The sequence below is a fragment of the Streptomyces yongxingensis genome (genome assembly GCF_055597465.1).
Genome location: NZ_CM145717.1, coordinates 57,672 through 115,342, shown reverse-complemented (window position 1 = coordinate 115,342; position 57,671 = coordinate 57,672). Strand labels below are relative to the sequence as shown.

Below are 57,671 nucleotides of genomic sequence, written 5' to 3'. Positions count from 1 at the left end.
CCCGCGTCGTATGCGCAGCGTCAGATGTGGTTGCTGGACCAGCTGGAAGGCCCGACCGCGCTCTACAACATCCCGCTGGTGCTGCGGATGTCCGGACGGCTGGACGTCGTGGCGCTCCGGGCCGCGCTGGACGATGTCCTGGCCCGGCACGAGAGTCTGCGCACGCGATTCCCGCAGCTGGGCGGGGAGCCGTACCAGGAGATCCTTCCCCCGGACGAGGCGAGCGTCGAGCTGACCCTGGTTCCCACCGCTGCCGACGAGCTGGAATCCGGTATCGCCCGCGCGTCCCTGGACGTGTTCGACCTGGCGGCCGAAATCCCCCTGCGGGCCACACTGCTCACGCCGGTGTCCGGGCAACCGACGGTGGACCGCGACGCGCCGGTGACCGGTGAGTGTGTGCTGGTGCTGGTGGTGCACCACATCGCGGCCGACGGGTGGTCGGTGGCCCCGCTGTGGCGGGACCTCTCAGAGGCGTATGCGGCGCGGTGCACCGGGCGTGAGCCGGGCTGGGAGCCGTTGCCGGTGCAGTACGCCGACTACAGCCTGTGGCAGCAGGAGTTGCTGGGTGAGGCACACGACCCGGACAGTGTGCGGGCCAGGCAGCTCGCGTACTGGCGGCAGGCCCTGGCCGGGGCGCCGGAGCAACTGGCCCTGCCGGTGGACCGGCCGCGGCCCGCGACAGCCGATCACGACGGCGGACTGGTGCGGCTCGACCTGCCGGCCGAACTGCACGCCGAATTGGCGGAGCTGGCGGCTCGGCAGGACGTGACGATGTTCATGGTGTGGCAGGCCGCGGTGGCGGTGCTGCTGTCCAAGCTGGGCGCGGGCGAGGACATCCCGATCGGCAGCCCGGTCGCCGGGCGGACCGAGCAGGACCTGGAGGATCTGGTCGGGTTCTTCGTGAACACGCTGGTGGTGCGCACCGACCTGTCCGGTCCCCCGACCTTCGCCGAGGTACTGGGACGGGTGCGGCAGGCGGCCCTGGGCGCACTGGAGCACCAGGACCTGCCGTTCGAGCGGCTGGTGGAGGAGCTGGCCCCGGCCCGCTCGGTGGGCCGGCATCCGCTGTTCCAGGTCAACGTCACACTCCACAACACCCCCGCGGGGACGCTGGAACTGCCGGGCCTGACGGTCCAGGTCCGCCCCGGCGAGATACCCCTGGCCAAGTTCGACCTGGACTTCCAGGTGATGGAACGATTCGACAGCCAGGGCCGGCCGGCCGGTATGGAGGCCGTGCTCATCTACGCCGCCGCCCTGTTCGACCAGGCCACGGCCGAAGGCTTCGTCACCCGCCTCGTCCGGGTCCTGTGCGAGGTCGTCGCCGATCCCGACATCGGGCTGGACCGTGTCGAGGTGGTGGACGCCGACGAACGCCGGCGGACGCTGGTCGAGTGGAATGACACCGCGCGCCCGGTGGCGGCTGCGACGGTGCCGGAGCTGTTCGGCGCGCAGGCCGCTCGCACTCCCGAGGCCGTGGCGGTGGTATCGGGCGAGGAACGGGTCTCGTACGCGGAACTGGAGGCGGAGTCAAACCGGTTGGCCCGGTACCTGATCGCGCGGGGTGTGGGTCCGGAGTCGCTGGTGGCGGTGGCGATGGACCGCTCGCCCGAGCTGGTCACGGCGCTGCTGGCGGTGATGAAGGCGGGTGGTGCGTATCTGCCGGTCGACCCGGAATACCCGTCCGAGCGCATCACCTCCATGGTGGCGGACGCGGCCCCGGTCGCCTCGCTGACGACTGCCGAGGTCGCCGGCCGGCTGGGCCGGGAAGGACCACATGCCGGACCGTCCGTGGCGCGGTGGATCGTGCTGGATGATCCGGCGGTGCGGGCCGAGGTGGCGGAGCAGGACGCACACGCCCTGGTCCAGGGCGACCGAGTCGCCCCACTCCGGCCCGAACACCCGGCCTATGTGATCTACACCTCTGGATCGACCGGTGCTCCCAAGGGTGTTTCTGTTGCTCATACGAATGTGGCGGCCCTTTTGCAGGGGGCGGGGGAGCGGTTCGGCTTCGACAGCGGGGACGTGTGGACCTGGTTCCATTCCTTCGCGTTTGACTTCTCGGTCTGGGAGCTGTGGGGCGCGTTGCTGCACGGCGGGCGCCTGGTGGTGGTTCCGTTTGACATCTCGCGCTCCCCCGGGGAGTTCCTGCGCATGCTGGCGCGGGAGCGGGTGACGGTGCTCAGCCAGACTCCTTCGGCGTTCTACCAGCTCGTGCAGGCCGACGGGCGGCATGCCGAGGTGGGTACCGAGTTGGCGCTGCGGTTGGTGGTGTTCGGCGGTGAGGCGCTCGATCTCCGCCGGTTGCGGGAGTGGTACGCCCGGCACCGGGGTGAGGCGCCGACGCTGGTGAACATGTACGGCATCACCGAGACCACCGTGCATGTCAGCCACCTCCGGCTCGACGCGGCCATGGCGGACGAGGAACACCCGGGCAGTCTCATCGGCCACCCGCTGGACAACACTCGGGTGTACGTCCTCGACGACTTCCTCAATCCGGTGCCGGTGGGCGTGGCTGGTGAGCTGTACGTGGCCGGCGCCGGGCTGGCCCGGGGTTACCTGCACCGTCCGGGCCTGACCGCCGAGCGGTTCGCGGCCTGCCCGTTCGAGGGTGGTGGTAGCCGGATGTACCGGACCGGGGACGTGGTGCGCTGGACCAGCGGTGGGCGGCTGGAGTTCGTGGGACGGGCGGATGACCAGGTCAAGGTCCGCGGGTTCCGGATCGAGCCGGGTGAGGTGGAAGCCGTGCTGCTCGCCCACGAACGGGTGGGGCAGACCGCGGTGGTGGTCCGTGAGGATCAGCCCGATGACAAGCGTCTGGTGGCGTACGTGGTTCCGGCGAGCGGCGAATCCGCGACCATGAGCGCACTGGCCGGTGAATTGCGCAGGTACGCGAGTGAACGCCTGCCCGAGTACATGGTGCCGTCCGCGGTGGTGGTGCTGGACGGCCTGCCGTTGACGGTGAACGGGAAGCTGGACCGGAAGGCGCTGCCGGCGCCTGACACGTCCGTGTCGGCGCACGGGCCGCGTACTCCGCGGGAGGAGATCCTGTGCGAGGAGTTCGCCGCGGTCCTCGGACTGCCGCAGGTGGGCATCGACGACAACTTCTTTGAACTGGGCGGACACTCGCTGCTCGCGGTGTCGTTGGTCGAACGGTTGCGGCAGCGCGCGCTGACAGTTGACGTGCAGTCGTTGTTCACCGCACCGACGGTGGCCAGTCTGGCCGTGGTGGCCGGTCAGTCCGAGGTCACGGTCCCGCCGAACATGATTCCGGTGGGGGCGGAGGCGATCACGCCGGACATGCTGCCGCTGGTCGATCTGACCGGCGAGGAGGTTGCACGGATCGTCGAGCAGGTCCCGGGTGGGGCGGCGAACGTGGCGGACATATATCCGCTGGCGCCGTTGCAGGAAGGCATCTTCTTCCACCACCTCATGCGGGACAGCGGCAACGACGCATACGTCGTGTCCATCGTGTTGGAGTTTGATTCCCGGGCCCGTCTGGACCGGTACGTGGACGCTTTCCAGACGGTCGTGGACCGGCATGACACATTCCGGACGGTGTTCCTGTGGGAAGGCCTGCGGGAGCCGGTCCAGGTGGTACTCCGCGAAGCCCGGCTCCCCGTTCAGGAAATCACCCTGGACGGCGGAGCCTCCGACCCGGTGCGGGAGTTGCTGGCCGCGAGCGGTTCGGCGATGGATATCGGGCGGCGTCCTTTGCTGCGGATGTGTGTCGCGGCCCAACCGGACGGTGAACGCTGGCGTGGGGTGTTGCAGTTCCACCATCTCGTGCAGGATCACACCGCCCTGGATGTGGTGCTGGACGAGGTGCAGGCGGTCCTGGACGGGCGAGGGGATGAGCTCCCGGTGCCCTTGCCGTTCCGCACGTTCGTGGCACAGGCACGGATGGGAATACCTCCGGCCGAGCACGAGAGGTACTTCGCAGGGTTGCTGGGAGACGTGACCGAGCCCACGGCTCCGTTCGGGCTGGTGGACGTGCATGGGGACGGTACGGCTGTCAGGGAAGCCCGTCTGCCGGTGGACGGGCGGTTGGCGGTGCGGTTGCGGCAGCAGGCCAGCCTGCTGGGAGTGAGCCCCGCGACGGTGTTCCATACCGTGTGGGCCCGCGTCCTGGCGTCGGTGTCCGCCCGCGACGACGTGGTGTTCGGCACTGTGCTGTTCGGACGGATGAACGCCGGAGCGGGTGCCGACCGTGTCCCGGGGCTGTTCATCAATACGCTGCCGGTGCGCGCGCGCACCGGCAGCGGCATCGGTGTGCGGGACGGGATGCGCTCGATGCAGACTCAGCTGGCCGACCTGATCGTGCACGAACACGCCTCACTGGCCGTCGCCCAGCGGGCCAGCGGCGTCCGCGCCCCGGCTCCGCTGTTCACCGCCCTGCTGAACTACCGGCACTTCTTCAGCGGCGACTGGGTGGCGCCGAGGCCACACGGGACCGAGGTCCTCGGCTCCTGGGACCGGACCAACTACCCCCTGGTCGTGTCCGTGGACGACAGCGGCTACGACTTCGCCTTCGGGGTGCAGGTGGCTGCGGCGATCGACCCGGAGCTGATCACCCGCCTGCTGCATACCACCACCGAAAACCTGATCAGCGCTCTGGAACAGCATCCGGACACCCCACTCGAGCACATCGACGTCCTCCCCGCGGCCGAGCGGCAGCGGATCCTGACGGAGTGGAACGACACCGCCCGCCCGGTGCCCGTCACCACGCTGGCGGACATGTTCACCGCCCAGGCCACCCGCACCCCCGACGCCGACGCTCTGGCCTACGAAGACGTGCGGCTGTCCTACGCCGAGCTGGAGGCGCGTTCCAACCGCCTCGCCCGGTATCTGATCACGCGCGGAGTGGGGCCGGAGTCCCTGGTCGCGGTGGTGATGGAGCGCTCACCCGACCTGATCACCGCGCTGCTGGCGGTGGTGAAGGCCGGTGGTGCCTACCTTCCCGTCGACCCCGGCCAGCCCGCCGAGCGCGTCGCCTTCATGTGCGCCGACGCCGCCCCGGTCGCCTTGCTCACCACCACGGCGATCGCCGGCCGACTGCGTGAGCCCGACGCGGACGGGCACGGGCCGGAGACCGGCCCGCAGTGGATCACGCTGGACGACCCGGTGGTCCGGGCGACGGTGGCCGGCCAGGACGCGCGCGCACTCTCCCAGGCCGACCGGATCGCCCCCCTGCGCCCGGACCACGCCGCCTATGTGATCTACACCTCCGGCTCCACCGGGACACCCAAGGGTGTCGTGGTACCGCACGCGAACGCCGTGAACCTCATGGCCGACCGCTGGCCGGACCTGGACTCCGACAGTCGGCTGTTGCAGTTCGCGTCGATCGGCTTCGACGTCGCGACCTGGGAGATCATGATGGCGTTCTCCGCGGGGGCATGCCTGGTGGTGGCGCCGGCCGAGCACCTGCTGCCCGGAGCCGGGCTGGCCGGTGTGGTGGCCCGGCACGCCGTCACGCATATGCAGCTCCCGCCCACGGTCCTCGGCATGGTCGAGACCGTGGCCGAACTGGCGTCCGTGCGGACGCTGCTGGTCGCGGGTGAGGCACTGGGCTCCGAACTCGTCGACCGGTGGGGCGCCGACCGCTGGTTCGGCAACGCGTACGGACCGACCGAGATCACCGTGATCGCGGCCTCCGCGGGCCCGCTGCGCCCCGGTGACCTGCCGTGCATCGGCCGGCCGCTGCCCAACACCGGCGTCTATGTCCTCGATGAACACCTCGCACCCGTGCCGGTGGGGGTGGTCGGCGACCTCTACGTCTCCGGCGCAGGTGTCGCCCGGGGTTACCTGAACCGCCCAGGGCTCACCGCCGAGCGGTTCGTGGCCGATCCGTTCCGCGGGGCGGCTGGGCCCCTCTCCTCCGGCCCGGCGGCCGGGAGCCACTCGCAGCCCGATGGCGGGCAGGCAGGGCGCATGTACCGCACCGGCGACAAGGTGCGCTGGACCGCCGACGGCCAGCTCCTTTACATCGGCCGTGCCGACGACCAGGTGAAGATCCGCGGTTTCCGGATCGAGCCGGGTGAGGTCGAGGCGGTGCTGGCCGGGCACGAGCGGGTGGCGCAGGCTGTGGTCATCGTCCGTGAGGACACTCCCGGTGACAAGCGTCTGACGGCCTACCTCGTCCCCGCCGGTGACCCCGGCACGGCCGCCGGCGAAGGGCTGGAGTCGGCAGTGCGCGGGTACCTCGCGGGCAGGCTGCCGGAGTACATGGTGCCGTCGGCGATCGTGGTGCTGGAGCGGCTGCCACTGATGGTGAACGGCAAGCTCGACCGGGCCGCCCTCCCGGTGCCGGACTACGCCTCCGACGCGGGACGGAGGCCCGTCACCATGCGCGAGGAGCTCCTGTGCTCGCTCTTCGCACAGGTGCTGGGCCTGGCCCGGGTCGGGGTCGAGGACGACTTCTTCTCCCTCGGCGGGCATTCACTGCTCGCGGTGCGGCTGGTCAGCAGGGTCCGCGCGGTCTTCGGTGCGGAGGTGCCGGTGCGGGCGCTGTTCGAGACGCCGACCGTGGCCGGCCTGACCGTACGGCTGGAGCGGGCCGGTGGCGATGAAGCGCGGCCCGCGGTGGTGGCCGGACCACGTCCGCCGGTGTTGCCGCTGTCGTACGCTCAGCGCCGGTTGTGGTTCCTGGATCGTCTCGAAGGCGCGAGCGCGCTGTACAACGTTCCGCTGGTGCTGCGGTTGTCCGGGCGGCTGGACGTCCCCGCGCTGCGGGCGGCGCTGGCCGATGTGGTGGCGCGGCACGAGAGTCTGCGGACGCGCTTTCCGGAGGTGGAGGGGGAGCCGTACCAGGAGATCGTGCCTGCCGCCGAGGCGAGTGTCGCCCTGCCACTGATCCCGGTCGCCGCCGCTGACGAGCTGGCGGAGCGGATCGACCAGGCGTCCTCCCATGTCTTCGACGCGGCGGCCGAACTGCCCGTGCGGGCCACCCTGTTCGCGCTCGACTGGGACCAGCAGCCGCCGCCGGAGGACGGCCTGGTGGTGACGGGTGAGTCCGTGCTGGTGCTGGTCGTGCACCACATCGCGGCCGACGGCTGGTCGATGGGGCTGCTGCGGCGGGATCTGTCGGTGGCGTACGCGGCGCGCTGTGCGGGGAGCGCGCCGGGCTGGGAGCCGTTGCCGGCGCAGTACGCGGACTACACGCTGTGGCAGCGGAAGGTGCTGGGTGAGGCGGACGATCCGGACAGCGTGCTGGCCGGCCAGCTGGCGTACTGGCGGAAGGCGCTGGCCGGGACGCCGGAGGAACTGGCTTTGCCGGTGGACCGGCCGCGACCTGTGGAGGCCGGTCACCAGGGTGGGCTGTCCAGCTTCCGGATGCCCGCCGAACTGCATACGGAGCTGGCGGAGCTGGCCCGTGCCGAGGGCGTGACGATGTTCATGGTGTGGCAGGCCGCGGTGGCGGTGCTGCTCTCCAGGCTGGGCGCGGGGGAGGACATTCTCATCGGCAGCCCGGTGGCCGGGCGCAATGATCAAGCCCTGGAGGATCTGGCCGGGTTCTTCGTGAACACGTTGGTGATACGCACCGACCTGTCCGGTGACCCGACCTTCGCCGAGGTGCTGGGGCGGGTGCGGCGGTCTGCTCTGGGCGCGCTGGAGCACCAGGAGGTGCCGTTCGAGCGGCTGGTGGAGGAGCTGGCCCCGGCCCGTTCCATGGCCAGGCACCCGCTGTTCCAGGTCGCACTGACGCTGCACAACGTCCCGGACGTGGCGCTCGACCTGCCCGGGGTCGAGGTTGGCGTCATGCCGTCCGGGGCACAGGGCGCCAAGTTCGACCTGGACCTCGAGGTCATCGAGCGTTTCGACGCGCTGGGTCTGCCGGCCGGTCTGGACGGCGGCATCACGTATGCCACCGATCTGTTCGACCAGGCCACGGTGGACATGCTCATCACCCGGCTGATACGGGTCCTGCGGGCGGTGGTCGATGACCCCCGTCGGCCCATCCGTGGAATCGACCTGCTGGATGCCGCGGAGCGGAAGCAGATCCTGACAGAGTGGAATGACGCGGCGACGCCGGTACCCGGTGGGGAGCGCGTACCGTTCGCGGATGCGTCGGCCGACACGCGTGTCTACGTCCTGGACGCCTGTCTCGAACCGGTGCCGCCGGGGGTGGCCGGTGAGCTGTATGTAGCGGGTGCCGGGCTCGCCCGTGCGGAACGGTACCGTCCGGGTCCGGTCGCCGAGCAGATCGTGGCCTGCCCGTTCGAGGAACCTGGTGCCCGGATGTACCGCACCGGGGACGTGGTGCGGTGGAACCGCGCCGGTCAGCTGGAGCTCGTGCGCCGGGCGGAAGAGCAGGCGGAACCCGCCTCCGCCGCCCTGCCCGCCCCCGAGTCCCGATCCGGCACGGCACCGGGAAGGCGGCCGGCCACGGTGCGCGAGGACCTTCTGCGCGCGGTCTTCGCCCAGGTGCTGGGCGTGCCGCGGGTCGGGGTCGACGACAGCTTCTTCGAACTGGGCGGACATTCGCTCCAAGCGGTGCGGCTGGCCAGCCGGATCCGCACCGTGCTCGGGGTCGAACTGCCCATCCGCGCCCTTTTCGAGGCGCCGACCGTGGCCGGTCTGGCGGCGCGGCTGGAGCGGGCCGGTGGTGTGCCGGCGCGGTCGGCGGTGGTGGCCGGGCCGCGTCCGCGCGAGCTGCCGCTCTCCTACGCGCAGCGGCGGTTGTGGTTCGTGGACCGGCTCGAGGGCGCGAGCGCGTTGTACAACGTTCCGCTGGTGTTGCGGCTGTCGGGACGGCTGGACGTCTCGGCGTTGCGGGCGGCGTTGGGCGATGTGGTGGCCCGGCACGAGAGTCTGCGGACGCGTTTCCCGGAGGTGGAGGGGGAGCCGTACCAGGAGATCGTGTCTGTTGCCGAGGCGGGTGTGGAGCTGCCGGTGGTCGCGGTCGCCGCCGACGAGCTGGAGGCGCGGATCGACCGGGCGTGCTCGCACGTCTTCGACCTCGCGGGCGAGCTGCCCCTGCGCGCCACGCTGTTCACCTCTGCCACCGGCCCGTCGCCGACCGATGACGGGGCGGTGGTGACGGGTGAGTCCGTGCTGGTGCTGGTCGTGCACCACATCGCGGGCGACGGCTGGTCGATGGGGCTGCTGTGGCGGGATCTGTCGGAGGCGTACGCGGCGCGGTGTGCCGGGCGTGCGCCGGGCTGGGAGCCGCTGCCGGTGAGTTACGCGGACTACGCACTGTGGCAGCAGGGGATGCTCGGCGATCCGGCGGATCCGGACAGTGTGCTGGCCGGTCAGGTGGCTTATTGGAAGACCGAACTGCAAGGCGTGCCGGAGGAGTTGGAGCTTCCGGTGGACCGGCGGCGGCCCGCGGTGGCCAGTCACCGGGGCGGCTGGGCGGCGCTCGACGTTCCACCGGAACTCCATGCCGACCTGGCGGAGCTGGCCCGTGCCGAGGGCGTGACGATGTTCATGGTGTGGCAGGCCGCCCTGGCGGTGCTGCTGTCCAAGCTGGGCGCGGGTAAGGACATCCCGATCGGCACCGCGATCGCCGGACGGACCGACCAGGCCGTGGAGGACCTGGTCGGGTTGTTCATGAACATGCTGGTGGTGCGCACCGACCTGTCCGGTGACCCGAGCTTCGCCGAGGTGCTGGGGCGGGTGCGGCAGAGGGCGCTGGGCGCGCTGGAGCACCAGGAGGTGCCATTCGAGCGGCTGGTGGAGGAGTTGGCCCCGGCCCGCTCGCTGTCCAGGCACCCGCTGTTCCAGGTCACCATGACGGTGCAGAACGTTCCCCAGGCGACGATCGACCTGCCGGGCCTGGACGTCGAAGCCCACCCGGGCGAGGCCACCATGGCCAAGCTCGACCTCGACTTCCAAGTCGTCGAGCGGTTCGACGGACAGGGGCGGCCCGACGGCCTGCTCGGCGGGCTCACGTACGCCACCGACCTGTTCGACCAGGCCACGGCTGAGACGCTGGTCACCCGGCTGATCCGCCTCCTGAAGACCGTCACCGCCGGCCCTGCCCGTCCCATCAGCCGCCTGGACCTGCTGGACCCCGCCGAGCGGCGGCGACTGCTGACGGAATGGAACGGCGACCGCCGCCCGGCCGCCGTCACGGTGCCGGCGTTGTTCACCGCGCACGCCACCCGTGCCCCTGAGGCGATCGCCTTGGCGTCTGGCGAGGAACGGGTCTCGTACGGCGAACTGGAGGCCCGGTCCAATCGTCTCGCCCGGCATCTGACCGACCGTGGGGTGGCCCCCGAGTCCCTTGTCGGGGTGGTCATGGACCGGTCGATCGACCTCGTGACCGCTCTGCTGGCGGTGATGAAGGCCGGCGGCGTGTATGTGCCCGTCGATCCCGGCCAGCCGGCCCAGCGCATCGGGCAGGTGCTGCTCCAGGCCGGCGTCGATGTGTGCCTGGTCGACCAGGTGTACGCGCCGACCGTGCGGGAGCACGCCGGCACGGTGGTCGTGGCCGACGCGGACGAGGCGGAGGCCGCGTGGGCCGCTGCGCCGGACGCGGCCGTACCGGTGCGGGTCATGCCCGACCAGTTGGCGTACGTGATGTTCACCTCCGGATCGACGGGTGAGCCCAAGGGCATCGCGACCACCCACCGGGACGTGGTGGAACTTGCCGGTGACCGCTGCTGGCACTTCCCTGGGCAGGCCCGGGGCCTGTTCGCCGCGCCGCACACCTTCGACGGCTCCACCCTCGAACTGTGGGTACGGCTGTTGACCGGCGGACAGGTGGTCGTCGCCCCCAGGGGCCGGATCGACGCGGCGCTGCTCAGGTCGCTGGTCGGCGACCACGGGCTGACCCACGTCCAGCTGACCGCGGGTCTGTTCCGGGTGATCGCCGAGGAGGACCCCACCGCCTTCGCCGGGCTGCACGAGGTGTACACCGGCGCGGACGTGGTCCCCACCGCGGCGGTACGGCGGGTGCTGGAGGCCGTGCCCTCGATCACGGTCCGCAACACCTACGGTCCGACCGAGGTGACCGTCATCGGTACCCAGATCCCGATCCAGGATCCCAAGGCGATCGGGGATGTGGTGCCGGTCGGGTATCCGCTGGACAACACGCGGATGTACGTGCTCGACGAATTCCTCAACCCCGTGCCGGCGGGGGTGGCCGGTGAGCTGTACATCGCCGGCGCCGGGCTGGCCCGGGGGTATCTGAACCGTCCGGGGCTGACCGGTGAGCGGTTCGTGGCCTGCCTGTTCGAAGGCGGCGGTGGGCGCATGTACCGGACGGGTGACGTGGTGCGCTGGAACCGTGAGGGTCAGCTGGAGTTCGTGAGCCGGGCGGACGACCAGGTGAAGATCCGTGGCTTCCGCGTCGAGCCGGGTGAGGTCGAGGCGGTGCTGGCTCAGCACGAGCAGGTGGCTCAGGCGGTCGTCATCGCCCGCGAGGACACCCCCGGTGACAAGTACCTCGCCGCCTATGTCGTCCTCACCCACGGCGAGGCGGACGCGGAATTCGGCGCGGTGGCGCGGGACTTCACGGCGAGTCGGCTGCCGCAGTACATGGTGCCGTCGGTGGTGGTGCTGGAGCGGCTGCCGCTGACGGTGAACGGCAAGGTCGACCGTGCCGCGCTGCCCGCGCCGCACCACGCGTCCGGCGCCGGCACGGGGCCGGGCAGGCGACCGGCCACCGTGTACGAGGAGATTTTGTGCTCGGTGTTCGCCCAAGTACTCGACGTGCCCCGGGTCACTGTGGAGGACGACTTCTTCGCGCTGGGCGGGCATTCGCTGCTGGCCGTGCGGTTGGTCAGCCGGATCCGGGCGGTCATGGGTCTGGAGATCCCGGTCCCGGCGGTGTTCGAGGCGCCGACCGTGGCCGGTCTGGCGGCGCGGCTGGAGCGGGCCGGTGGTGTGCCGGCGCGGTCGGCGGTGGTGGCCGGGCCGCGTCCGCGCGAGCTGCCGCTCTCCTACGCGCAGCGGCGGTTGTGGTTCGTGGACCGGCTCGAGGGCGCGAGCGCGTTGTACAACATTCCGCTGGTGTTGCGGCTGTCGGGACGGCTGGACGTTTCGGCGCTGCGGGCGGCGTTGGGCGATGTGGTGGCCCGGCACGAGAGTCTGCGGACGCGTTTCCCGGAGGTGGAGGGGGAGCCGTACCAGGAGATCGTGTCTGTTGCCGAGGCGGGTGTGGAGCTGCCGGTGGTCGCGGTCGCCGCCGACGAGCTGGAGGCGCGGATCGACCGGGCGTGCTCGCACGTCTTCGACCTCGCGGGCGAGCCGCCCCTGCGCGCCACGCTGTTCACCTCCGGCACTGACCAGCCGTCACCCGATGCCGGGTCGGTGGTCACAGGCGACTGGGTACTGGTGCTGGTCGTCCACCACATCGCGGGCGACGGCTGGTCCATGGGGTCGCTGCTGCGGGACCTGTCGGCCGCCTACACCGCCCGCCGCGCCGGGCGTGCGCCGGGCTGGGAGCCGCTGCCGGTGAGTTACGCGGACTACGCGCTGTGGCAGCAGGGGATGCTCGGCGATCCGGCGGATCCGGACAGTGTGCTGGCCGGTCAGGTGGCTTATTGGAGGGCCGAACTGCGCGGTGCCCCGGAGGAGTTGGAGCTTCCGGTGGACCGGCGGCGGCCCGCGGTGGCCAGTCACCGCGGTGGCTGGGTGCCGCTGACCCTGCGGGCCGACCTGCACGCCCAGCTGGCGGAACTGGCGGCCCGGCAGGGTGTGACGATGTTCATGGTGTGGCAGGCCGCCCTGGCGGTGCTGCTGTCCAAGCTGGGCGCGGGGGAGGACATCCCGATCGGCAGCCCGGTCGCCGGGCGGAACGATCAGGCGGTGGAGGACCTGGTCGGGTTCTTCGTGAACACGCTGGTGGTGCGCACCGATCTGTCCGGTGACCCGAGCTTCGCCGAGGTGCTGGGGCGGGTGCGGCAGAGGGCGCTGGGCGCGCTGGAGCACCAGGAGGTGCCGTTCGAGCGGCTGGTGGAGGAGCTGGCCCCGGCCCGCTCGCTGTCCAGGCACCCGCTGTTCCAGGTCATGCTGGCGGTGCAGAACGTCCCCCAGGCGACGATCGACCTGCCGGGCCTGGACGTCGAGGCCCGGCCCTCCGAGGTCTCCATGGCCAAGTTCGATCTCGACTTCCACGTCGAAGAGCGCTTCGACGACCAGGGCCGGCCGGTCGGTCTGAACGGCGGGATCACCTACGCCTCCGATCTCTTCGACCGGGCCACGGCCGAGACGCTCGCCACCCGGCTGGTCCACATCCTCCGCACGGCCGCGGCCGACCCCCACCGGTCCCTTCACGGAATCGACCCGCTCGACGCCGACGAGCGGCGGCGAATCCTGACCGAGTGGAACGACACGACACGTCCGGAACCCGCGGCCACCGTGCCCGAGCTGTTCGGCGCGCAGGCCGCCCGGACCCCCGACGCCGTCGCGCTGGTCCGCGGCGACGAGCGGATGACGTACGCGCAGCTCGATGCGGAATCCAACCGCCTCGCCCGGCACCTGATCGGCCACGGGGTACGCCCCGAGTCCGTGGTCGCGGTGGTGATGGACCGCTCGCCCCAGAGGGTCGCCGTGCTGCTGGCGGTGCTGAAGGCCGGGGGCGCCTATCTGCCGATCGACCCGTCGTACCCCATCGGTCGCATCGGTCTCATGGTGGCCGACGCGGCGCCGGTCGCCCTGGTCACCACCGCGTCCTTCGCCGGCCGACTCGACCAGTCCGACTCGGGCCCCCTCGACCCGGTGTCAGGCCCGGACCGGATCACGCTGGACGATCCGGCGGTGCGGGCGGCGGTGGCCGGCGAGGACGACGGCCCGCTCACCCGGCTGGACCGTGCCGCACCGCCGCGTCCCGACCAGGCCACCTATGTCATCTACACCTCGGGTTCCACCGGCACCCCCAAGGGAGTCACGGTCACCCACCGGGGGATCGACCGCCTCGTGCGTCCGGCCGGGTACGCCGATGTACGTCCCGGTGACGTGGTGGCGCACCTCGCCTCGGTGTCGTTCGACTGCACCACCTTCGAGATGTGGATCGCCCTGGTCAACGGGGCGACACTCGCGGTCGGACCGGCCGGGACGCTGTCCGTGGCCGACCTCCGGCATTTCCTGACCAGCCATCAGGTCACCGTCGCCGTGCTGCCCACGGGCCTGCTGCACCAGGTGGTGGACATCGACGTCGCGGCACTGAAAGGCGTTCGGAGCCTTCTCACGGGCGGGGACGTACTGTCGGCACCCCACTGCCGGACCGTTCTCGATTCCCTGCCGGGCACCCGGCTCATCAACGGGTACGGCCCCACGGAGAGCACCACCTACACCCACACCCACCCGGTCACCGAGGTCGATGTCAGCGGCGCGGACGACGTCCCCATCGGACGCCCGTTGGCCGACACCCGGGCGTACGTCCTGGACGAGCGGTTGGCTCCGGTGCCGGTGGGGGTGGCGGGGGAGCTGTATGTGGCGGGTGCGGGGCTGGCCCGGGGGTATGTGAATCGTCCGGGACTGACCGCGGACCGGTTTGTGGCGTGTCCGTTCGAGGGGGCGGGTGCGCGGATGTACCGGACCGGGGATGTGGTGCGCTGGAACCGGGCTGGGGTGTTGGAGTTCGTGGGGCGTGCTGACGATCAGGTGAAGATCCGGGGTTTCCGGGTGGAGCCGGGTGAGGTCGAGGCGGTGTTGGCCGGCCACGAAGACGTCGCGCAGGCTGTCGTCGTCGCCCACGGGGAGGGCGCTGCCGACAAGCGCCTGGCTGCCTACGTGGCCCCTGCTTCTGGTGTGGCGGATGAGAGCTTGGCGGGCGCGTTGCAGGGCCATGTGGCCGACAGGTTGCCGGAGCACATGGTGCCGTCGACGGTGATGGTGCTGGAGCGGCTGCCGCTGACGGCGAACGGCAAGGTGGACCGGGCTGCCCTGCCGGAGCCGGACTTCGCGGCTGTGGCGGGCACGGGGCGTGGCCCCTCCGATCTGCGTGAGGAGTTGTTGTGTGGGGTCTTCGCGCAGGTGCTGGGTGTGGAGCGGGTGGGGGTGGACGATGACTTCTTCGCCCTGGGCGGGCACTCGCTGCTGGCGATGCGGCTGGTGAGCCGGATCCGCGCGGTGCTGGGTGTGGAGCTGCCGGTCCGGGCGGTGTTCGAGACACCGACGGCGGGGGAGTTGGCCCGACGGCTGGGTAAGCCGAGTGGTGCGGCCGTGCGGGCGACGGTGGTGGCGGGTGCACGTCCCGAAATGGTGCCGTTGTCGTTCGCGCAGCGCCGGTTGTGGTTCCTGGACCGCTTGCAGGGCCCGAACTCCACCTACAATATTTCCCTTTCGTCGCGGTTGTCGGGGCGGTTGGACGTGGCGGCGTTGCGGGCGGCGTTGGGGGATGTGGTCGCGCGGCACGAGAGTCTGCGGACGTGCTTCTCCCAGGTGGACGGGGAGCCGTACCAGCGGATCACGCCCGCGGACGAGGTTGTGGTGGATCTGCCCCTCACCACCGTCACCGCCGATAAGCTGCCGATGCGGATCGAGGGGCTCGTCCATCACGCCTTCGACCTCGCCGCCGAACTGCCTATACGAGCCGAACTGTTCGCCACGGTGTCGCAGTCGCCTGCGCAGGGCGAGACCGCCGATGGCGACGAGTGGATTCTCTGCCTCGTCATGCATCACATCGCGGTTGACGGGTGGTCGATGGGACCGTTGTGGCGGGATCTGTCGGTGGCGTATGCGGCGCGGTGTGCGGGATGTGCGCCGGAGTGGGAACCGTTGCCGGTGCAGTACGCGGACTACACGCTCTGGCAGCGAGAACTGCTGGGTGATGCCGGGGATCCGGACAGCGTCATGGCCGGACAGGTGGCGTACTGGAAGGCCGAACTACAAGGTGCGCCTGAGGAGTTGGTCCTACCGGTGGACCGCCACCGGCCTCGGGTGCCCAGTCACCGGGGTGGGACGGTTCCCCTGGATGTGTCTGCTGAGTTGCATGAGCGGTTGGCGGGGCTGGCGCGTGAGCAGGGCGTGACGATGTTCATGGTGTGGCATGCCGCGATGGCGGTGTTGTTGTCGCGGTTGGGGGCGGGACAGGACATTCCGATCGGTAGTCCGGTGGCGGGCCGGACGGACGATGCGCTGGAGGATCTGGTCGGGTTCTTTGTGAATACGTTGGTGGTGCGGACGGACGTGTCGGGGGATCCGTCGTTTGCTGAGGTGCTGGGGCGGGTGCGGCGGGCTGCGCTGGGGGCGTTCGAGCATCAGGAGGTGCCGTTCGAGCGGCTGGTGGAGGAGTTGGCTCCGTTCCGTTCGATGGCTCGGCATCCACTCTTTCAGGTGATGCTGGAAGTGCAGAACGTGCCTGAGGCGACGGTGGATCTGCCGGGCGTGGAGGCTGAGCCCGGTCCGGGCGATCTGCCGGTGGCCAAGTTCGATCTGCAGGTCGATGTAGTCGAGCGGTTCGATGGGCAGGGGCGGCCGGCTGGGCTGGTCGGTGAGATCGTGTATGCGTCGGATCTTTTCGACGAGGTGACGGTGCGAGCTTTGGGCGCCCGGTTGGTGCGGCTGCTGGAGGTGGTCGTAGCCGATCCGGATCGGCCTGTGCGCGGTATCGATCTGCTGGATGCTGCCGAGCGGTGGCGAATTGTCGCGGAGTGGAACGACACGGACCGTGCGGTGCCGGTGGCCACGGTGCCGGAGCTGTTCGGCGCGCGGGCCAGGCGCACTCCGGGCGCCGTTGCTGTGGTCTGGGACGGTCAGCAGGTGTCCTACGGGGAATTGGAGGTGGCGTCCAACCGGTTGGCCCGGTATCTGATCGGCCTGGGTGTGGGTCCCGAGTCGTTGGTCGCGGTGGTGATGGACCGGTCGGTGGAGTTGGTTGTGGCGCTGCTGGCGGTGTTGAAGGCCGGTGGTGCGTATGTGCCGGTCGACCCGGAGTATCCGGCTGCCCGTATCGCGGGCACGCTGGCCGATGCCGCCCCGGTGGCCGTGCTGACCGCGGCGGCGATGCGTGACAGACTGGGCGAGGACGGGGCGAGCGGCTGGGAGTGCGCGCCGGAGCCGATCGTGGTGGACGAGCCGTCGGTGCGGGAGGCGGTGTCCGGCCAGGACGCCGGCCCCCTCGCACCGGATGAGCTGGCCGGCCCTCTCACGCCGGATCACCCGGCCTACGCCATCTACACCTCCGGATCCACCGGCACCCCCAAGGGCGTCGTCATCACCCACCGGGATGTGGTCGACTTCGCCGCCGACCAGGGCTGGAAAACGCCCGAACCCCAGCGGGTCCTGATGCGGTCTCCGCACACCTTCGACGCGTCCGTCTACGAGCTGTGGGTGACGCTACTGGGCGGTGAGCAGGTGGTTCTCGCCCCGACGGGCCGCTTCGACGCCGCACTGCTACGGTCACTGATCACCGAGCACAGCCTGACCCATGTCCACCTGACTGCCGGACTGTTCCGCGTGATCGCCGAGGAAGACCCCACCGCCTTCGACGGCGTCACCGAGGTGAGCACAGGCGGCGACGTGCTGCCAGCGGACGCTGTCCGTCGGGTGCTGCGCGCTGTGCCCGGGACAACAGTTCGCAACACCTACGGCCCGACCGAGGCGACCCTGATCGCCACACAGATTCCGCTCACTGACGTTGAGCAAATAGCGGATACCCTCCCGATCGGGCGCCCGTTGGACAATACGCGTCTGTATGTGCTGGACGAGCGGTTGGCTCCGGTGCCGGTGGGGGTGGCGGGGGAGCTGTATGTGGCGGGTGCGGGGCTGGCCCGGGGGTATGTGAATCGTCCGGGACTGACCGCGGACCGGTTTGTGGCGTGTCCGTTCGAGGGGGCGGGTGCGCGGATGTACCGGACCGGGGATGTGGTGCGCTGGAACCGGGCTGGGGTGTTGGAGTTCGTGGGGCGTGCTGACGATCAGGTGAAGATCCGGGGTTTCCGGGTGGAGCCGGGTGAGATCGAGGCGGTGTTGGCCGGCCACGAAGACGTCGCGCAGGCTGTCGTCGTCGCCCACGGGGAGGGCGCTGCCGACAAGCGCCTGGTCGCCTACGTCGTACCGGAAGCGACCGAGGGAACGGACGGGACCCGTGAGGCAGCAGATGCCCTCGGTAACGGCGACGAGACTGATGGCGCTGGAACCCGTCTGGCCGAGGAGCTCAGGATGCTGGTGGCGGCTCGGTTGCCGGAGTACATGGTGCCGTCGGCAGTCGTACTGCTGGAGCGGCTGCCATTGACAGTGAACGGCAAGGTGGATCGCGCCGCCCTGCCGGCACCGGACTACGCCTCCGACACGGATGGGGGCCGTGGCCCGGCGACCGTGCGCGAGGACGTCCTGAGCGCGGTGTTCGCGCAGGTGCTGGGTGTGGAGCGGGTGGGGGTGGACGATGACTTCTTCGCCCTGGGCGGGCACTCGCTGCTGGCGATGCGGCTGGTGAGCCGGATCCGCGCGGTGCTGGGTGTGGAGCTGCCGGTCCGGGCGGTGTTCGAGACGCCGACCGTCGCCGGCCTGGCGGCGCGGCTGGAGCAGGCGGGGCCGCACGGGAGCCGGGGCATACTGCTTCCCTTGCGCTCGGGCGATGACCACCCGCCCTTCTTCTGTGTGCACGCGGGGCTGGGCCTGGGATGGGAGTACGGCTGGCTGGCCAACCACGTGCCCCCCCGCTACCCGCTCTACGCCATACGACCGCGCGGCCTCGTCGGCGACGAGACCCCGGTACCCGGTTCGCTGGTGGAGATGGCCGCCGACTATGTAACCGAGATGCGCGCCGTCCAGGCCACGGGTCCGTACTACCTGCTCGGCTGGTCCTTCGGCGGCAATGTCGTCCACGAGATGGCCGTTCAACTCCAGGAGGCGGGAGAGGAGGTGGCTGCCCTGGTCATTTTGGACTCCCACCCCGCGGCACGGCTGCCCTCTCAAGAAGAGGACGAGCAACATGCCAAGGACTACGAGCGGATGGTCCAGATACTCACGGGAGAAGAGCACGAGGCCTATCTGGAGATCATACGGAACAACGAGAACATCGCCCGCGGCCACAAGGAGCGCGAATTCGAAGGCGACGCGTTGTTGGTCACTACGGGGACCGAGAAGAAGGCGGAATGGTGGCAGCCCTACGTGACCGGCACCGTCCGCGAGCACAAGCTCGACTCAAGCCACTACGACTTGCTGTCGGACAGGGAGTCCGTACGGAAGATATGGGAAGCAATCGCGAAGGAGTTCGGTTTGGCCGGAACCGACTGACTCGCCCGAATGGGAACCGGACTGTCACCGCCCAGAACTGCGCCGATGGTCGTCATCCGACCCTGAGCCCGAAAACGGTGCGCTGACGCCGGCCTCCATCCGGCGGGCGGTGGTTTCGGTGCTTTTGTCACCGGTGCCGTCGCCCTGGTGGGAACGCCTCACGTCCGGTCCGGCCGTAACTGTGGTGATCGCGGATGTTTCTCCACCACGAGAACGACAGGTTGGGGCCGTATCCATTAGTTCTGTACGCCTACGAGGAATGTTGCCATGCGTGTTCAGGGCCCTGCCCCGATAGAGTATTATTCCGGACCACTCCCAAAGCTCGTTCTTCGTGCCGTACTCCGGTCGATCGTCGGCCGCTCAGCAAAGTGGAATAGCGCTCACATTCCATCCTATCGCTATGAATCAGCGCTGAGTGGCGTCCCCAGTGCGGCCAGGGGGCGATGATGACAGCAGCACTGCGCCGATATCGGTCGTCGGAACACGACAGCGTCCGCTGGGACGATTTTCCATTGCGGGACGGTGATATCGTCGTCAGCACCCCGCCGAAGTCGGGTACGACGTGGGTGCAGATGATGTGTGCGTTGCTCATCTTCCAAACGCCTGACCTCCCGCAGCCGCTGGAAGTCCTGTCACCATGGCTGGACCAACTGCGCACACCGCAGGAGGAGGTCTACGCGTGCTTCGCTGAACAGAAGCACCGCCGTGTCATCAAGACGCACACCCCACTCGACGGTCTACCGCTCGATCCGCGTGTCAGCTATATCGTGGTCGCCAGGCATCCTCTCGACCGAGCGCTGTCCCTCTACCACCAATCCGCCAACATTGACGTCAAGCGGATGCGCGCCTTCCAAGACGGCTCAGATTCACGGTCCCGGCCTAATCCCGCACCGCTCCCGTCGGTGCGTGAGTGGCTGCGGTATTGGTGCCTGCCTCAGCCGACAGACGACCAGGGAATAGCAGTTCCCACCAGCCTGCACCTGACGGTCCATCACCTCCATGACGCGTGGAACCGGCGGACGCAGCCGAATGTTCGGCTCCTGCATTACGTCGACTTGTGCGCCGACCTCGTCGGCCAGATGGCGGCGCTGGCCGAGTGGCTGGGCATTAGGGTGAACGAGTCGGTCTGGCCCGATCTGGTGAAGGCCGCGACGTTCGACGAGATGAAGAGTCAAGCGGAGCGGCTGGCGCCTGACACCGAAATACTCAAGGACCCGGTGAAGTTTTTCCGCAGCGGGCGGTCGGGTGGCAGTCGGGATTTTCTGACCGAGGATGATCTCGACGCATACCGGAAGCGGGTCGGCGAGCTCGCTCCGAAGCCGTTCCTGGATTGGCTGCACCGCGACTCGCTCGTCATCAGTGATGGGGTCGACGACGACAGGTGAGGCGGCTTCTCGTCGGCAAGTACATGAGCCGTGTCTCCCGCGTATGACGTAAGCCGAGGAGCAGTGAGCATCCACCGGACAGGGTGAGGCGGCCACACCCACCCGGGGGTGTGGCCGCCTCATGTGCGACGTCGGCGAGGAGACGTCAGGCCGTCGTCAGCCGGATGTCGGCGTTCCCCTTCATCGCGATCAGATATGGGTCGATCTGCTGCGCGTACTCGGCCAGTTTCAGTGCCGTTTCGTCGTCCACCTTCGGCACGGACACGCACAACTCCAGGTAGAAGCCCATGTTGCGATCCGGGAGTTTGCCGACGGCCACCTTCGCGGTCACTTTCGAGTCCGTCACGTCGAGACCGGCCTGCTTCGCGATCGCGCCCAGAGCGCCATGGAACGACGTGCAGTAGCCCGCGGCGAGAAGCTGCTCGGGATTGGTGCCCGGCTCGTTGGTCGCCTCCGGCGCCACCGACCGCATCTGCTCCACCTTGTACAGCACACCGGGAGGAGGCGTGACAGTCAGATCGAGTACGCCGTCGTCGCTGACCACACGGCCGTCGCGGCCGTCGTCGGCTGTGGCGACGCCGATGTACTTGACGTCCAGGTCTGTCATGTCAGTCCTCCTTGGTAGAGCGCCCATACAGAGGTCGCTGCCGTTCACCTTCGGCCGCGGCGGAGTCCGGCGGCATCGGGGATCGCCGCCGTTACGACGTGGCCGAAGCCCCTGGTCGCGTATGTGCCTTACCTGTGGTCACCACCGACCGTGCGCCCCTGTTCTCGAGTACCTCCCACCGCTGCGGTGGCGATGGACCCTGCCGGCCACCCGGCGCCGGTGTGCTGCGCCGGGCTGTGCCACCTGCCGTGAGCGGCGAGCTTCGACGACGAGACCACGCGCACCGTAACGGCGGCACTTGCCGACGTGTGTCGGGGCGCAGAGCGGGACGATGGGTGATCAGGTGTCCAGGCGCATCGGCCTCGTCCATGAATCCAACCCGAGTTCGCCGATGTTCCCGACGGCTGGCACATCGTCCACGACAAGGACACTCGTGAAGCGTGTCTGGACGGTCCCGGCCGTCGAGATGGACATCGCCGGTTTTCATACGAGAGCGAAAGCCTCGGTCGTTACGCGCAGAGGGGAAAGCTGCCATGGGACGGAGCGTGTGGGGTGGCGCATTGTCCGCATTGCTGGGTCCCCGACTCGCGCCTCACCGCCGGGGGATCGTCGTCTCTGTTCTGCTCCAAGCCGTCCAGACCGTGGCCCTGCTGTATCTGCCGACCCTGAACGCCCAAGTCATCGACGAGGGGTTGGTGAAAGGCGATACCGGCCAGGTTCTGCATGCGGGCGGACTGATGTTGCTGATGGCGTTTGTCCAGGGCGCGGCCGGGCTGGGGGTGGCTTTCTACGGTGCCCGTACGACGATGACTGTGTCCCGGGAGCTTCGTGCCGAACTCTTCGGCCGGGTGCGGCGGCTGTCGCCGACAGACGTGGAACGGTTCGGTGTGCCCTCACTGATGGCGCGCATTACCAATGATGTCGCTCAGATCGAGGCCCTGCTGCTGCTCACCCTCACCCTGGTGGTGTCGGTACCGGTCGCATGCGTCGGTGGCATCGTCCTGGCGTTGCGCCAGAACGTCGCGCTGACGTCCCTGCTGCTTGTGGCCATACCCCTCCTGGCGTTGACCATCGGGCTCTTCAACCATCGCCTGCGGCCGACCTTCCACCGCATGCAGTACACCATCGACACCATGAACCGAGTGCTGCGCGAGCAGATCATCGGTGTTCGTGTCGTTCGCGCTTTCGTACGGGAAGAAGACGAGCGCCGCCGCTTCGCTCACGTCAATGCCGAGTTGCAGGAGGCATCTCTCCGCGTGGGCCGCACCATGGCCGTGCTCGTCGCGTTGATGACGCTGCTGATGAACGTGAGCGGGGTCGCCGTCGTGTGGTTCGGCGGCCACCTGATTGACACGAACGACATGCGACTGGGCGCCCTCGCCGCTTTTCTGGCATATCTGGCGGAAGTCCTCGGGGCGCTGATCATGCTGGGCGGTATGGTCATGGCGGTGCCCAGGGCCCAGGTATCCGCCGTCCGCGTCGGCGAGGTCCTGCGAGCCGAGCCGAGTCTTCGCCCGCCCTGGCGCCCGGTCCGCCCTTCCGCCGTCCACGGCACCCTCGAACTGCGCGGGCTTGGATTCCAGTACCCCGGAGCCGAGAGCCCGGTGTTGCAGGGCATCGACCTTCAGGTGCGTCCGGGACAGACCGTCGCTTTCATCGGCAGCACCGGCAGCGGCAAGAGCACCCTGCTGAACTTGATCCCGCGTCTGGTGGAGGCCACAGAGGGAACGGTTCGGATCGACGGAGTTGATGTCCGTGAGCTGGACCCCGCTGTGCTCTCGGCCGCGGTCGGTCTGGTGCCGCAGAAGCCGCACCTTTTCACGGGCACCGTTGCCACGAACCTCCGATACGGTGCGCCGGACGCCACCGACGAGCAGTTGTGGCAGGCTCTGGAGGTCGCGCAGGCCCGGGAATTCGTGGAACGAACGGCTGGAGGACTCGACCATCCTGTCGCTCAGGCCAGTGCCAATCTCTCCGGCGGCCAGCGCCAGCGGCTGGCGATCGCACGGATGCTGCTGCGCCGTCCCGCCCTCTATCTGTTCGATGACTCCTTCTCCGCCCTCGACGGTGCCACCGAACTCGCCCTCAGACAGGCACTGGCCCGGGAGGCAGCGCACCGCACGGTCCTCCTCGTAGCGCAACGCGTCAGCACCGTACGAGATGCCGACCAGGTCGTCGTCCTCGATCGGGGACGGATCGTCGGCAGCGGTACGCACAGCGAACTTGCCGAATCGAACGAGATCTACCAGCAGATCCTGCAGTCCCAGACGACGATTCCGGAGAGAGCGTGAGCGGCGAGCGAATGGCTGGTGGAACCGACGCGAAGAGGCCCCGCACCTCGGCGCAGGGGCTCCGGCGCGACACGGGATCCGAGCAGGCGCCGGCCCAACTCACGGTCGTGGAGGTATTCGGCCGACTTCTGGGGCCACGCCGCAATCACCTGATGGGCGTCCTTCTGCTCGGCGTCTGCGGGGTCGCTCTGTCCGTCGCCGGACCGGTCTTCCTGGGCAAGGCCACCGACCAGGTGTTTGCCGGGGTCCTCAGCCGACGGTTCCCACCAGGCACCACACATCGCGAGATGCTCGACGAATTGCGCGCAAACGGCGACACCACGATGCTCGCCATCGTCAACCGAGTGGATGTGGTACCCGGCCAGGGGATCGACTTCTCCCGCGTCACGCACTACCTGGTGATCGCACTGGTGCTTTACGCCGTCGCCGCGGTCCTCCTGTTGCTCCAGGGACGGCTGATCACCACGATGGCGCAGCGCGTGGTAACCGAACTGCGTGAGCAGGTGGAGGACAAGCTTGCCCACCTGCCTCTGCGCTACTTCGACGGTCGGCCGCGCGGCGAGGTGATAAGCCGCGTCACCAACGACATCGGCGCCATCGCCATCGGACTGGAGCTGGCACAGCCCGTCACCGCGGCCATGACGGTGGCCGGCTCGCTGTTGATGATGTTCTACATCTCCCCGTTGCTGACGCTGGTGCTCGTCGTGACCGTACCGGTCCTGTTGCTGTTGTCCGGTCGTCTCGCCCGGCGCTCCCAGGTACAGGCCGCGGAGCGGATGACTCGTACCGGCCTGCTCTTCGCCCATGTGGAGGAGCAGTACACCGGACACCGGACGACCTGGCTTTTTGGCCGTCAGGACGAGGACGACGCCTCCTTCGTGGAGCACAACGACGCGCTGTACGAGTCCAGCGTGGGCGCCGTGCTGATCAGCGGCATGATCCGGCCCCTGAGCATGTTCGTCACCAGTCTGAACTATGTGCTCATCGCGGTGATCGGAGTCCTGCTCGTCACGTCCGGAGGCATCTCTCTGGGCGGCGTTCAGGCATTCCTGCAGTACTCGGCGCAGTTCAACAGGCCGATCGGCCAGATCGGCGAGATCATCCAACGGACGCAGGCCGGTGTCGCGTCCTCGCGCAGAGTGTTCGACCTGCTCGACGAACCGGAGCAGCCCGCCGACCCAGCCCGCCCGACCCGCCTGGAAACCGTCCGCGGTCACGTGGAATTCCGACACGTCTCCTTCCGATACCGGCCCGACACTCCGGTTTTGGAGAACCTGTCCCTCACCGTCCACCCCGGGCAGACCGTGGCGGTCGTCGGACCGACCGGTGCGGGCAAGACCACGCTCGTCAACCTCCTTCTGCGCTTCTACGAACCGGACAGCGGCCGGATCACCCTAGACGGCGCCGACATCGCCGGCATGAACCGCGCGGAGCTGCGCGCCCGAATCGGCATGGTCCTGCAGGACGTGTGGCTCTTCGGCGGCACCATCGCGGACAACATCGCCTACGGGAACCCTGACGCCGCCTTCGACGAGATCGTGGAGGCGGCCCGCGCCGCTCACGTCGACACCTTCGTGCGAGCCCTGCCGGAGGGCTACCACACGGTCCTGGGCGACGACGACGTCATCAGCGCGGGAGAGAAGCAGCTGATCACCGTGGCACGGGCGTTCCTCGCCCGCCCAGCGATCCTGGTCCTGGACGAGGCGACCAGCGCGGTCGACACGCGCACCGAGGCGCACATTCAGAAGGCGATGTATACCCTGCGTGCCGGCCGGACCAGTTTCGTGATCGCTCACCGGCTCTCCACGATCCGGGATGCCGACCTCATCCTCGTCATGGAGTCCGGGCGGGTCGTGGAACAGGGCGACCACGAGACGCTGATGCGCACCGACGGACCCTACGCCCGTATGTACGCAGCCCAGTTCGGCACACCGGAGTCCGGAGCCGAGGAGCCGTATGGAGATGCCGCTGCTACCGCAAAGGGGTGACAGACGATGGACGGCACAGACGTCTGCGGCTAGTCGGCATGGAGGCCGGCATCGTCCGTCCCGGAGATCCTCATTGCCGCACGGCCTCATCGATCAGTAGGAGGATCCCCATCATGACGTCAAGCCGGGGCGGTGACCGGCACTCCTGGCGATGTTGAGAGTGCGCACGCGGTGGTTCTGCCCATCCTCCTCAGCCATGAACGCGGCAACAACATGACAGCCGCACCCGGCACCCCTGGGTGTCCCGATCTTACGAATGACCGCGACCAACCCAGGACGAAAGGTAGGGAACCTCATGGAAGACGCAGTTCCTCGCGAGGTCGGCGACGAACGGGATCGACTCTCGGCGGCACCGGCGGTGGCGGAGGCCGCCATCACCCTGGCCCGGTCCTGCGCCGTCGATACCGAAGTGGTCCGGCTCGCTGCGCGGTGGAAGGTCGCCTCGGTGGTCATGGGAGGGCCCGCCCTGCCTGCCGACGCGACCTGGCGCGACCTGATCGTGCGCGCAGCCACCGATGAGGGACGCGAGGAGGCGCAGGAAGCCTGGGGCAGCACCGTTGAGCAGCCCCACGTGTCGGCCGAGCGACTGGGCGGCTACGTGGAGCACGTTCTGCGCATTCTCACCGAGTGCCCCGACGAGCCGCATACCTGCCATGGGCTGCTGTCCGACGCCGAAACCGAGAAGGTCATCGACTTTTGCTCAGGGCCCGAAAAGCCGCTCCCCGGACGACGCTTTCACGAGCTGTTCGAGGACCGGGTGCGTCGCCACCCCGATGCGGTGGCCGCCGTCCAGGGCGGCCGAACCTGGACCTACCGCGAGGTGAACGAGAACGCCAACGCCATCGCCTGGACCCTGCACCGGGAAGGGGTGCGCGCGGAGGACGTCGTGGCGGTGGTGATGGAACGCACCCTGGAATGGCTCGCGGCCGTCATCGCCGTCTTCAAGGCGGGCGGCTGCTATCTGCCGCTCGAACCGCACTTCCCCACCGAGCGAATGGCGAACACGCTCACCAGGGGAGAGTGCCGGTGGGTGCTCGCCGACCACGGCGTCGCGCCGCTGGAGGAGGCGCTGGCCGGCGGGGGCGCGCGGCGCCTGTACGTACGGGACCTTCTCGGAGCAGGCGGCCCGCGCCATGACCTGGACCTCGCCATCGCGGGGGACCAGCTCGCGTACATCTACTTCACCTCGGGCTCCACCGGCGAACCCAAGGGCGCGATGTGCGAGCACGACGGCTTCCTCAACCACCTCTACGCCAAGATCGAAGACCTCGGCGTCCAGGAGGGGGACGTCGTGGCGCAGACCGCGCCGCAGTGCTTCGACATCTCGCTGTGGCAGCTCGTCTCCGGGCTCCTCATGGGCGGCCGGACGCTCATCGTCGAGCAGGACGTGATCATGGACGTTCACACGTTCATCGACGCCCTGGCCGAAAACGGGGTCCATGTGGCGCAGTTGGTGCCCACCTATCTCGAACTCGTCCTCGCCACGCTGGCCGAGGAGCACCGGAAGCTGCCCGGCCTGCGCGTCATGGCCGTCACCGGCGAGGCGCTGAAGAAGGAGCTGGTGCGCCGCTGGTTCGACACCTTCCCCACCGTGCCGCTGGTCAACTGCTACGGCCTCACCGAGGTCAGCGACGACTCCAACCACGGCGTCATGTACGCCCTGCCCGCACACCGCTCCGTGCCGCTCGGCGACCCGGTGCGTAACTCGCGGGTCTACGTCATGGACGAGAGGCTCCGGCTTCTCCCGGTGGGTTGCCCGGGTGAAATCGTGATCGCCGGAGTATGCGTGGGCCGCGGATACGTGAACGACCCGGAGCGCACGGCGGCCGTCTTCGGCCGCGACCCCCACCGGCCGCTCGAGCGCCTCTACCGCTCGGGCGACTTCGGCCGCTGGCTGCCCTCCGGCGAGCTCGAATACCTCGGCCGCCGCGACTCGCAGGTCAAGATCAGCGGGTTCAGGATCGAGATCGGCGAGGTCGAGGACCGGCTCCTGCAAGTACCCGGTGTCCGGGACGGCGCCGTGGTCGTCGCCGGATCCGCCACCGAGCCACAGCTCGTCGGTTACTACACCGGCGCGGACGCGCCGGACGCGGGGCAGGTCGCCAGGACGCTCGCCCGGACCCTGCCCGAGTACATGGTCCCGCCGCGCCTTTACCACACCCCTGAGCTGCCCCTGTCCGGCAATGGGAAGATCGACAGGATCTCCCTGACCGATCTCGCCCAGCGGGAGCGCCACGGTACCGGGTACGCGCGGGCCACGGAGTTCGCCACGGAGACCGAGCGGAAGATCGCGGACCTGTGGGCACAGGTGCTGAAGGTCCCGCTGGAGCGGATCGGACGCGACTCCCGCTTCACCGAACTCGGCGGCACCTCGCTCTCCGTGATCCGTCTGTCGATCGCCCTGGACCGCCAGGTGACCGTCGCCGAACTGTGGGGCACCCCCACCGTCACGGACATCGCCGCCCTGGTCGACCGCAAGGCCGCCGAGGCGTCGGACACCGAGTCGCGGCCCGTACCACGCGTGCTCGCCGCACAGCCCGACGAGGGGCCCGCCGCCTGGGCGGCCGACCACCGCACCGCTGTCCGCGCGGCCGTCGCCGAGTCCGGCGCCGTGCTGCTGCGCGGCATCGGAGTGCGCACGGCCGCCGATGTCGCCGCGGTCGCGGAAGGACTCGGGATCACCGCGATGACCGAACGCGAAGGCTTCGCCCCGAGGACCGCCCACACCCCGGGGCTCTACTCGTCCAGCCATTGGCCGTCGGACGAGCCGATGTGTATGCACCATGAACTGAGCTACGCCGCCACGGTCCCCGGCATCCTGGTCTTCGGCTGTCTCACGGCCCCCGACCGGGGCGGCAGGACCAACGTCGCGGACTCCCAGCGGGTCCTCAAGGCGCTGCCGCCCGATCTCGTCGCCCCGTTCGAGCGCCACGGCTGGCTGCTGACCCGCATGTACCACGAGGTGGGCATGGCGTGGCCGGAAGCGTTCGGGACCGACGACCGCGCCGAAGTGGACGCGTACTGCGCCGCCGCGGGCATCGACCACGAGTGGCTGCCCGGGGACCGGCTGCGCACCCGTCAGCGGCGCGCCGCCGTCGTACGCCATCCCACGACGGGCGTTCCCGGATGGTTCAACCAGATCGCCTTCCTCAACGGGCTGACGATGGATCCGGCCGTCCGCGAGTACCTCACCGACGTCTACGGGCCGCACGGCCTGCCGTTCCACACGATGGTCGGCGACGGCACGGACATCGACGGCGACACCGTGGAGGCCGTCAACGCCGTGTACGACCGGTTCACGGTCGGCGAGCCGTGGCGACGCGGGGACGTCCTCGTCGTCGACAACCTCAGGATGGCCCACAGCCGGGAACCGTTCGAGGGACAGCGCGAGATCGTGGTGGTCATGGGCGACGCGGTGCGGAACCCCGGCCACGTCCGGCCGGGCACCGACGCGGGCACCGGCGGTGAGCAGGCGTGACCGGCACCCGCCCGCTGCCCCGGCCGCCCCGCCCCACGCCATGACGGCAGGACCAGGACCCGCGGCGCGCGTCGAGCCGCAGCCGGATCACGGTGGTGCGCCGCGCGCCGTCCCCGCGTCCTCCGCACAGGAGCGCGTGTGGTTCGCCAGCCGGATGGCGCCCGACGCGTCGGCGTACCGCATCGTGGATGAGCTGGTCGTGCACGCCGAGGTGACCGAGGCCGACCTGCGGCGTGCCTTCGCCCTGCTGGTGCGGCGCCACGAGACCCTGCGCACCGCCCTGCGGATCGTCGACGGCCGGCTCACGCAGTACGTACTCCCGCGGATCGACCTGCCGCTCCGCCACGTCGACCTGACCGGTGCGGACGACGCCCAGCAGGCGGACGCCCGGCGCTCTCGCAAGGCAGAGCTGGCGCGCCGGCCCTTCGACCTGGAGCGGGCCCCGCTGTGGCGCGCGGAGTTGCTCGCGCTCGGGGAGACGGAATGGGCGGTGGTTTTCGCCGCCCACCATCTCGTCTACGACGCCGCCTCACGGTTCAACCTCCACGCCGAGCTCACCGAGATCTGCGCGGCCGTGGAACAGGGGCGAGAGCCGAAGCTGCCGGAGCTTCGGCTGAGCTACACCGGCTACGCACGGCGCGAGCGTGACCGGCTGTCGCCCCACCGGCGAACCGAGCTGGCCGCGTACTGGCGTGCGCGGCTGGCCCGGCTCCCGCCCGTCCACCGCCTGCCGCTCGACCACCCGAGGCCCGCGGCCCGGACGTTCGTGGGGGCCGAGGTGCGGGCCGGCCTCTGCCCGGAGGTCACCGCGTCGCTGCCGGGCGCGGCACGGCGGCTCGGCACCGAGCCCGTCATGCTCTGCCTCGCCGCCTACGTGGCCCTGCTGCACCGCCACTCGGGACAGGAGGACATCGTCGTCGGTCTGCCGGTGACCGGCCGTCACCAGGCCGACGTGGCGCCGATGATCGGCACGTTCGTCAACATGCTGGTGGTCCGGGTCGATGTCGGCGGCGCCCCGACCTTCGCCGAACTGGTGAGCCGGGTACGGTCGGCGGCCCATGTCGAGGACCGGTACGACATCCCCTTCCAGACCCTCGTCGAACTGCTGCCCGTGCCACGGCTGCCCGGGGTGCCGCCCCTGTACCAACTGGCCTTCAACCATGTGCCCGCGGACGGCGGCCTGGGAGCTGCCTCCTCCGGTTCCGCCGGCTGTGAGGACGACCTGTTGCTGGAGATCACGGCCGACACGGTCCGGGTCGAGTACAACGTGGCACTCGTCGAGAAGAGCACCGCCGACGCGCTGCTCGCCGACTACCTCGCGCTGCTCGTCGCGGGAGTCTCCGACTTGGATATGCCCCTGCCGCGTCTCCCGGTCGTGGCCCGGCCGGGAGACGCCCCGGCGACGCGCCCCGCCCGGACGGCCGCGGGCGGCAGGCCACGCACCGCGACGGCGAAGCTGGTCGCCGACGCGTGGAGCGCCGTCCTCGGCACCGCGGTGACCGACGTCCACGACGACTTCTTCCACCTGGGCGGTCACTCGGTGCAGGCCCTGCGCATGCTGGCGCGCCTCGAGGCGGAGCACGACTCCGAGCTGAGCATCCAGGCGTTCTTCGCCGATCCGACGGTGGCCGGTCTTGCCACCGAACTCGAACGCAAGCGCCCGAGGAGGACGGCATGGCGGTGACGGGCCGAATCGACGGCGTACCGAGCGACATCTGGCACGAGGAGGTGCTCGCCCCGCAGTTCGCCTACGAAGTGGAGCACCTGCTCGGCCACTACCTCGCCATCGAGAAGGTCCTGCTGCTGGAGTACGTGCGGATGGGGCTGGTGGACGCCGCCGGGGCGGCCGGGATCGGGGCCCGGCTCGACTCGCTGACCCCGGGCGTCGTCCGAGCCGACCCGGAGGAGAACATGTCGGACATCTCCTTCGCCGTCGAGCGGCACGTCCTGTCCGGCCCGGTCCCGCCGTTCCCCGCGTGGCACGTGGACCGCAGCCGCAACGACCTCCAGGTCTGCGCTCAGTTGATGTCCGCTCGCGAGCACCTGACCGCTGTGGCCGCCGACCTGCTGTCGCTGGGCCGCGCGGCCATCTCGCTCGCCGCCCGGTACGCCGACGTGCCCATGCCGGGATACACCCATGCCCAGGCCGCGCAGATCATCAGCCCGGGCTTCCACCTCACGGCCCTCGCCGCCGAGACCACGGCCACCTTGCGCGGGATGCTGCACACCTACGACGAGGTCGACGCCTGCCCGCTCGGCTCGGGAACGATGGCCGGCCAGGAGCTCGCCTGGGACCGCGTTCGCATGGCCGAGCTGCTCGGCTTCTCCCGTGTCCAGCCGCATGCGCTGGTGGCTGTCGCCTCCCGCGGCTGGGCCATGGCGATCTCCGGCGACCTGGCCCGCTACGCGGTGACGCTGAGCCGCTTCGCCACCGACCTCATGGCCTGGGGCGGCAGCGGTTTCGGCTTCCTGGACCTTCCCGACGAGCTGTCGGGCATCTCGGCGGCCATGCCGCAGAAGCGCAACTTTCCCGTGCTGGAGCGCATCCGGGGGCGGTGCGCCCACGTTGCCGGGTGCGCGGCCGACATCGCCGCCGGGCAGCGCAACACCGCGTACACCAACACCGTGGAGGTGTCGAAGGAGGCGGGCGGGCACCTGCGCACCCAATTCGGCGCCATGCGCTCGGTGCTGCGGCTGACGCGGGCGGTCATCGCCGGAGCGGCCTTCTCGGCGGACCGGATGCGCGAGGCGTGTGCGGGGGAGTACCTGGGCGGATTCACCCTCGCGAACCAGTTGACGCTGGAGTGCGGCATCCCCTGGCGGACGGCTCAGGTGATCTCCGGGCGGTACATCAAGCGCGCCCTGGAGAAGGGGCTGCGGCCGGCCGAACCGGACGGCTCGCTGCTGGCCACGCTCTGCGCCGACGCGGGATACGAGGCCGCGCGGACCGACGCCCTCCTCGTCGCCGCCTTCGATGTGGACGAAGGGCTGCGGGCCAAGCGATCGGCCGGCTCGGCCCACCCCGACGAGGTGCGGGCGATGCTCGCCGCCCAGGACGGCGAATGCGCGAAGCTCACCGAGGAGTGGTCACTGCGCGAACGCAGATCAGCCGATGCCGCCCGCCAACGGGACGACCTGCTCACCACGGCCGAGCGGCGGTCATGAGGGAGCCGGCGCTGGTCGCCCGCCGGCCGGGCGTGGACCTGCGCGAGGGCGCGGGCACCGCCTGCGGAACCTTCGGCGAACTGCTTCAAGGGGTGCTGCCCGACGGAGTCGACTTCCTCGTCACATTCCCGATCACCCGCGGCACCCGGGCGTGGTTCCGGTACGACCGCGACGGCCCACTGCACGTCTTCCCCTCTCACAAGACCAAGTCGCTGAGCCTGGCGCGGGCCATGTTCCAAGCCCGAGGCGTCGGCGGCGGCGGCTCCCTGGTCCTCGACAGCGGCTTGGCCGTGGGGAAAGGGCTCGCCAGTTCCTCCGCCGACCTGGTCGCCACGGCCAGGGCCGTGGGGGCGGTGCTCGGCTTGGACACCTCGCCCGCGGCCGTCGAAGGCTGGCTGCGCCCGATCGAGCCCACTGACGGGGTGATGCACCCGGGCATCGTGGTGTTCGAGCACCGGACGGTCCGGTTGCGCGCGTCGCTGGGCACCCTGCCCCCGGCCACGGTGGTGGCCGTCGACGAGGGCGGTCACCTCGACACGGTGGCCTTCAACCGGCGGCCCCGGCACCGCACGCCTGCCCAGAAACGCGAGTACGAGCGCCTGATGCGGGACCTCGCCACCGCCGTCGACCACGGTGACCTCGCCCGGGTGGGTGCGATCGCCACCCGCAGCGCGGTCCTCAACCAGCGGCTCGTTCCCAAACGGAACCTCGACGCCATGATCCGGGTCGGCGACGAGATCGGCGCGCTGGGCGTGGTCTGCGCCCACAGCGGCACCATGCTCGGCCTCCTGCTCGACGCCGGCGACCCCGACCACCAGCACAGGCTGTCGGCCGCCGCCGCGGCATGTTCGCGCCTGCCCGGCGCCACCACCGTCTTTCGTTCGTTCACATCACCAGGGAGCGCGCATGCGTCATGACACCATCGTCGACGCGATAGGCAACACCCCGGCCGTACGGCTGCGGGTGGACGCCGCCGAGGGGGTCGAGGTCTACGCCAAGCTGGAACTGCTGAACCCCTACGCGATGAAGGACCGGGTCGCCCGGCAGCTGATCCTCGAGGCCCGCCGGTCCGGTGCGCTCGAAGAAGGCGCGCCCATCGTGGAGAGCTCGTCCGGCACGATGGCGCTGGGAATCGCCCTCGTCGGCACCTACCTGGGGCACCCCGTGCACATCGTCACGGACCCCCGCATCGACCCGATCACCCTCACCAAACTGGAGGCACTCGGGTGCGTGGTCCACGTGGTGGAGACGATGACCGGGCAGGGGTGGCAGAGCGCCCGGCTGGAGCGGCTCGCGGAGCTGATGAGCGGCATGCCCGGTGCCTACTGGCCCCAGCAGTACAGCAACCCGCAGAACCCGGCCGCGTACCGCACGCTGGCCGACGAACTGATCGGCGACCTGGGAACGGTGGACGTCGTGGTCGGCTCCGTCGGCAGCGGCGGCTCCTTGTGCGGTACGTCCGCGGCGCTGCTGGAGCGGCTGCCCGGCCTGAAGGTGGTCGGTGTCGACTGCGTCGGCAGCGTGCTCTTCGGCCAGCCCGACGTACCGGCCCGCAAACAGAGCGGACTGGGCAACAGCCTGTACCCGGACAACATCGACTACCGCCTCTTCGACGAGGTGCACTGGCTCTCGGACGACGAGGCGTTCGACGCCACCCAGCGGCTCGCCCGGGAACAGAAGATCTTCGCCGGGAACACCTCCGGGTCGGTGTACCGGATCCTGACCCACCTCGCCGCCGAGGCGGGGCCCGGCACCCGTCTGGTGGGAATCCTGCCGGACCGCGGCGACCGCTACGTGGACAGCGTGTACTGCCACCGGTCCGCGGGCCCGATCGCCGCCCGGCCCGTCGAGGTCCCCTACGGTACGACGGTCACCGGCTGGTCGTTCGCCTCGATCCCGCGCGAGAACCGTCCCGTCCTGGTCTTTCTGGAGTCGAATACGACAGGGACGGGCATGCTCGCGTTGCGTACCGCGGTGCGGCTCGGCTTCGAGCCGGTCCTGCTGGCCAAGGATCCCGCTCGCTACGCCGGCCTCGATGGCACCGGCTGCCTGGCGGTCGCCTGCGACACCGAGAGCGACGCGGACGTCCTCCGGGCGGTTCGGGAGGCGACCGGGAAGCGGACCATCGCCGGGCTCACGACGACCAGTGACTTCTATCTGGAACACACCGCACGGCTGGCCGCCGCGCTCGGCCTGCCGGGCCATGCCCCGGAGACGATGACGGCCTGCCGCGACAAGTCGCTGACCCGTACGGCACTGAGGGACGCCGGGGTGCCGCAGCCGGCGTTCGCTGTGATCGGCGACTCCGCCGACATCGCCGGTGCTGTCGCGTCCGTGGGCCTGCCGTGCGTGGTCAAGCCCGTGGGCGGATCGGGGTCGCAGGACGTGCTGTGGTGCGAGGACGCCGCCACGGCCGCGGAGCACGCCGCCCGCGTCCTGGCCGTGACCGAGAACGTGCGCGGCCAGGCCACCGCCGGCAAGGTCCTGATCGAGGAGTATGCCCGCGGGCCGGAATACAGCGTGGAGATGTTCTGCGACAACGGGCAGGCCGCCTGCATAGGGGTGACCCAGCGCACCGCGTGCGCGCTGCCCTACTTCGTCGAGACCGGCCACGTCTTTCCCGCCGAGCTGCCGGAGGCCACCTCCGGCGAACTCGCGGAGTCGGCCCGCCAGGCGCTCAAGGCGGTGGGCTTCGACCGAGGTCCCGCGCACGTCGAGATCAGGATGACGGACATGGGCCCCGTGGTCATCGAGATCAACGCCAGGCTCGCCGGCGGCATGATCCCCGAACTCGTCCGTGCGGCGACGGGGATCGACCTTTTGGAACAGCAGGTGCGGGCCGCGGCCGGGTACCCGGTGCGGCTGCTCGCCGGCAGGGCCCGGCACGCGGGCGTCAGATTCCTGGTCGCGCGTCGGACAGGACGCCTGGTGGCCATCACGGGAACAGCGGAGGCGGAGCGTGTGCCCGGCGTCGAACGGGTGGTGACCACCGGCTCCCCGGGCCGTGCGGTACGGCCGCCGCGGGACGCCTATGACCGACTCGGCTACGTGATCGCGGGCGGCGACTCGGCCCAGGAGGTCCTGGAGACTCTGGACGCCGCCGTACGGCTGGTGGACGTGGTGACCGACCAGGACTGACCGTCGGTGTACACCTTCATTGGTGCGGTGGGGGCTGAGCGTGAGCCACACGGGCGCAGCCCCCACCGTGCGAGTGAAGACCCCAGTTTGGTCATCCGATTCTTCGTACGCCTCGCAGCTCACGCGATCGAGAAGACCGGTCCGCACCCGTCGTGGACACCCACACCAGTGGAGCGGCCTCAGCCAGCGGCCCCGGGCTCGGGGGAGACACGGCGGGGCGCACGGCCGCGGTTCGCTGCTCCGCGGCCCATGCCGCGATATGCGCACGCGAGCGCAGGCCCAGGGTGGTCCTGATGTGGCGGATATGCGTCTCGACGGTGCGCACCGACACATGCATCCGGGCGGCGATCTGCCGGTTGGTCAGTCCTTCGACCACCAGAGCGGTCACGTCCCGCTCCCGCTTGCTCAGCAGGTTGTCGGAGTCCTCCGCGGTCGCGCCGGTCGCCTGGGAGCCGAGGCCGAAGGCGAGGACATGACCGTGCCGCATCGCGCGTCCGGCTTCGAGTGAGGCGCGGGCCCGGTTTGGTGGCAGGACCTTCAGCGCCGCGGACCGTGCCGCGTTCACCCGCTCCCGCCACCACGCGTCACCCCACGAAGCAGGCGGACCGAACTGCTCGGCTGCCCCGATGAGCTGAAGCACTCTCTCGAACCGGTGGGCGCGGGCGGCGACGATGGCCAGTCCTTGGAGTGCGTCGGCCGGTCCGCGCGTGTGCTCCGCGGGACCGCGCAACGACTCGGTGAAGTACGCCTCCGCTGTCGGCAGGTCGTCCTTCTCGAGAGCGAGCGCGCCCGCCGTGACGAGAACCGCGTGCAGCCACCGTGGCGGCACCCTCCTGCGCAGGAGGGGCAGAAACTCCTCGATCACCTGCTCGGCCCGGCCCAGTTCACCGTTGAGCAGCTGGTACCGGGCGAGACCGACCCGACAGAGAGCCGTCAGGGTTTCGTCACGCAGACGGTGGCCGATCTTCAGGCACTCCCGCAGGTCCGCCACGGCACTGCCCTGGTCGCCGTGTGTTTCGTGGAGCGCACCGCGTAACAGCAGGAGACGGCTGAGGAGCGGATCGCGGCCGTAGCCGCGTTCCAGCTCCACGGCCTGCTCGGCATAGCGCATGGCCGTGCCGTAGTCCCCCTGCCGCCCCGCCAGCGCGGCCGCACACTCAAGAGCGACGCTCCGGTAGGGCGATGGCTCGATGCCGCGGTCCAGGATGTGCGAGAGCAGTGTCAGCGTGTCGTCCGCGGGTCCCGGTGACAACTCCACCGTGGCCAGCGCGCCGGCCAGGAGCAGTTGCCGCTCGTCGGTGCCAGGGATCAGCCAGTGGAGGGCATGGGTGAGATTGCCGTGTTCCGCCGCCAGATGTCGGAGCACGGCGGGCTGGATGAACGTTTCCCTGTGGAGCGGTTCTGATAGTTGTGTCAGCCACGTCACCAGCCGCCCGTACGTCTCGGTGTCCTCGCTTTCAGCAACCAGCCGTTCGTGACCGAAACCTCGCATCGATTCCAGCAGCCGGAACCGTGCCGGACCGTCCTGATCGGTGTACGGAGTGATGACGGACTTGACCGAAAGGGCGATCAGCAGTTCGGACGTTCCCGGTTCCGCGGCGCTGCCGTCGGCGGCCACCGCGGCAGCCGTGTCAAACCCGAAGCCGCCCGGCAGTACGGACAGCTCCCGCAGCAGCGACCGTTCGGCTGGATTCAGCAGGTCGTAGCCCCATTGGAGGGAGGCCCGCAGACTCTGATGCCGTTGGTCCGCCAGCCGCCATCCGTTTGTCAGCAGGGACAGGCGGTCGTCCAGGCGAGCCCTGACCTCGGCCGGCGGAAACACTCTTATCAGCCGGGCAGCCATCTCGATGGGGAGCGGCAGGCCGTCGAGCCGGATGCAGATCTCGCCCACGTGCCTGGCGTTCTCCTGGGTGAGCTGGAAATCAGGCACCACCGTTCGCGCCCGGTCCAGGAACAGAAGCACGGCGTCCGACCGCAGACACTCCGAGAGAGACGAATCACCGTCCACATTGGGTAGCGCCAGACCGGACAGTGAGAATATGGCCTCCCCCGGGAGACGCAATGGTTCCCGGCTGGTGGCGATGACCCGCAGATACGGATGGCTTGGCAGCAGCTCGCTCAGCATCAACCCGCACTCGTCCAGGACGTGCTCGCAGTCGTCCAGCACCAGCAGGCGTTCACTCTCGTTCGCGTACGGTGCTGCCCGCGGTGCGTGCGGAACACCGTCTTCGACCGGCTCGCCGAGGGCGATCAGGATCTGCCGCCGTATCTGGTCGATGTGGGTGAGCGTCGCCAACTTCACGACGATGACTTCGCAGTGCCTGCTGCGTTGTTCTTGCCCGGCCAGCTCCAGCGCCAGGCGCGTCTTGCCCACACCGGCGGGCCCGGTCAGCGTCAGCAGCCGTACGCCGTGGAGCAACCGGCTCAACTCCACCATCTCGTCGGTTCGGCCGACGAAGCTGCTCAATTGGGTCAGCGGCCCGCCGTCAACCGCTGTGCCCATTCCGCCGGCTTTCTGCCGTTGCCGATAGGAACGCTGTCGGCAGGCGTTCGAGCAGTATCGGGAGCGAAGCGGGGTCGCGCTTTCCGGGTTTCTCTTTTCGATGTGCTTGCCGCACATATCGCAGGAAATAGTGGTGGTAGAGGATTTGGAGAACAATCCTGACACCTTTCCATAAGTGCTGCCTTGCCCTGCGACGCCGCCCCGCGTCACTGATTTCTGGGGTGCGGCCCAGCGCCGCGAGTCGCGGCTGGTGTGACCTGGTGTCTTATTGGTTCCGGCCCACGGGTGCAGAATTGAAAAGGGTGCGCCGGCGGTCAGTGAAAGGGAGGTCTGTACCTTCTGGTGCCTTCTGCCACGGGACGCCGGAGCTTTTGGCTGGTCGATCCCCACGGCGCGTACGCCCTCCCCATTCCGGGAGACAGGAAGCCGCTGATTGGCTCATTCGCGTGGGTAGGGCACAAACCGGGGCATCCTTTCGGCGTTCCGAACCTCGACGTCACGTATCGCGTGACCGCGTGGCAGTTGTGCCCCCGTCAGTTCGGCGTCCTGTACCAATTACGCCGCAGTCGGAGTCTAAGCATGACTAAACACATGCCCCAAGCCCGTTTCCGCCTCCTTCACTGCCCGAATCATGCCCGCATGCTGCCGCGAAATGCTCCTTTTGTGCCCAGGGGTGCAGTAGGTGCGGCTGAGACCGTCAAGTGGGGCGGTGAAGACGACCGTGGCGTTACGGACATTCGACGTCCCGTAACTGCGGCTAGCACTGGTGCCGATCACGGAAGTTTCCTGGAGCATCGCGTCCATGTCGAGGCGAATGAAGAGCGGGTGGTCTGTCGCGTGCTTCTGAGCAATTTGCGAACGGGAACTGCCCTTCTTTTTCTTCCGCAACGCTCTCGTCCACGGGAACACGGGGCGCACGGATTCCGGCGGCCTGGCGGCCCACGCGGCCGACATCCGCGACCGTCCAGCCGCACCGGTCACGTGTCATACGGAGGAGAAACGTGCGCGCAACGCAGCAACCGGCGGCCCCAGCTCCAGACGACCCGCCGGAGCGGACAGGCTCTGGCGCCCCGAGTATCGCCGGCGTCGGCACCGCCGTGCCGTCGACCTCCTACACACAAAGGGAAGTCCTCGACACCTTCGGCATCACCGACCGGCGGATCCGCTCCGTCTTCCTCGGCGGTGCCATCGAACGCCGCAACCTCACCCTGCCCCCGACCGGCCCCGACGGGCTCCCCGCCGTCGAGTCCCAGGGCGACCTGCTGAGCAAACACACCGCGAGTGGGCTACAGCTGGGCCGGGAGGCCGTCGGACACTGTCTGAAGGACGCGGGCGCCGCGCTCGGCGATGTCCGATACCTGTGCTGCGTCACCTCCACCGGATTGCTCACCCCCGGATTCTCCGCGCTGCTCATCAAGGACCTGGGCATCGAACAGTCCTGCCAGCGCCTGGACGTCGTCGGCATGGGCTGTAATGCCGGGCTGAACGCCCTCAACGCCGTCGTCGGCTGGGCCGCCGGCCACCCCGGCGAGCTCGCCCTGATGGTATGCGTCGAGGTCTGCTCCGCCGCCTACGTCTTCGACGGCACCATGCGCTCCTCCGTGGTCAACAGCCTGTTCGGCGACGGCGCGGCGGCTGTCGCGGTCCGCGCCACTCCACAGGAACCCCCGCCGGACTCGGCTCTGCTGAGGTTCACCAGCCACATCATCCCCGAGGCGGTCGACGCGATGCGCTACGACTGGGACGACGGGCACGGCAAGTTCAGCTTCTACCTCGACCCCGAGGTCCCCTACGTCGTCGGGGCCAACGCGGAGACCGCCGTGGCACGGCTCCTGGAGGGCACCGGACTGCGCATCGGCGACATCGCCCACTGGGTGGTGCACTCCGGCGGCAAGAAGGTCATCGACTCGGTCCGTGTGAACCTCGGACTGTCCCGGTACGACGTGCGGCACACCACCGGGGTCCTGCGCGACCACGGCAACCTCTCCAGCGGCTCGTTCCTGTTCTCCTACAAGCGGCTGCGTGACGAGAGGGTCGCGGTACCCGGTGACCTCGGGGTGCTGATGACGATGGGGCCCGGGTCGACCATCGAGACGGCCCTGGTGGGCTGGTGACGGAAGGAAGCTTTGCCGACATGAAGACCGAGCCCGACCGGACCCCGCTGCCCGACGGCCTGGGCCTCCTGGCCCGGCTGGACGGCGGCAGCCCGCTGCCCGAGCTGACCGCGGCGGTGAACGCCGTGTGTGAGGAGGCGGAGGAACAGCGCGAACGGACGGTCGTCATCCTCCGGTTCGCGCCGCCACCGCCCGGGGCCCGCGAATGGCCCGGCGATGTCTCCATCCATGAGGTCAACCGCTGGGAACGGGCCATCCGCCGCCTGGAACGCCTCGACAACATCACCATCGCCGTGGCCCAGGGCACATGTGGCGGCCCCGTCCTCGACGTGCTGCTGGCCGCCGCCTACCGGATCGGCACCCCCGACCTGAAGCTGCTGCTTCCGGTCAACGATGGGCAGTTCTGGCCCGGTATGGCCCTCTACCGGCTCGTCCAGCACATCGGTCCGGCCCGTGCCCGTCGCATGGTGCTGTGGGACTCCGACATCCCCCTCCCCGACGCCGTCGAACTCGGCATCGTCGACGAGGTCAGCAACGATGTGACCGAAGCCGTCCGTCACGCGGCCGTGCTGCGCGGACGGCTCTCCGGCCGTGAGGCCGGGATCCGCCGCCGGTTGCTGACGGAGGCCGCGTCCGCCGAGTACCAGGACGCCCTCGGCGCGCATCTCGCCGCCTGCGACCGCGAGCTGCGCCGCCTGCGGAACAGCGGACCCGGCACCCCGGCCGGGACGGCGGCGGGCCACGTCGAGGCGGCCGGATGAGCGCCGGTGCGCCCGGCGGCGGCTCCCTCGATCCCGTACCCGAACCGACCGGCGGCATCGAGGCAGACGCCCGCCGCCTGGCCGAGTACATCGGCGGCACCGAGCGGCGGCTCGCGGCGCTGCCGCCCGTTCCCGACCGGGCCCCCCACGACCGGGACCGCGCCGTCGCGGTCCACGGGCGCGCCCGCCGGGCCCGCTGGGCCTTCCTCGCCCGGCACACCGAGACCGTCTACGGGGTGCTCACCGACGGGCTGACCCGTCCCGTACGCCTGGCGGACCTCGTGTACGAGGCCGCCGACCGGTTCCCGGGCCTGGTGCCGACCCGTGCCCAGATGGCGGCCGAGCGCCGCTTCGTCCAGGCGGAGAAGGAGGGCCGGGAGATCGACCAGGGCATCTTCTGCGGCGCGGTGCTGCGCTCGCCCATCGCCGGCCGGCACCTCGTCGAGACGATGCTCGGGCCCACCCCACGCGCCCGCACGCTCCTCGACGGCTTCCGCACCGAGGGCCGGATCGAGCTGGACACCGTGTACCTCGAACGCCGAGGCGTCGCCGGTCATATCGAGTTCCGCAACGCCGCCCGCCTGAACGCGGAGGACGACCGGCTGATCGCCGACTTGGAAACCGCCGTCGACCTCGTCCTGCTCGACGACGCGATCAAGGTCGGTGTGCTGCGCGGCGGCACCGTCGACCATCCCAAGTACCGGGGACGCCGTGTCTTCAGCGCCGGAGTCAACCTGACCGACCTGCGCGACGGGCGGATCTCCTTCGTCGAGTTCCTCCTCGGCCGCGAGCTCGGCTACGTCAACAAGATGCTTCGCGGTCTGCTCACCGCCCCGTCGCCCGGCGACGGGCGCGAACGGAGTGTCGGCAAGCCATGGATCGGCGCCGTCGACACCTTCGCCATCGGGGGCGGTATGCAACTCCTGCTGGTCCTCGACCACGTCATCGCCGAGGAGAACGCCTACCTCAGCCTGCCCGCCGCCGAGGAGGGCATCGTGCCCGGGCTCGGCAACCTCCGGCTCACCCGGCTCACCGGAGCCCGGCTGGCCCGTCAGGTGGTGCTCGGCGGACGCCGGATCGCCGCGACCGAACCGGAGGCGCGCTATGTGTGCGACGCCGTGGTGCACGCCGAGGACATGAACGGCGCCGTCGACAGGGCCGTCGAAGCGCTCCGCGCGCCCGCCGCCTCGGCCAACCGCCACATGCTCACCGTCGCCGAGGAACCTCTCGATCTCTACCGCGCCTACCTCGCCGAGTTCGCCGTCGTACAGGCCGAACGCGCCTACGCCCCGGACGTTCTGGCCAAGGTCGAACGGCGTTGGCAGGAACGCGAACGGCGGCGCACGACACCGGGGAGCGAGCGGTGAGCACCGCACCGACCTGCGGAAACCAGAGGCCCACGCCCCGCGCAAGCACGGCTGGCAGCGTTGACCAATTCGGGTGCAGGAGGAGGTCAGGCGGATGAGACTGCATTCCTCCTCGTTGCACGGCTCGTTGCGGGATCCGGTCCTCGGTTCGATCGGATTTCTGAACGAGGTGATGAGCCGCTATCCGGATGCGATATCGTTCGCGCCCGGCGCGCCGCATCCGGACACGCTGGAGAACATCGACACCGAATGGTACGTCGGCAGATTCGTCGATCACCTCGTCCAAACGGGACGGAGCCCGGAGCAGGCGCGCCGACTGCTTCTCGAGTACGGGCCGAGCCGGGGCATCATCAATGGCATCGTTGCCGATGCCTTGCGCCGGGACCACGGGATCGACGCCCCCGCCAGCACGCTCGTCATGACCGTCGGTGCCCAGGAAGCGATGCTGCTCGTGCTGCGTGCGCTGTTCCGCTCGGGTGAGGGCGTGCTCGCGGTCGCCAATCCGTGCTTCGTGGGCATCGTCGGGGCGGCGCGGCTCCTGGATGTCGATGTGATGCCGGTCGACGAGACGGACCTGGGGATCGATCTCGACGGTTTGGAGCAGGCGTGTCGTTCCGCTCGCGAAGAGGGCCGGCCGGTTCGTGCGCTGTACGTCGCACCCGACTTCTCCAATCCGGGCGCGGCCCGTATGTCGCTTGACTGCCGTCGGAGACTTCTCGACCTCGCGGAGCGCGAGGGCTTCCTCGTCATAGAGGACAACGCTTATGGGTTCACGGCGGCAGCCGGAGCCGAACTGCCCCCACTCAAAGCGCTCGACACCGCTCGGAGTGTGGTTCATATCGGCACCTTCGCCAAGGTCGCCTTCCCGGGAGCAAGGGTTGGCTATGTGATCGCTGATCAGCCGGTCAGTTCCTCTCGCGGCGGCACCGTGCTCGCGGACGAGTTGGCCGCCGTGAAGAGCATGGTCACCGTGAACACATCCCCGTTGTGCCAGGCCGTGATCGGCGGCATGTTGCTGGAGCACGGAGGCTCCCTGATCGAGTTGAGCCGTCGCACGTCCGAGATCTACCAACGGAACCTGACCAGCCTGCTCGACGCATTGGATCGGCACCTGGGAGACGGATCGCATCCCGGAATCCGCTGGAACCGCCCTTGCGGTGGGTTCTTCGTCCGAGTGCGTCTGCCCGTCCCTGTGGATGCCGCTCTGCTGGAGGTGTCCGCGGCCGGATACGGTGTGCTGTGGACTCCGATGCGGCAGTTCTACCTGGATCAAGCAGGTGATCAGCAACTTCGACTCTCGTGCAGCTATCTCGATCCCGAACGGATCGAGGAGGGGGTGCGGCGCCTGACCGCCTTTCTGTCGGAGGAGGTCGAAAGCCGTTCGGACAGCGGCAGCGGTGGCTGACGCCGGAGCCCGCGGCGCCGGGGTTCTGCGGCGCAGGGTGCCGCTGGGCGGAGGAAGCGACGCCGCGTAGGACTGCGTGGGAGCCGTGTAGAGTTCGCGCGATTCTTCACCACGTTTGGCCTGCAGGCAGCCGCCCTCTTCGATTGCGGGGACCTTCCGCCGGGTGTGTTGGCGGAAGCCGCGCATGCTTCTGTGCTCGATACCTTCTTCCTGTCCGATGACGCTCACGCGTCGCTTCTCTTTTTGCGGGTTGTCGCTTGAGGTGTGGGGAGTTGCGAGCCAGGCCCGGTGGCCGGTCAGTGCCAGGAACTCCGCAATGAGTTCCGGCGGGGCGAACGTGATCATTCGCAGGGTCGAGCCGGGATCGTCACGCTCGATAGGGTTCAGTCGGCACGACACCGTGTGGGCGGGGCTGTGCACGCCGACGGCCTTCTGGTAGGTGTCCTCGGTGGTGCCGGCGTGTTCGGCGCCGTATCGGTCACAGCGGTAGGCGGCCTGGTCCCAGCCGCACGCCCCGTCAGCGGCGGGCTTGCTGGTCATCCGTGGAGCGCCTCCCTCGTCTGCGCGTCGATGTCGGCGCGGTCCCGGGGTTGTCGTCCAGGTTGTGGGCGTGGTCGTCGGCGGCTGGGGAAGAGTCGGTGTTCCAACCCTGCGCTATGCGGCCCGGAAGCTAGATGATCAATTCCGAGGGATGCCTGCGGAGGGTGTGGGGTGGGCGGTCGCCGAAGCCACCGCGAGACGGCCAGGCGGCGGGCTGCTGGCCCTGGTTGCCGAGGTGGGAGCGGGCGGTCAGGCGGCAGGGTCGACTTCGGGGTGCGTGAACCGAACGGGCTTGCCCAGCGACCGGGCGTAGGCGATTTCGGCTCGGGTGCTGTCTCCGATGTAGTCGCCGACTACGAGCACCTCATCAGCGAGCCGGATCTTCGCCCGGTGCAGAGCGTCGAGTCGAACCTTCAGCGCCTCGGCCTCGACAGGATCGGACCAAAGTTCGTGCGGCGACTCCATGTCAAAGCCCGGTTTGACGACAATCTTTCCGGCTTTGGTCTCCCGTAGATCGGCGTCGTTCATCTCGGTCATGAAGCGGGTGGAGCCGCAGATCACGACGATGCGCGGGAGGCTCAACAGCTTCTTCGCGTCGGCGAGCTTCTCCTCGGGAGTGAGCAGTTGCGGGTATGACACTGGTTCCTCCTGGTGGTGTCGTCCAAGGGGTGCCTGCGGAGACGAGAACGAGGCCCAAGATCGGTCCTCGAAGTCGCGGGGGGCTAGTCGGTGGATTGAACAGCTTCGAGGTATTCAGCCCAGCTGTTTTGGGCGTACTGAGCCCAGGCGTAGGCGGTGTTGGGGTGGATGCCGAAGAGGTCGCTGACCACGATCGGAGGGAGGTTGGTGATCGCTTCCATCATGGCCGTGTTGCGGGCGCTGACGCCCGGCAGGCCGTGCAGCTTCATGTAGTGGTTGACGGCCTGAGGGCTGCGGGGGCGGCTTGGCGGCCGGCCCGGGAAGAGGTAGCCCGGTGTCCCGGTGTGCGACTGCTGGAGCACGGAGGTGCGGCAGGCGGGGCTCGTGATCTGCCGTTCGATGAGGACCGCGAGCCGGGGTGGGAGGAGGACGGGGTGCTTGCTGATCGTCAGGTAGGCGTCGTCGCCGTCTCGGTGGAAGCGGTCGGTCGCGAGCTCGACGATCCGGGTGGTGGGGAGGGCATAGAGGCAGGTCAGGGAGCCGATGATGCGGGCTTCCAAGGGCAAGGTGTCGTCGTTGAGACAGCGGCGAAGTTGTTGGTTGAGTTCGTCGGCGTCGAGGAACCGGGAGGGCAGGCCGTACTTCTTCGTCGGGATGGTGACCTTGCTGATCAGGCGCCGGGCGACGGCCCAGCGGACGAACGGCTTGAGGTCTCGGCGCCAAGTGGGGTTGGTGGTCAGCCAGAGATCGAGGTCTTCCTGGCTGAGGTCGGCGAGCGTGATCGAGTTGTCGTCGAGCCAGGTCATGAACGTGATTGCGGCCCGGATGCTTCGCCGGTCGCTCGAGGCGGAAGCAAGGCTGTAGCGGCCCTTGTCCGCCCGGCGCCGGGCGGAGCGAAGGACGCCCCATTCGGCGAACGGGCGGACGATGCGAGCGTGATGAGAGGGAAGGGCTGCGAGTCTGGCTCTGAGCCAGAGCTGGATGCGAGCGAAGTGCTCCGCCCGTTGGGGCAGGGCGCCCGCCGCGACGAGCAGTTCTCGGATGTAGAGGGTTCGCCAGTCCTGCGGCAGCTCGTCGAGGAGTTCGTGGGTGATCTCTTGTTGGCGTGCGGCGAGACCGGCCAGCATGCGGGCCGCGTCGCTGCGACGTATCCAGAGGAGGACGGACCAGGGGTGGTTGGCGGCGCTGAGCTGTTCCGCCAGTGGCTGGAGCTGGGGGTGGACGGTGCCGTCCTCGTTGCTGAGGAGTTGACGGACCCGGTCTTTGACGAACGCAGTATGCGCAGGCGCCGTCGGCGTAGATGGCGCCAGGCTTGCCGCAGCGGGGGCAGGTGTAGTCGATGCCGGTGCCTGAGCACGGACCACAGATGTTCTGTCCGCCCTCGGTTCGTCCAACGAGCGCGTGGAGGGCTCCGCACTGAGCGCAAGGGGCAGGCTGGCGCCTTCGGCGCGTGTAGCACGTGGGGCAGAGCGGGCCGACGGGCCAGCGGACCTTCACCGGCCTGGTCTCGCCGCAGTCGGCGCAAGGCAGCCACGGTCGCTCGCGGCAGGAGGTGCAGTAGAAATCCCCCCCCCCGCGGCGGATGAAGCCGCACGTGGTCCAGGAGTTCTGCCAGCTCTGCCTCGCTCTTCACCCACTGAGGCGGAGTGAGCTGCCGCGTGCGGGCCCACTTTTTGATCAGGGCAGCGTGGCGGTCCTCGGCGTGGCCGGTGCGCTGGGCGAGCCGGGTACTTTCCCACCGCGAGCGCCAGAGCGCCGGATCGTCGCCGCAGGCCCGGACGTATCCGCACACGGTGCGCCAGGTGGACAGCCCGCGACCGTTGTGTATGTCGGAGAGCGAGGCGGTGCAGACGCCGGAGCGCTTCGCCATCTCGGCCAGCGTCGGTGCTCCCGCCCGGGAGCGCAGGTCACGCAGAGTGGAGGCGAATTCCACCAGGGGGCTGTCCTCGCCGTCAGTGGTGGGCAGGGGGTTCATGGGGCGGGCCACCGTGTCTCCTTCCGTGAGCCCGCGGCCCGGGGCGCTGGGGCCGGAGGATGGGTCAGGATTGGGTGAAACGGCGGCGCATTTCGGCGCTGACGAGCCCGGCAACGCCTACCACGGTCACAGCTTCCGGCAGATCGATCCCCAGTGCGAGGAGGGCGACCAGCGCGCCCAGCACCACGACCAGGAGGACCACGCCGATCCAGGACAGGCGGGTGCGCGGAGCCGAGGGGGCGGGCTGGGGAGAAGGCTGGGAGGTGCCGGGGTTCTCAGGAAGGATCACGGACAAACGAACTCCAGGTGTTCGGGCGGGATTGCTGTGGACGTGTCCTGACCCGGTTGCAGCTGGGGGACAGGACTGTTTCTCACGCTACTGAGAGCAACGCGCGTGTGTGCGGCGGCAGTTGCGGCACTGGCACACATGGTCAACCGCGTCCCGGGTCCGCGACACGCGTGACACGCTGCACAGTCGGCCGGATTGGGCAGATTCGCCGAGAAGGTGGGTTTTCTGGAGGCGGGTAGGCGCTGTTTTCGCAGGTCATACCCGTCATCACGGCGGAGCGAAAAAATCTTGAAATCCTCCGACAGCGGGCAAATAACTCCATGGTTGCTCGCGCCGGACCCACATTCCCGCAGGTCAAAGGGATGAGTTATTCGTGCGGTGTAATCACCGGCGCTCAGGGATTGCTATTGATCACTTTGGCGGGCGACACTCCTTCCCGTTGAAGCGCGCCCCTCGGCGCGCTGCCCGGGCGACGATCCGTATTGCTGTGGACGCACCAGGGACAAACGGGGATCTTCCGTTGCAGCGGAACCCCCACCAACTTCTCAGTATGCATTCCGTACAAGGACGCGAAGCTGAGGACAGCATGTTGTGGCCCGGCCAGATCTGGCCGGGCCACAAGTGCGTCAGGAACCGTACCGCGGAAACCGGCACCTTCTGCGGCAGAGCTCCGAGGAACCGCCGACGGGGAGCTACGCCCGATGAGTCGGGCGGTTTCCGGACACCGCCCGCCGTGACTGTTGGCGATCAGGATGTGCTGGCAGGCACCGGCCGGTCGTCCAGGACGATGGTGGTGACCTCGGCGCCGTCAGGCCGTGTGTGCGTGGTATCGGCGATCGCCATCTGCGTGCGTCGGTAGACCGCGCTGGCCAGTGCCCAGGTCGCCATCTCGGGGTCGCCGCCGACGCGGTCGTCCAGGATCTTCCGCGTGGTGACCAGCACCGCGAGCAGCGACCGGCCGGACAGGAAGGTCTCGATCTGTCCGTCCTCGAGCTCGCTGACGCGGTCCGGATGGCGGAAATGCGGGTGCTGGGAGGTCTGCTCGATCACGAAGGTCCAGGTGTCCCGGTGGCACACCAGCCGGGCCGACGCGATGGCGGCTGCCTTAAGCACGCTGTCCACGTGCTGGCGGTAGTCGTCTTCCTTCTTGTTCTCCCAGTCTTCTTCGGGTTTCCGTTCGCCCGCCGGCGTCGCCGCGGCCGCAGCCTCGGCCTCGGCGAACGGTGCAGCGGGTGCAGAAGCCGAGGCGGGTGGGAGCGGCTCCTGCTCCGTCGACGGGACAGGAGGAACCCCGCCCTGGTCCTGCTGCTCGCGCGGCGTGCCGCCGCCACGCTCGTCGGCCGGTTCCGTGCCCTCGTCCACCGCTTCCTCCCACCCCGTGGCACCGTTGCCGTCGGCACCGGCCTCCAGAACCTGCTGCTCGCACTGCGCCGGCTCCGCCGCCACGCCCGGCGCGGCTGTTGCGTTCGACGCGCTGATCGTGTGCGCCCAGGCCTGAGCGATCTCACGCCGCAGCGCCTCGACCGCTGCGCGTGTGTCCGACAGATCGCCGAGCATCTTCTCCTGGCGGCGCCGTAGCTCCCGGTTCTCCTCACGCAACCCGGTCGTGCCGAGCTGGATGTTCTCCAGCACCTTGCGCCGCAGCTCTTCTTGATCCTGGTGGAACGCCGCCAGACCGGCAGCGGGGTCGTTCAGCACCCGCTGTACCTCGTCCAGCTTTTTGAGGATCTTCTCGCCGTCCCCCCACGCCATACAGCCCCCTCGTCGTCGTACGCCACAGCCGGCCCATATCTCCCGTCCATCTCTCCCCACGGCCCGATCGGCTGACGCGGCGGTTTCCGGCCGGGCTGCGCACCAGCGAGGCCAACGCCCGTGCGCACTCCTCCAGTTGGGGCGCGCACCGCGCACGGAGCAGGGTGCGCAGCCGCTACGCGCCCTCGGCGTCCCAGAGCATCGTCCCGCCGCGGCCGCGGCGGGACGATGCTCTGCGCAGCGCGACGGACCGCCACCGGATGCCTCCGGATGGGCACCGCGGCGTACGCCCTGCGCTGGTCCTCGATGGGCTGCACGTCCGCTGCCGGAACCAGGAAGTCGACCGAGACCGGCTCGCCCGCCAGGCGCCCGTCCCGGGTCTCCAGGCATCCCCACAGCGTCAGCTCCAGGGAGTACCACCAGGAGCCGTCCCGCTCCTGGATCCGGGCACGCGGAGCAGCCCGGACGACCTGGTCGTCCGGCAACCGCACACGCACCCACGGCCCACTGCCGACGGCCTGGGCGCCTGCCCCGCCACTCACGGTGCGAATATTAGTTCGATATAGGGGATGCGGAGTCGGCACCGACCGACGTGAGGCGTCCGGGCGTACGCCGTGGTCAACCAACCAGTCAACGGTGACCACGAGGATGACCACGGCAGGCCAGCGGACGGCCAGCCGCCTCCGTGCATCAGCTGCGCGAGCCTCCGAGGCCGTGACTGATCCCTGCAGCTGCGCGATGCCTCTCCTGCGTCGGTCCTCACCGAGCTGCGCAGCTGTACCGCACAGTGCGCACGGCTGCGCAAGCACGAGGTCGGCTTGGTGGGCATGGCGGCTTCCCGGCGCGGCAGCGCTCGGCCGGTGTGCACGGGGTGGCAACACCTGATCGTTCCGCAGCTGACTTCGCACCGTGGCACGGGGAGGCAGCGGTGCTGCGAGCGGCCGACGGCCAACCTGTGCTGTCGGGCGTCAGCTTGGCTTTTAACCGGTTCGCCGAGGCTTGGTGCCGACCTTGTGGTGTGTAGGCCGCTGGTAGGGCTGGCCGGTCGCGAGAACTCTGCCCACATCATGACGGGTGGCCCGTTGCCGGTTCCTTGTTCCCGGCGGCCGACCGGGACCGGGCTGGGAAGGTTTGGGTGCACCGGCTGGGGACGTTGTCGCCGGACGGATGTTTCTGAACCCCCGCCGGACCCGGGCTGGCGTGAGCCGTTCGGGCGAGGCGGGCTTCTCCCAGGGGTGCCGCAGGTCCTGGACGAGCGGACGGGCAAGCCGGAGCTGGGTGTGGGCGGCGATGACGAGCCAGGTCCACCGGTCAGCGGCCTCCGGACTGCGAAGCTTCGGGGCGGTCCAGCCCAGGGTCTGCTTCATCATGCGGAATGTGTGCTCGACATCGAACCTTCGCAGGAACGCCTGCCAGCAGCGGTCGATGTCGGCCGCGGTGGCGCCGGTCTTGGACCACCACAGCCACAGCGGCTTCGGCTCAGCACCGGAGGGCAGGTGCGAGACCTCCAGGCGAATGGCCGTGCCCTCGATGATGGGCAGTTCAGCGGTGTGGTCGATCCAGGCGGCCCGGCGGGTAAGCCGGGATGGAGGCGGTCCCAGGCGCGGGCGGTCGCCTTGCCGTGGAGGCGGGTGTCGGTGACGGTCACCACGTGCTCCTCACCCCAGGTGTCGGGCTGCCCGAAGACGAACTCGCTGCCGTGTTTGGGCGGTCGGCCGCCCTTGGGGTCATGGACCCGTGGCGGGGCCGGCCGGCGCATCACCCGATCTGACCGAGTCCGGCCCAGGACCTCGACGGGAAGATCTGCCAACAGGTGGGCCAGCCGTGGGACGTCGTAACCGGCGTCGACCACGATCAGGATGTCCGGGTCTCCTGTCGCCCACTGGCCAGCCGTGACCAGACGCTCGATGACCTCGCGGATCTGGGCGGTGGTGACAGCAGCGACATCGGCGCCGGGCACCAGTCGGATGGCGTCCAGGACCGCGGTCCAAGAGGTTCGCCCCGTCTCCAGGGCCGCCACGATCGAGTACGGCCAGCCGGGAATCATCAGATGCTTGTTCTCGCCATAGCCGTAGGTGTGGCAAAAGCACCGGCCAGGTGCGGTGTCCGCGTCCGGGCGAAGCCATGGCGATACGTCCACCGCCAGCACCAGGCGCCCATCGGCCGCCTTGGGCAACGGCACGGAGACCAGGGCCCGCCGTAGCCGGGTCAGGTCCATCCGTCCGTGATGGAGACCCGTATAAGGCGCCGTGTCCTCGGCGGTGTTCCGGGGCCAGAGCCAGCCCGACCAGGGTCTTCACCGGCCCGTCGGCGCACAACGCCGCGTCGGCCAGCTCGAAGAGCACATCCTTGCGCGCGGTAAGACAGGCGCATAAATCGGTCCGGAACCGGGACAACACGGTCAGGGACTCGACGCGGGCAGTGTCGCGCAGCAGACTCACCCTCACGGCCTTGACATGATCAACAGCGTCTCGACAGCGCACATGATCACACCAAGGCCGCCCCGCTGTCTCCTGGGAGAAGCCTTCTGCCCGGACCATCCGGCGAAGCTAACCTCTCGGGCATGAGCTGGGACGAAGAACACCTGCTGGCCTTGGAAGTCGACGCGAACTACGGCCTCGCGCCGACCCCGGACACCCCCCGAGCAGTCCTGAAAGATCCTTCAGTACTGGCAGTGTGGGCATGGTCTCCCCGAGCACGTCTCCTAGCGCTCGCCCCCGGACTCGCCCTTCCCAGCACCATCGACGCCATGGACCAGGAATACAGCCCCGGCCAGCTACCCGGCGCACTGAGCTGCCTGGCCGCGAGCCTCGACGGCAGGACGGTGTCCGTCGAGGGCGGCCCGTGCTTCGTCTTCCCAGACCGTCTCACCATCCCCGACTCAGCCCCGCTGCCCATCATCGTCTCCACCACCGACGGCCAGCGTGCCGCTCAGCACCTGATCCGACCCGACAACTGGCAGCCCGGAGAGTGGAACGAACTGATCAACGGCCGCATGGGTGAGTGGGCCATGGCCGTTCACGACCGGGAGCCGGTGTCGATCTGCTTCACTCCCGCATCGAACGCCACCGCGGCGGAGACTGGCATCTGGACTCGCCCCGACTTCCGCGGCAAGCGCCTTGCCCCGGCCGTCGTAGCCGCCTGGTCCCGGCGCGAGCACACCAATAAGACCGTGCTCTTCTACAGCACCACCGCAGACAACCACGCATCCCAGTCAGTCGCCCACACTCTCGGCCTCACTCCGCTGGGCTGGATCTGGACCGCACGTTAAAAGCCAAGCTCAGAGCAGGACGCGCGCGTAGTCATGGACGTGCACACTGACCATTTCCTGCTGGATACCGAGCACCAGCACACCGCCCTGAGCGCCGCGTCCGCCACCTACGTGGACACGGCGCTTCGACGTCACATCACCTGGATGAAAGGAGCCTTGCTCCGGCTCCTGCTGTGTGTGGTGGGTGTTGCTCGGTGCCAGTCAGGCGGTTGCGTACGAGCAAGTGCGGCTGCTGGTGCTCGGTGATTGCGTCCCGAGGCAAACCCACACTTGAATGTAGCTGTTGAAGTTGTCGGCGGAGTGCCAGTAGATGGTGGTGCCGCCGGAGGTGGATGTGTCATCAACGCCGATCGGGCCGTAGATGCCGCCGGGGGTGGCAACCCATGCGCGGGCGGCCACGCCATCGGCCTGGTGGTCCTGCACGTAGTTGTAGTAGGAGTCGTGGAAGTATGCGCTTCCGTCAGATCTCCTGCATACGGTCGCCTGGACCGTACCGCCTCTCAGGCCTTGGGAGTTGTTCGTGGACGCGCTTACGGTTCTGCAGGTGTCGGCAGCCTGAGCTTGGGCGGGTGCGGCCAGGCCGGCCACGGAAGTCGCTGCCCCGAGTGCGAGTGCCGGAAGGGCGTAACGGATTCGCATGAGGTTCCCCCTTCGTCCGATGCCATTGGACGGTGCACGTGTACTGACCATGCAGGATCAGTCTTGGATCGCTTGCGAGTTCGGCTATCAGGATGATGCAGGCGGATAGCACACGGCTTTGTCATTCCGTGCATCGTTGTTGACGATTCGTGCACGTTTCGGGCGGCAGGTTTCGGTAGTGGCGTGGTACGCAGGCAAACCGGAGCCGTCTTAGCCACCGATATGCCGCCACGCATCGCTCACCCTGCGCATCCCCGCCGACGTGCAGCTCGGCCACCGGTTCTGACGTCCGCGACCGCGCAGCCGACCCGAGATCGGCGAGTACGGGGCCGGCGGCCGCGCGCGGTATGGACCGCAGGCAGGCGATCCGAAGCGGTGGAACTGGGAGGGCGACGTGCCTGACCGGCGCGGTTGGCCTCCGCCAAAAGCCCCGCCTCATCGAGATCATCCAGAACCTCCGCGAACGCATCCATGAAGCCCGCGCCAACGGATGGCTCGGCGAGGTCGAGGGTCTCCAGGTCAGCTTCGACGCCGCGATGGCCAAGCTCAACAGCTTCAAGAACACCCCCGGCGACGGACGTCCCCAACTGGTCGACCTCGGCATGGCCGTCTTCACCGATCAAGCACCCTCACCACCAGAGGCAGGAGAAGGAATCGATCACGAGGTGGCCGTGCTCAGACGGCCGGAGCAGCCATCGGAAGACAGGTTGCCTCGGGCATGAGGGCCTCGCGGGACACGCGCGTCGCGGTGGCAAGAGCCCGGCCCACGGAGTAGGCGTGGGCGCTTGCCGGGAGGTTTCCTCGGCTGCCGCTGAGCACCACATCGACGCTGCCCATCGCGCTGTCTGACTCTGTGGGCCGGTCCAGGCGCCGCAACGTCTGCCGGGCGACCGCCTCCGCGCTGTCGTACAGGGTGGTGCCGGTCGGCAGCTGCTGCAGAATCTCCGGTGCTACCAAGGGGTAATGCGTGCACCCCAGCACCACGGCGTCGCAGTGGAGGGGAGTCCGCTCGACCGCGCAGGCGATCGCTTCAGATGCAGCAGCCACGTCCCCGTGGTCAATCGCTTCGGCCAGACCGGGACAGGCGACCCGCATGACTGGCTTGCCGTTCGCGAAGTCGGTGATCAGGCGGGCCTGATAGTCACTCGCCGTGGTCCGAACCGTTGCCCATACCGCGATGCTCCTGCCTGTCACTGCGGCTGGCTTCACGGCGGGAACAGTGCCGATCACCGGCACATGAGGCTCGAACTCCTGGCGCAGGGCGTCGATCGCGGTGACGGTGGCGGTATTGCAGGGCACCACGATTGCCTCCGCACCCCGCTCGACTGCGGCACAAGCAGCGGTGAACAGACGGTCCGTGATGAAGGACGTGCTCTTCGGTCCCCAGGGGGCGCCCTCGGGATCCAAGAGCAGCAGCAGATCGAGTTCCGGGGCAAGATGCCGCACCCAGCCGGCGGTGGAAAGAAGACCAAGTCCCGAGTCGATCAATGCCACCGTCATGGCGATCAAGCTATCAAGCCTCTTCCCACACGGGTAGCGCGCCGGCCGGTTGCCTCGATCGATTCCTTAGTGGTCGGCTCCGGAAGTCCTTCGTGGGTTGGTCATGCTGCCAGGGCGGTAGAGGATTTATCTGGGTGATCGGCGGTGTGCCGGTCGAGCCTGGCCAGCAGATCGTTCAGGTCGGAGGTGGTGAACTTCCACTGGAACGGCTGTGCCGTGGCGTCGTAGCGGTCTTCGAAGGCTCGAAGCCGCTCCGCGACCTGGGCCAGGTCGGTGAAGTCGTTGGGCGAGACGACCTTGCGCTGTACGACGGAGAAGTAGACCTCGACCTGGTTCAGCCAGGAAGCGTGCACCGGAGTGTGGACCAGCACCGCGTTCGGGAACGCGGTGGCGAGTCGGTTGGCTGCCTTCTTGCCGCGGTGGGAAGAGCCGTTGTCGACCACCCAGTACACGCGTTTGGCGCTGGCGTACGGCTCGCGGCTCATGACCTGGGTGACGAGGTTCATGAACGGGGCGATGCCGGTGCGTGGTTCGCAGCGGCCGAATACCTTCGCGCGTTGGACGTCGTAGGCGGCCAGGTGGGCCAGGGCTCCGCCGCGGCCGTAGGTGTGGTTGACACGCATCGCGCGGGCCTGGCCGGGGGCGAGGGTGGGGTGGCAGCGGCAGCGGGCCTGGATGGAGGTTTTCTCATCGGCGCTGATGACGTACTCGTCTTCGTCGAGCGGAACGCCGTCGAAGGCTGGCAGAATTACAACCCCAGCCGTCCAGATTACGCTGAGCTAGACAGGAACAGGCCGTACATTGTATTCGAACCTCGGAGCAGGTGAGCAGTTGCGAGCGTCAGAGCGAATCATCAACGAGGTCGCCCAAGGCCTCCGGAGTTTGGAGGAGGCTGTGACCTGGTTCTCTGCGTTGGAGCAGGTTGAGCAGAGAGCGGCACTGCACGAGGTTGTTCGCTACTCCATGCAGGCGCATGCAACGGTGGACGATGGGCGTGAGGGGCTATTGCGATCAGGCGTCAAGCCAACCATGACCCCGGCAGTGTTGATTGTTCGAGAACCAATTCTCGAACAAATGGGGAAGATTATAAACCTACCCCCTGCCGAGTACGTGAAGTCCTTCCGTGTTCTCTTGTCCACGTTTGCTGTGGCTGACACGCGACGAAGAGAAACGGAGTGCCGAGGCTGTGGTCATGCCTGGCACAACCTGTCATAGCACTAACCTCCGCCAGTGCGCTTAGTTGGGAGCACAGAGGATTTCTGAGTTCGCTTACGCGCACATTCGGAGCCCCCGCCGAGTTGTTACTCGGCGGGGGCTCCTGGGCGTTTGACGGCAATGATGACGACAACCTCGGGAGGAGGGCCGCAGCGGGCGGAACGTCGTTACTACCGCATTCCGGTAAAGGCGCTGCCAAGTGTATTGATGGCTTGGTGTGGGAGCCAGAGCCGTAGTGGACACAGATGCCGATGGCGACGTCGCCTGCCCAGGTTGGGGCGAGCGTGCAGACTATTCAGCAGTCCGATCACCCGAATCACGGTGCTCTCAAGGCAAACGGAGACGTCACAGGCTCTGCGGTGGCCACCATCTGTCCGTTGTGAGTGGCCCGTGGTATCCCACGGTCTGTGGATTTTGACACGACGTCTTTGACGGTCCGCTGCAGGCTCCTCGGGGAGGCGGAGTTCGCCACCGATGAGGAGGCATAGATCTTTATTCCTCCTCCGCAGTGCGTGGCCGAGGTGACCAACGATGCCCGCTTCACGGGAGGGTGTCTTGTCGAGGTATCTCGACAAGAAGTGCTCGGATAGCTGACGGGTTATGGGATTCGACCACGCTGAATCAACGGACGCCGCTACACCGGCCCGGGAGAACCGGAGCGCCGGGTGTCCGCATACAAGCGGGCCCGTACCCCTGGCTCACCTGCGACGCGCCGCACCGTCCGATGCCGGATGTCGCCCACGGCTCATCCAGCCGGGACATCACTGCCAACGCGGTGTCCTCGTCCTGGGCTGTGATGTCCAGGACGACCAGGCATGGCTCGCGTGCACCTCGTCGATACGGTCCATGCCTTGCGTGACGTTGTCGGCGCCAGGCCGGTTCACCGGTGGCTTGCACGCCAGTCGTACGAGCGACATCGCGCCGGACGGGGGCTTACGGGCCCGGTCGGCTCTGGGGCGCGAGTGGCTCGGCAGCGGAGCGTGGCTGCTGCTACTGGCGCCTGGGGGTGAAGCCCTCTGGACCGGTGACTGGTCCGACAGGTGCGGCTGGCCGCGTATGTGGGGTTATGCGGTGAGGTCGAGCAGGGCTTGTTCACCCAGCCGCGGCCGTAGCCGCCCGGCGACGCCGTAGCCAGCGCGCTTGCGCCTCCCGAAACAGCGAAACGGACATCAGTCCACGTACTGCCCTCTCGGTTCTGTGATGCCCTGACGGCCGCAGCCGGTATCGGTGGAGCGCTACCAGGTGCGTGCGGTGCGGTGCAGATCGTCGAAGCTTGCGTGCAGGTGGTGTCCGAGGGTGGCGTGCTGCGGGTCGGCCAGCCACCGGGCTGAGGCGAGCCGGTACGCGGCGACGGAGACGGTGGCGGTCAGCGTGGCCGCCGGTTCGGAGATTCCCCGCGTGCGCAGTGCGCCGGCGATCGCCTCACCGAGGGCTGCCAGTTTCGCCCATTCGCGTTCCCGCAGATCGGTGTGTGCGTCGAGGATGTGCCTGCGGCGCTGTGCTGCGTCCCGGCGCTGGTCGAACCAGTTACTGCGGGCCGTGAATGCCACGGTGATCGCGTCGAGCGGGGACTGCTCCGCGGGTGCCGCGCCCACCGCTTCGCGGACCTCGGCGATGAACCGGCCCTGATCAGGGAAGAGCACCTCACGCTTGTCGGCGAAGTGGTTATAGAAGGTGCGCTCGGTCAGGCCGGCTCGCTTCGCGATCTCGGCGACTGTCGTGCGTTCGTAGCCGCGCTCGGTGAACAACTCGATCGCGGCTTCCTGCAGCCGTTCCTGCGCGCCGGCCGGCCATCGTCCCATGGCACACAGAGTAGTGATTACAGAGACTGCAATCAAGGTGTACGGTGATTTCAGAACCTGTAATCACCGTGGTGCTGCGGGACAGCGGCTGCGGTGATGAAGGCGACGTGAGCCGTATGGGCCGGATCAGATGAAGGAGCTGGTGATGGAGGCTGCCGGAACGCGGGTCGGTGTATTCCTGGGCGGCACGTTCGCGCAGGAACCCGGCATGACCAACCTTGTGGACCGGGCGGTGGAGTTCGCGCGCGAGGTGGCCGACGCCGGTGTGCGCACCGTGTGGTTCGGGCAGGCGGCGGATTACGACGCGCCCCAGCTCGCGGCGCTGGTGAGCCGGGCGGAGCCCCGGGTCTACGTAGGCACCGCGGTCGTGCCGATGTATCCTCGCCATCCTCTGCTGCTCGCGGCGGCGGCGAAGACGGCGCAGGCAGCTGCCGCAGGGCGGTTCCGGCTCGGTGTCGGGCTCGGCGCACGCACTGTGCTCCAGCCGCAGTTCGGCCTGGCGTATCCGCCGCAGATCCAGCACCTGCGCGAGTACCTCACGGCGCTGCGCCCGCTGCTGGACGGCGACGACACCGCCTTCGAAGGGGAGACGCTGGCGTCGCGCCCGGTCGGCTCGACGGCCGTGGCCGGGGCTTCCCCGGCGGTCCCGGTTCTGGTGGCCGCGATGGGTCCGCGGGCCCTCGCGGTTGCGGGCGAGTTGGCCGAGGGAACGATTC

At 69.0% G+C, this 57,671-nt stretch carries 30 protein-coding genes and 3 pseudogenes (2 of these 33 cut by a window edge); 18 read left to right on the top strand and 15 right to left on the bottom strand.

The features are described from left to right. Together ACZ6TD_RS00470 and ACZ6TD_RS00465 are read left to right on the top strand one after the other, a co-directional pair. Positions 1 to 19,131, top strand: the 3' portion of a protein-coding gene (locus ACZ6TD_RS00470) for a non-ribosomal peptide synthase/polyketide synthase (RefSeq protein ID WP_471348862.1). It extends 6 nt beyond the left edge of the window; the window shows 19,131 of its 19,137 coding nt (coding positions 7-19,137); the start codon falls outside the window, past its left edge; its stop codon occupies positions 19,129 to 19,131. Between the two features lie 443 nt (positions 19,132 to 19,574). Continuing rightward, complete coding sequence (locus tag ACZ6TD_RS00465; RefSeq protein WP_471348859.1) at positions 19,575 to 20,516, top strand: sulfotransferase domain-containing protein; 942 nt, start codon at positions 19,575 to 19,577, stop codon at positions 20,514 to 20,516. 145 nt (positions 20,517 to 20,661) lie between these two features. On the opposite strand, the gene ACZ6TD_RS00460 is transcribed toward ACZ6TD_RS00465, so the two are convergent. Further along, positions 20,662 to 21,123 carry an Ohr family peroxiredoxin gene (locus ACZ6TD_RS00460; RefSeq protein WP_471348856.1) on the bottom strand — a complete coding sequence of 154 codons (462 nt, stop codon included), beginning with the start codon at positions 21,121 to 21,123 and terminating at the stop codon, positions 20,662 to 20,664. A gap of 372 nt (positions 21,124 to 21,495) precedes the next feature. Between ACZ6TD_RS00460 and ACZ6TD_RS00455 the strand changes: the two genes are divergently transcribed. From ACZ6TD_RS00455 to ACZ6TD_RS00420, 8 genes are all read left to right on the top strand, one after another. Further along, the gene (locus ACZ6TD_RS00455; protein ID WP_471358731.1) at positions 21,496 to 21,792 is read left to right on the top strand and encodes an MbtH family NRPS accessory protein; all 297 of its coding nucleotides are present in this window, start codon (positions 21,496 to 21,498) and stop codon (positions 21,790 to 21,792) included. Continuing rightward, positions 21,684 to 23,414 carry an ABC transporter ATP-binding protein gene (locus tag ACZ6TD_RS00450; protein WP_471358728.1) on the top strand — a complete coding sequence of 577 codons (1,731 nt, stop codon included), beginning with the start codon at positions 21,684 to 21,686 and terminating at the stop codon, positions 23,412 to 23,414. The genes ACZ6TD_RS00455 and ACZ6TD_RS00450 overlap by 109 nt, the downstream gene beginning before the upstream one ends. Positions 23,415 to 23,566: 152 nt before the next feature. Beyond that, a complete protein-coding gene (locus ACZ6TD_RS00445; RefSeq protein WP_471348853.1) occupies positions 23,567 to 25,402 on the top strand; it encodes an ABC transporter ATP-binding protein in 1,836 nt (611 codons plus the stop codon). A gap of 295 nt (positions 25,403 to 25,697) precedes the next feature. Further along, positions 25,698 to 28,880 (top strand): non-ribosomal peptide synthetase, encoded by a 3,183-nt coding sequence (locus tag ACZ6TD_RS00440; protein ID WP_471348850.1) that lies wholly within the window; start codon positions 25,698 to 25,700, stop codon positions 28,878 to 28,880. A gap of 136 nt (positions 28,881 to 29,016) precedes the next feature. Next, the gene (locus ACZ6TD_RS00435; protein ID WP_471348848.1) at positions 29,017 to 30,564 is read left to right on the top strand and encodes a condensation domain-containing protein; all 1,548 of its coding nucleotides are present in this window, start codon (positions 29,017 to 29,019) and stop codon (positions 30,562 to 30,564) included. Next, complete coding sequence (locus ACZ6TD_RS00430; RefSeq protein WP_471348845.1) at positions 30,555 to 32,045, top strand: lyase family protein; 1,491 nt, start codon at positions 30,555 to 30,557, stop codon at positions 32,043 to 32,045. The genes ACZ6TD_RS00435 and ACZ6TD_RS00430 overlap by 10 nt, the downstream gene beginning before the upstream one ends. Continuing rightward, the gene (locus ACZ6TD_RS00425) at positions 32,042 to 32,962 is read left to right on the top strand and encodes a GHMP family kinase ATP-binding protein (RefSeq protein WP_471348842.1); all 921 of its coding nucleotides are present in this window, start codon (positions 32,042 to 32,044) and stop codon (positions 32,960 to 32,962) included. Before ACZ6TD_RS00430 ends, ACZ6TD_RS00425 begins: the two co-directional genes overlap by 4 nt. Then, the gene (locus ACZ6TD_RS00420; protein ID WP_471348839.1) at positions 32,952 to 35,183 is read left to right on the top strand and encodes a pyridoxal-phosphate dependent enzyme; all 2,232 of its coding nucleotides are present in this window, start codon (positions 32,952 to 32,954) and stop codon (positions 35,181 to 35,183) included. The genes ACZ6TD_RS00425 and ACZ6TD_RS00420 overlap by 11 nt, the downstream gene beginning before the upstream one ends. A gap of 91 nt (positions 35,184 to 35,274) precedes the next feature. Here ACZ6TD_RS00420 and ACZ6TD_RS00415 read toward each other — a convergent pair whose 3' ends face one another. Beyond that, positions 35,275 to 37,842, bottom strand: a complete 2,568-nt coding sequence (locus ACZ6TD_RS00415) for an ATP-binding protein (protein WP_471348837.1) — start codon at positions 37,840 to 37,842, stop codon at positions 35,275 to 35,277. Between the two features lie 845 nt (positions 37,843 to 38,687). Here ACZ6TD_RS00415 and dpgA point away from each other — a divergent pair. From dpgA to ACZ6TD_RS00395, 4 genes are all read left to right on the top strand, one after another. Next, complete coding sequence (gene dpgA, locus ACZ6TD_RS00410) at positions 38,688 to 39,800, top strand: 3,5-dihydroxyphenylacetyl-CoA synthase DpgA (protein WP_471348833.1); 1,113 nt, start codon at positions 38,688 to 38,690, stop codon at positions 39,798 to 39,800. A gap of 20 nt (positions 39,801 to 39,820) precedes the next feature. Next, positions 39,821 to 40,561, top strand: coding sequence for an enoyl-CoA-hydratase DpgB (gene dpgB / locus ACZ6TD_RS00405; protein ID WP_471348830.1), 741 nt, complete (start codon positions 39,821 to 39,823; stop codon positions 40,559 to 40,561). Beyond that, positions 40,558 to 41,928 (top strand): (3,5-dihydroxyphenyl)acetyl-CoA 1,2-dioxygenase DpgC, encoded by a 1,371-nt coding sequence (dpgC, locus tag ACZ6TD_RS00400; RefSeq protein WP_471348828.1) that lies wholly within the window; start codon positions 40,558 to 40,560, stop codon positions 41,926 to 41,928. The genes dpgB and dpgC overlap by 4 nt, the downstream gene beginning before the upstream one ends. A 94-nt stretch (positions 41,929 to 42,022) precedes the next feature. Then, on the top strand, positions 42,023 to 43,333 hold the full coding sequence (locus ACZ6TD_RS00395) for an aminotransferase-like domain-containing protein (RefSeq protein WP_471348825.1): 1,311 nt from the start codon (positions 42,023 to 42,025) through the stop codon (positions 43,331 to 43,333). A 348-nt stretch (positions 43,334 to 43,681) separates the two neighbouring features. On the opposite strand, the pseudogene ACZ6TD_RS00390 reads toward ACZ6TD_RS00395, so the two are convergent. The 7 genes and pseudogenes from ACZ6TD_RS00390 to ACZ6TD_RS00360 form a co-directional block, all read right to left on the bottom strand. After that, a pseudogene (locus ACZ6TD_RS00390) lies at positions 43,682 to 43,873 on the bottom strand (hypothetical protein); the annotation flags it as partial. A gap of 249 nt (positions 43,874 to 44,122) precedes the next feature. Beyond that, entirely contained in the window at positions 44,123 to 44,512 is a 390-nt protein-coding gene (locus ACZ6TD_RS00385) for a hypothetical protein (protein ID WP_471348822.1), read from the bottom strand. A gap of 83 nt (positions 44,513 to 44,595) precedes the next feature. Beyond that, positions 44,596 to 45,639 carry a hypothetical protein gene (locus ACZ6TD_RS00380; protein ID WP_471348819.1) on the bottom strand — a complete coding sequence of 348 codons (1,044 nt, stop codon included), beginning with the start codon at positions 45,637 to 45,639 and terminating at the stop codon, positions 44,596 to 44,598. Between the two features lie 686 nt (positions 45,640 to 46,325). Further along, a pseudogene (locus tag ACZ6TD_RS00375) lies at positions 46,326 to 46,382 on the bottom strand (hypothetical protein); the annotation flags it as partial. Positions 46,383 to 46,551: 169 nt separating this feature from the next. Further along, positions 46,552 to 46,776, bottom strand: a complete 225-nt coding sequence (locus ACZ6TD_RS00370) for a hypothetical protein (RefSeq protein WP_471348817.1) — start codon at positions 46,774 to 46,776, stop codon at positions 46,552 to 46,554. A gap of 747 nt (positions 46,777 to 47,523) precedes the next feature. Then, a complete protein-coding gene (locus ACZ6TD_RS00365) occupies positions 47,524 to 48,528 on the bottom strand; it encodes a hypothetical protein (RefSeq protein WP_471348814.1) in 1,005 nt (334 codons plus the stop codon). 980 nt (positions 48,529 to 49,508) lie between these two features. Next, a pseudogene (locus ACZ6TD_RS00360) lies at positions 49,509 to 50,969 on the bottom strand (NF041680 family putative transposase). Positions 50,970 to 51,091: 122 nt separating this feature from the next. Between ACZ6TD_RS00360 and ACZ6TD_RS00355 the strand changes: the two are divergent. After that, complete coding sequence (locus tag ACZ6TD_RS00355) at positions 51,092 to 51,799, top strand: GNAT family N-acetyltransferase (RefSeq protein ID WP_471348811.1); 708 nt, start codon at positions 51,092 to 51,094, stop codon at positions 51,797 to 51,799. 9 nt (positions 51,800 to 51,808) lie between these two features. Here ACZ6TD_RS00355 and ACZ6TD_RS00350 read toward each other — a convergent pair whose 3' ends face one another. Next, positions 51,809 to 51,934 (bottom strand): hypothetical protein, encoded by a 126-nt coding sequence (locus tag ACZ6TD_RS00350; RefSeq protein ID WP_471348809.1) that lies wholly within the window; start codon positions 51,932 to 51,934, stop codon positions 51,809 to 51,811. Positions 51,935 to 52,000: 66 nt separating this feature from the next. After that, positions 52,001 to 52,222 carry a hypothetical protein gene (locus tag ACZ6TD_RS00345; RefSeq protein ID WP_471348806.1) on the bottom strand — a complete coding sequence of 74 codons (222 nt, stop codon included), beginning with the start codon at positions 52,220 to 52,222 and terminating at the stop codon, positions 52,001 to 52,003. Between the two features lie 563 nt (positions 52,223 to 52,785). Between ACZ6TD_RS00345 and ACZ6TD_RS00340 the strand changes: the two genes are divergently transcribed. Continuing rightward, complete coding sequence (locus ACZ6TD_RS00340) at positions 52,786 to 53,160, top strand: hypothetical protein (RefSeq protein WP_471348804.1); 375 nt, start codon at positions 52,786 to 52,788, stop codon at positions 53,158 to 53,160. Here the strand turns inward: ACZ6TD_RS00340 and ACZ6TD_RS00335 are convergent. Continuing rightward, positions 53,114 to 53,938 carry a glutamate racemase gene (locus ACZ6TD_RS00335; protein ID WP_471358725.1) on the bottom strand — a complete coding sequence of 275 codons (825 nt, stop codon included), beginning with the start codon at positions 53,936 to 53,938 and terminating at the stop codon, positions 53,114 to 53,116. The genes ACZ6TD_RS00340 and ACZ6TD_RS00335 overlap by 47 nt on opposite strands. Before the next feature lie 101 nt (positions 53,939 to 54,039). After that, positions 54,040 to 54,615: a transposase gene (locus ACZ6TD_RS00330; RefSeq protein WP_471358723.1), complete on the bottom strand. Its 576-nt coding sequence runs from the start codon at positions 54,613 to 54,615 to the stop codon at positions 54,040 to 54,042. Positions 54,616 to 54,832: 217 nt separating this feature from the next. On the opposite strand from ACZ6TD_RS00330, the gene ACZ6TD_RS00325 reads away from it, so the two are divergent. Continuing rightward, on the top strand, positions 54,833 to 55,153 hold the full coding sequence (locus tag ACZ6TD_RS00325) for a DUF5958 family protein (RefSeq protein WP_471348801.1): 321 nt from the start codon (positions 54,833 to 54,835) through the stop codon (positions 55,151 to 55,153). A 621-nt stretch (positions 55,154 to 55,774) separates the two neighbouring features. Here the strand turns inward: ACZ6TD_RS00325 and ACZ6TD_RS00320 are convergent. Continuing rightward, positions 55,775 to 56,050: a DUF6207 family protein gene (locus ACZ6TD_RS00320; RefSeq protein WP_471348799.1), complete on the bottom strand. Its 276-nt coding sequence runs from the start codon at positions 56,048 to 56,050 to the stop codon at positions 55,775 to 55,777. 338 nt (positions 56,051 to 56,388) lie between these two features. Then, the gene (locus ACZ6TD_RS00315) at positions 56,389 to 56,955 is read right to left on the bottom strand and encodes a TetR/AcrR family transcriptional regulator (RefSeq protein WP_471348796.1); all 567 of its coding nucleotides are present in this window, start codon (positions 56,953 to 56,955) and stop codon (positions 56,389 to 56,391) included. Between the two features lie 130 nt (positions 56,956 to 57,085). On the opposite strand from ACZ6TD_RS00315, the gene ACZ6TD_RS00310 reads away from it, so the two are divergent. After that, a protein-coding gene (locus ACZ6TD_RS00310) for a TIGR03564 family F420-dependent LLM class oxidoreductase (RefSeq protein WP_471348794.1) crosses the window boundary here: on the top strand, positions 57,086 to 57,671 show its 5' portion. 377 nt of this gene lie beyond the right edge of the window; the window shows 586 of its 963 coding nt (coding positions 1-586); the start codon lies at positions 57,086 to 57,088; its stop codon lies off the right edge, out of view.

Bases quoted from the DNA above. Each gene is read 5' to 3' on its own strand.
- ACZ6TD_RS00465 (WP_471348859.1), top strand. From the start codon at position 19,575: ATGATGACAGCAGCACTGCGCCGATATCGGTCGTCGGAACACGACAGC.
- ACZ6TD_RS00460 (WP_471348856.1), bottom strand. From the start codon at position 21,123: ATGACAGACCTGGACGTCAAGTACATCGGCGTCGCCACAGCCGACGAC.
- ACZ6TD_RS00445 (WP_471348853.1), top strand. From the start codon at position 23,567: ATGGGCGTCCTTCTGCTCGGCGTCTGCGGGGTCGCTCTGTCCGTCGCC.
- ACZ6TD_RS00440 (WP_471348850.1), top strand. From the start codon at position 25,698: ATGGAAGACGCAGTTCCTCGCGAGGTCGGCGACGAACGGGATCGACTC.
- ACZ6TD_RS00430 (WP_471348845.1), top strand. From the start codon at position 30,555: ATGGCGGTGACGGGCCGAATCGACGGCGTACCGAGCGACATCTGGCAC.
- ACZ6TD_RS00425 (WP_471348842.1), top strand. From the start codon at position 32,042: ATGAGGGAGCCGGCGCTGGTCGCCCGCCGGCCGGGCGTGGACCTGCGC.
- ACZ6TD_RS00420 (WP_471348839.1), top strand. From the start codon at position 32,952: ATGCGTCATGACACCATCGTCGACGCGATAGGCAACACCCCGGCCGTA.
- dpgB (WP_471348830.1), top strand. From the start codon at position 39,821: ATGAAGACCGAGCCCGACCGGACCCCGCTGCCCGACGGCCTGGGCCTC.
- dpgC (WP_471348828.1), top strand. From the start codon at position 40,558: ATGAGCGCCGGTGCGCCCGGCGGCGGCTCCCTCGATCCCGTACCCGAA.
- ACZ6TD_RS00395 (WP_471348825.1), top strand. From the start codon at position 42,023: ATGAGACTGCATTCCTCCTCGTTGCACGGCTCGTTGCGGGATCCGGTC.
- ACZ6TD_RS00380 (WP_471348819.1), bottom strand. From the start codon at position 45,639: ATGCTGGCCGGTCTCGCCGCACGCCAACAAGAGATCACCCACGAACTC.
- ACZ6TD_RS00365 (WP_471348814.1), bottom strand. From the start codon at position 48,528: ATGGCGTGGGGGGACGGCGAGAAGATCCTCAAAAAGCTGGACGAGGTA.
- ACZ6TD_RS00355 (WP_471348811.1), top strand. From the start codon at position 51,092: ATGAGCTGGGACGAAGAACACCTGCTGGCCTTGGAAGTCGACGCGAAC.
- ACZ6TD_RS00340 (WP_471348804.1), top strand. From the start codon at position 52,786: ATGGACCGCAGGCAGGCGATCCGAAGCGGTGGAACTGGGAGGGCGACG.
- ACZ6TD_RS00335 (WP_471358725.1), bottom strand. From the start codon at position 53,938: ATGACGGTGGCATTGATCGACTCGGGACTTGGTCTTCTTTCCACCGCC.
- ACZ6TD_RS00315 (WP_471348796.1), bottom strand. From the start codon at position 56,955: ATGGGACGATGGCCGGCCGGCGCGCAGGAACGGCTGCAGGAAGCCGCG.